This window comes from Comamonas avium, from assembly GCF_014836675.1.
GTDB lineage: Bacteria > Pseudomonadota > Gammaproteobacteria > Burkholderiales > Burkholderiaceae_C > Comamonas > Comamonas avium.
In genome coordinates, this window is the sequence record NZ_JACSQK010000009.1 from 1 (window position 1) to 56,799 (window position 56,799).

Below are 56,799 nucleotides of genomic sequence, written 5' to 3' on the forward strand. Positions count from 1 at the left end.
GTTGGTAAGACGTACACGATTTTGTCGGCCAGCCAGATCAATGGCACCTTCGATGCTGCGACCTCCAACTTTGCCTACCTGGATGCCAAGCTGGATTACACGACAGCCAACCAAGTTGACTTGGAGCTCAAGCGTAAAAGCAATGGTGGCGGGCAAATGCACTTTGCCGATCTGGCCAACACCAACAACCAAGGCTCGACCGCCAACGCGCTGGAAAGCCTGCCCAGCACCAATGCGCTGTACCAGTATGTGGAAACATTGCCCGCAGGCACACCTCCTGCAGTGTTCAGCAGCCTGTCGGGCGATGCGCACTCGACGGTTTTGGGCAGCGTAAACATGCTCAATGCACATGCGCCCAACATCAGCCAGCAGCATTTGCGCAACAACCTGACGGCAGGCCTGCGTGCAGGTGCGCCCATTGCCCAGTCTGATGGGCCGCTGCCAGCCTCGGCTTTGCCATCGTCCAAGGCCCTGCCAGCATGGGTAGAGGTAGTGGGCCACTGGCAAAAGATGGACGGCAACAGCAACACCCCCGGTGTGAAGCAAAACACCACCGGTCTGTTCCTGGGTGCTGACGAAGAGGTGGGCAACAGTGGCTGGCGTGTCGGTGGCTCGGTCGGTTACACCAGTGCCGATGCCAAGGTGAGCAGCCGTGATGCCTCGGCCGACATCAGCAGCTACAGCGCTGCGGTGTACACCGGCAAGGGCTTTAGCCATGGCGCCAACCGTATCAACGTCATTGGTGGCTTGGCTTACACCAAGCACAGCATTGAGTCTGAGCGCAGTGTGGCCACACTGAACCAGAACCTCAAAGCTGACTACAGCGCCCACACGGCGCAGTTGTTTGCGGAAGTGGGCTACGCCATGGGCCAGTACGACAAGCAGGGGTTTGAGCCATTTGTAGGCATCACGCTGGGTGAGCAGCGCTCGGACAGCTTCAAGGAAAGCGGCGGGTTTGCAGCACTGAGCAGCGAATCCAGCCGTGACACACTGGCCAGTACCACGCTGGGTGTGCGTGCGCACAGTGACTTTGTGCTGGCAGGCAAAGACACCCGCGTGCGCGGCACTTTGGGCGTGCGCCATGCCTGGGGCAATTTGAGCCAGAACCGCACCATGGCGTTTGAAGGCTCCAACAGCTTTACCGTGGCTGGTGCCCCCCTGGCGCGCAACACGGCGCTGGTGGGCCTGCAGGCCGAGATGGCGTTGAGCCGTTACTCGGCCTTGGTGCTGGGCTACAACGGCGAGTACGGTAGCGGCAGCCGTGACCAGTCTGCCAGCGTGAAAGTGCGCTGGGCTTTCTAAGCGCGCTATCTGTGCAAAGAACAAACCCCTGCCGGAGCAAGCTGGCAGGGGTTTTTTATTGGAGGGTGTCGCCGTCTGAGATGCCAACGACGAGGCAGAGTAGAGTGGCTGCAAGCATGCCTAAGCTTGCACGTAGAAGTTGCCACAGGCAAACAAAAAAACCCGCCAAGGCGGGTTTTTTATGTGGGCATGCTTGTGGGCATGTCCTATTTCTTAACTGTAAGTTATTGAAATCACAGTATTAGTGGCGGAAGGGGCGGGATTCGAACCCGCGGTGGGGATTAACCCACACACGCTTTCCAGGCGTGCGACTTAAGCCACTCATCCACCCTTCCTGGCAACATAGCAATGCTACGTGCTGAATGTAAAAGCCAAGCTGATGCTTGGCTTTGTATTTTCAAGCAAAAAGAAGAAATTGTGAATACTTCTTGGTGCTTCAAAACAAGTTCAATTGTAGCGCAGTTTGACCGCATGAAATGAAAGTGGCGCGCCTCACCCGTGGCGTTCAGGCGAAACCGCCGTTGGCACGCACGATCTGGGAATTGACCCATCCACCATCCTCGCTGGCCAGGAATGAAACCACTCGTGCAATGTCTTCGGGATGCCCCAGACGCTCCAGTGGTGTGGCCTTGCTGAGTTGAGCAATTTGCTCATCGCTCTTGCCGCTGAGAAACAGCTCTGTGGCAACAGGGCCAGGCGCCACGGCATTGACCGTAATGTTTCTGCCGCGCAACTCGTTGGCCAGAACATGCACCAATCCTTCAACGCCAGCTTTGGCTGCAATATAGGGTCCGTATTGGGGGAAAGACTTGGCAATCACGCTGGTTGAGATTGCAACAATGCGCCCGTTGGCCTGCAGGTGCTCAGCTGCATGGGCCAGGACCAGAAAAGCGCCTCGCAAATTGGTATGAATGGCGCGGTCAAAAACCTCGATGCTGTCAGGAGCGATGGATGCCAGGGGCATCGCACCAGCGCTATGCACAACGACGCTGGGGGTGCCGAAGGATTCGAGCGTGGTGGCAAATAGCCGCTGCACCTCGTCGGGTTCAGATACGTCGGCCTGTACAGCAATGGCTGCGCCGCCAGCTTCTTCAATCGTCTGCACCACTTCCTGTGCCTTGGCAGTGTTGCCAGCGTAGTTGACGACAATGTTGAAGCCATCAGCTGCCAGGCGCAGGGCAATGGCACGGCCAATGCCTCGCGAAGCTCCCGTAACAATGGCGGTCAGTTTGGGGGGTGTGATGCTAGAAAGCTTATGCATGATCAATCCTTGAAATGGCAGCAGGCGCAAGAGCACACGACAACCGCAACGCAACCCCAGGCATGGTGGCAAGCGTTGCCTTGACAGCTTGATCTGTGAAGGCAGTGCTAGACACATTCTGAGGCTCAACTGCAAAAAATCGGTTTACGTTCATGGCTCAATGCTTACGGTGAATGCGAGAAGGTGCACTGAGGCACGGCGCTTTTCAGTCCAAAGAGCGTGTTGCTCGTGGGGCATGAACGCAATGATCGTGATTGACTGCAAATGAATAAATGGTATGAAATTGACTTGTTAATTCAAAAAAAACCAACAATCAATATTTCATGGATCGCTTCAGCGCTTTGCAACTTTTCACTCGCATTGTGTAGCTGGGCAGCTTTACTCAGGCAGCCAGCGCTTTGAATATTCCACGCGCAACGGCAACGCATGCCATCAAAGAATTAGAAAAAAAGCTGGGTGCGCGCTTGCTGGATCGCACCACGCGGCAGGTCAAGCCTACTTTGGATGGGCAATCTTTCTACGAACGCAGCAAGCAGATACTGCTTGATCTGGAAGACGCACAAGCGTCTCTGAGTACGCATATCAAAAACCCCCATGGAACCCTGCGGCTGGATTTGCACGGAGCGCATGCCACGCTGATCATCTTGCCGCGCATTGGCCAGTTCAGGGCTCTGTATCCACAGATTGACGTGGTCATCAGCAGTGGCGACCGCCTGGTCGATCTGGTCAAGGAGGGTATCGATTGCGTCGTACGCGCAGGCCATCCGCAAGACTCTTCGCTGGTTGCTCGCAAGCTGGCCGACATGCAGGAAATCATCTGTGCCAGCCCTGAATATCTGGCGCGACATGGCATGCCTGTACATCCCCGTGAACTGCAGGCACACCAGGGTGTTGGATTTTTCTCCAGAGGCAGCAGCAGTCGCTACCCTTTCACGGTCATTGTGGATGGGCAGGTCGCCGAATTTGAAGCGAGCGGCTGGCTCTCAGTCAACGATGCAGAGTGCTACACCAGTGCAGCACTTGCCGGTTGTGGACTGATACAGGCCCCCCGCTTTCGCCTGCAAGAGCACCTGCAAGCCGGGCGTCTGGTGCAAGTGCTTGACAAATGGATGTGTCCTGCGCGTCCGGTTTTTGCGCTGTATCCATTTCACCATCAGCTTTCACCCAGAGTGCGGGTGTTTATCGATTGGGCCTGTGGTGTGTATGAAGACAAGTTCACTCCAGCGCAGGCTGGCTAATGTCACCTGAAGCATTGAAATGTGGTTCCGAACGCCGGGGGCTTGTCTGAGGGGGTGCTGCGCGCCATGTGCGTGCATTCTTTCGCTGGCTCGGGTGCTGCTGCTTCCAAGGCCTTGTGCCTTCAGGCGCACTCGCGATATGTGCCAGTTTGCAAGTCCTGCCCATCTGCAGCGAAGGCCTCCAAAAGCGGCTGATATGGGCGTTCGGGAGATGGGCTCAGCACAAGGCAACGTTGTCGGCATCCAGTGACGGCGGGCGTAAAAGATCTTCGTTCACCCCCATCTCCAGGCTGGCGCGCTCGACAGCTTGCCAAAGTGTCGCTGGCATTTGCAGTATCTCTTCAGGGGACTCAGCACTGGCAATCCAGGCACTGATTTCACGGTGCTGTTCATGGGTCAGCAAGTCAAGATTCAGCATTTCGTCGATTGTTTTCATTGTTTGGCGATGGGTGATTTTTAGACGGACACTCATCCAAGATGGTGCCAGATGCTGTCAAAACTAGAGCCGCGTGCTTGCCAATTACCAATTTAAGGCCGGGAATGCGAAGTATTGCCTCAACGGCCTTACCTGCCTCACAGGGCGCTTGGCACGACTGAACTCCAATGGCCGCAATGTCGTGCACATGGCCAAGAGTGTTTTTGCAGCGCCAGTCTGGCAGTGGGGATGCGCGGCACGGTCTCTGTGCACCAGATGTCTGGCATCTGACTCTTATAATCAGCGCCTACGAACGGGAGTCCTGCCGCGCAAACGCACGGCGGGGTGAAACGGGAAGTCCGGTGACCTCAAGGCTTTGGCCTTGAACATTCCGGCGCAGCCCCCGCTGCTGTAAGCCTGACAGACACACTTGAATGCCACTGGATGACATATCCGGGAAGGCGGTGTGCCCTGAATGACGGCGAGCCAGAATACCGACCTGTTCGAACGCAGTTGTATGCCACGGGGTGTGGGCCGTTTGCTGACAGGCCCAGTCTCACCTCATTGTGTGGCCCAGGCCCGCCGCACACATCTCCTCCTCCTTGCATGCCTTTCATCGTGTAATGGCTCGGGGAGAGCATGGACGAACAGTTCAAACAGCTGCATGCCGGGCGCATGCAGGAAAAAAAGGCACAGGTTCTGGCCGCAGTAGAGCGTGCCCAGACAGAGCGCGGCATCGTTGTGCTTCTCACAGGCCATGGCAAAGGCAAGACGACTTCTGCATTCGGCATGCTGTACCGCGCACTGGGTCACGGGCTGCGTGCGGGTGTGGTGCAGTTCATCAAAGGCACGCACGCTACGGGTGAAATCACGTTCTTGCACCACCTTGGTCTGCTCGGCCAAGGGCCAGCGTCTCAGGTGCAATACCACGCCATGGCAACAGGTTGCACCTGGCAGCGCAGCGACTGGGATGCCGACAAGCCCGCAGCCGATATAGCGTGGCAGGCAGCGCAACGCATGCTCTGTGATGACAGCCTGCGTCTGGTGGTGCTCGATGAATTGACTTTCATGCTGCAGTACGGCTATCTGCAGATGGAGTACGTACTGCAAGCCATCAGAAACCGGCCCCAAGGGCAGACGGTGGTGATAACAGGTCGCTCTGCGCACGCGCAGCTGATAGCGCTGGCAGACACCGTCAGTGACATTGCAGAGACCAAGCATGCATTCAAAGCCGGGGTCAAGGCACAAGCGGGCGTAGATTTCTGATGCGCTGGACTTTGCCTTCATGCGCGGTCGTGGCATTTTTGTGTGGGCCTTTGTGGGCTGATACGGCTCAGCTGCCAACTCTCATGTCCACCAATATCTGTGCCGATACCCTGGCATTGAGTCTGGCTGATCCTTCGCAAATTCTTTCGCTCTCGCGTCAGAGCCAAGATGCGCAGCGCTTTTCCATGGTGGCCCAGGCTAAAAAATTCCCGTCGAACTTAGCTACCGCAGAAGATGTGCTGCACAGCAAGCCGCACATTGTGCTGGCCTCGCGCCGCTGGAATGCCCGCCACCAGACGGCACTGCTCAAACGGTACAACGTCCAGATCGTGACCGTGCCATTTCCCACCGATTGGGACGGCATCTTCAGCAGCACCCGCCAGATAGGCAAAGCCCTGGGCAGAGAGCCGGCCGCGCAAGAGCTGCTGGAGAGTCTGTCGCTGCGTTTAGCGCAATTGCACCAAACTGCGCGCCCGTTCAATGCCCTGTATTTGCGGCCCAATGGTGGAAGTGCTGGCAAGCAGACCCATGTGGATGCGGTGCTGACGGCCGCTGGACTGCGCAACCACGCCACAGCACTGGGCCTGCATGGATGGGGGCGCATTGATCTGGAACGCATCGTGCACAACCCTCCAGATATTTTCATCACCCCCGGTCTGGTCAACGACGTGGCATATGCCCGCTCTGGGCTGAGCCGACATCCACAGATGCAAAAGCTGCTCCAGCGCATTCCAGTGGTGGCCTTGGCGCATAACGACTGGGGTTGCAGCAACTGGCTGTTGATTGAAGCGGCAGAGTCGGTGGCCGCGCAGGTGGATGCCTTGCAGCTGCCATTGGCCAGCACTCAGACTCTGGCGCACGAGGTGGGCAAACCATGAATGCAATCCCCGTGCGAGCTGGGCTGTCAAATTTCTCGAATGCCTGGGTTTTGAATGGTGCTCTATTGGCAGTGCTGCTGATGCTCAGCTGTATCTCGCTGGGCATCGGCTCGGTGTCCATCGGCGTCACCGACTGGTGGTCTGTGATCCTGCAGCAGCAGGCCACTGATTTGGCGCTGCGGCACCAGTCAATCATGCAGGAAATCCGCCTGCCCAGGGTCGTGCTGGCAGTGCTGGTGGGCATGTCGCTGGGCATGGCCGGGGCAGCTTTGCAAGGGCTGCTGCGCAACCCGCTGGCCGAACCGGGTCTGCTGGGTGTCAGCTCCAGCGCTGGTTTGGGCGCCGTGCTGTGCATCTATTTTGGGCTGTGGCACTGGAACCCCTGGCTGCTGCCTACCGTGGCTATGGGCTGTGCAGCAGCGGCAACCACGGTGCTCTACCGTATTGCCAGCAAAGGCGCGAGCAACCTCACCTTGATTTTGGCGGGTGTCGCCATGTCGTCGCTGGCTGCTGCCTTGACATCTCTGGCGATCAATCTGGCACCCACGCCCACCGACATGCAAGACATCGTGCTATGGCTGATGGGGTCTTTGGCAGACCGCAGTTTTGATGAGGTGCGCCTGTGTCTGCCGTTTATCGCACTGGGCCTGCTGATACTGGCCTTCAGTGGCCGCCAGCTCGATGCGCTGACGCTGGGTGAAGACGAAGCCGCCAGCATGGGCGTGAATTTGCCGCGACTGCGTGCACAAATCATTGCTGGTACAGCTTTGTGCGTGGGGGCCAGCGTGGCAGTCACCGGCTCCATAGGCTTTATCGGGCTGGTGGTGCCGCACCTGTTTCGCGGTCTTGTCGGGTATCGACCTTCACGGCTGATGCTGCCCAGCGCTCTGGGTGGCGCAGTGCTGTTACTCAGCGCTGATATTGCGCTGCGACTGCTCAGTGGCCGGGTAGAGCTGATGCTGGGCGTAGTCACAGCCTTGATTGGTGCCCCGTTCTTCTTTTATCTGGTGGTGCGTGAGCGCTGGAGGAGCCGCTGATGCGCACACTGGCCATTGAATCGCTGCAGGTTGACTGGGCTGGCAAGACCTGTGTGAAGGATTTGTCCTTTGAGGTGCAGTCCGGTGAGCTTTTCGCATTGATAGGCCCCAATGGGGCCGGAAAAAGCACGGTGCTGCGTGCTATCGCGCAATTGCTGCCACACCAGGGCCGGGTGCTGCTGGATGGTCAGGACCTGGGGCGTCTTGCACCGGGCCAGCGGGCCAAACGGCTGGCTTATCTGTCTCAGGGTGACCAGGTAGCCTGGCCTTTGCAGGTGCGTGACTTTGTGGCGTTGGGGCGTTTGCCGCACCAAAGCCGGTTTGGCATCCGCTCAGCCTCAAGCGCCGATGAACAGGCCATTGATACAGCGCTGAGCGCGATGCACCTGCAAGCTTTTCAGCACCGCCATCTCAATGAACTTTCAGGTGGTGAACGTGCCCGTGCCCGTCTGGCCCGCGCCATGGCTGTGCAGGCGCCGTTGCTGCTGGCCGATGAGCCCGTGGCTGCACTTGACCCCTACCACCAGCTCAGCGTGATGGAGCTGCTGCGCTCTCAGTGCAACGCCGGTCAGGCTGTTGTGGTGGTGCTGCACGACCTGACGCTGGCCAGCCGTTTCTGCGATCGGGTTTTACTGCTGCAAAGCGGCTCTGCCGTGGCCTGTGGTGCACCGCGCCATGTGCTCACGCCAGCAAATTTGCAGCACGTCTATCAGGTACAGGCCATGCACGGCGAGCACGAGAGCCAGGGCTACGTTGTGCCGTGGCGCTGCCGGCCGGTCACTCAATGAAAACCTTTCCCGCGTGCGCTGCAAGCAAGCCACATTCTTTTGAACGAACAACAGGACACTCCATATGACAAGCAACCACAAAATCCCTGCAACCATCGTGACGGGTTTTCTGGGCAGTGGAAAAACGACGCTGTTGCGCCACATTCTGAACAACGCCAATGGCCGCCGTATCGCCGTAATCGTCAACGAGTTCGGCGAACTGGGTATTGATGGCGACATCCTGCGCGGCTGTGGCATTGGCTGCGAGGATGAGCAGGGCGAGCAAAGCGGACAGCTGTATGAACTGGCCAACGGCTGCCTGTGCTGCACAGTGCAAGAAGAGTTCTATCCCGTGATGCGTGAGCTGATTGCGCGCCGTGGCGATATCGACCATATCCTGATCGAAACCAGCGGCCTGGCGCTGCCCAAACCTCTGGTTCAGGCCTTTAACTGGCCTGAAATCAAGAACGCCTGCACGGTAGATGCGGTGATCACCGTGGTCGATGTGCCCGCTACTGCTGCAGGCCAGTTCGCAGCCAATCCGGCAGCTGTGGATGCCCAGCGCAGGCAAGATCCAAATTTGGACCACGAGTCGCCCCTGCATGAGCTGTTTGAAGATCAGCTCATGTCCGCTGACCTGGTGGTACTCACCAAGCTCGACCAGTCCAGCAGCGAAGATCGGGCCACAGTGGAGGCCATCGTGCGCCAGGAAGTGCCTGCACAGGTGAAGATTGTGGCTGCCGATCATGGCCAGATCGATCTGGCTGTGGTGCTTGGCCTGTTCAGCGCATCGGAAGAAAGCATTGATGAACGCCACAGCCACCATGGGCACGAAGAAGGTCAGGCGCACGACCACCACGACCATGACGAGTTCGACTCAATCGTCGTCAAGCTGCCTGAAATGGAGCGCGAAGCTTTGCTGGAAAAGCTGCAGGCCATTGTCTCCGAGCAAACCGTCTACCGCGTCAAAGGCTTTGTTGCCGTACCCGGCAAGCCTATGCGTCTGGTCGTACACGGCGTGGGCAAGCGTTTTGACAGCTACTTTGACCGCCGCTGGACAGACACCGAAACGCGGCAGACCTATCTGGTGTTCATTGGCCACGATCTAGATGAAGCCGCTATTCATGCCCAGCTGGCCACCCTGACCGCTGGAGCGCACTGATGCATTTGCTCGCAGTTCAGCCCGGCGGCTTTGTGGACGATGAAGCCTTTGTCTCCAGCCTCGGACAGTCGCCTGCCGATGTGGTGGTGCTCAGCGCTGCCGACACCACGCTGTCGTTGCTGGCCGACGCTTATGCCCACTTGCAAGGGCTGAACGGCGAGCAGTTACCCACGGTGCGGCTGGCCAATCTCATGCATTTGCGCCAGCCCGCTTCGGTAGATTTGTATGTAGATGAGGTGCTGCAGCACGCCAAGGTGATCGTGATTGACCATCTCGGTGGTGAAAGCTACTGGCCGTATGGCACAGAGCGCATCCGCGAAATCTGTCGCCTCAAGGCCATCACGCTGGTCATGTTCTCCGGGGACACCACGGAGGATCTGAATCTGCTGCGCAAAAGTACCGCGTCCATGGAGCAGTGCCGCAGCATCTGGCGGTATCTGCGCGAAGGTGGGGCAGCCAACGCGCGGGAGTTTTTTAACTACCTTTGGCATGGTTTTTTGGGTGGCGAGCAACCGGCGCTCCCACCCCGGCCCCTGCCATCCGTTGCGGTCTACCACCCCGAGCACGATGCCGCCTCCGTGCAGCAGTGGCTGCAACCGGGAGCCATGCAGTGGCAAGAAGGTGCCCCTGTGGTCATGGTGGTGTTTTACCGGGCGCATTTGCAGTCGGGCAATACGCAGGTATTCCAGGCACTGTGCCAGCAGCTGCTGGCGCAAGGCATGAACCCTCTGCCGCTGGCCTTGCTGTCGCTCAAGGACGCAAGCTGCATGGCTATGCTGCACCAGCTGTGCACCGAGCATCAGGTGGAATTGATCCTGAACACCACGTCGTTTTCGCAATCCTCGCTGGAAACACCCGGCGACCACGCACTGGCTGGCGATATTGCGGTGCTGCAAGTCATCATGTCGGGCGGCAACGAGCAAAGCTGGCTGGCCGACACCCATGGGCTGCAGCCACGTGATATCGCCATGCATGTGGCCATGCCCGAGGTGGACGGTCGCATCATCACCCGCGCTATCAGCTTCAAGGGCCTGTCACACCGCAGCGAGCTGACCCAGTCCGATGTGGTGCAGTACCAGCCCCATGCCGAGCGCCTGGCCTTTGTCGTGGAGCTGGCCCAGCGCTGGTGCCGCCTGCGCCAGAAAGCCAATGCAGACAAGCGCCTGGCACTTATTTTGGCCAACTACCCCACCAAGGAAGGCCGGCTTGGCAATGGCGTGGGGCTGGATACGCCTGCTTCCGTCATTCATATCCTGCAGTCGCTGCAGCAGCAAGGCTACGTGCTCGATGCTGTTCCCGCTGATGGTGACGTGTTGATGGAACACCTTCAACAGGGCATTACCAACGACCCCGATTCTTGGGGCGTGCGGCCCGCTCTGCAAAGTCTGGATCTGGCCACATACCAGACCTTTTTTGCCAGCCTGCCGGTACAGAACCAGCAAGCCGTGCTGCAGCGCTGGGGCGCACCGGATAGTGACCCCATGCTGCGCCAGGGCCGCTTCATGATTGCGGGCCTGCGCTGCGGTCAGGTGTTTGTGGGCATACAGCCTGCCCGTGGCTATCACCTGGACCCCATGGCCAGCTACCACGACCCTGATCTGGTGCCGCCGCATTACTACCTGGCCTTTTATTACTGGCTGCGCACCGTCTGGAATGCAGACGCCATGGTCCACGTAGGCAAGCACGGCAATCTGGAATGGCTGCCCGGTAAAAGCGTGGCGCTGTCCAGTAGCTGCTGGCCCGATCTGGTGTTTGGCCCCATGCCGCACCTGTACCCGTTCATCGTCAATGACCCGGGTGAGGGCACGCAGGCCAAGCGCCGCGCGCAGGCAGTGATCATCGACCATCTGATGCCGCCTCTGACCCGTGCCGAAAGTTACGGACCAACGCGCGATCTGGAGCGCATGGTCGATGAGTACTACGAAGCCGCCACCATGGACCGCCGGCGCGCAGAGCTTTTGCGCACGCAAATTCTGGAACATATCGTCGCCCACGATCTGCACCAGGATTTGGGCCTGCAAGCGCCCCGCAGCACAGATGAAGAACAGCAGCTACTGAACAAGACCGATGCCTATCTGTGTGAGCTCAAGGAAAGCCAGATCCGCGACGGCCTGCATATCTTCGGCCAGTCGCCCCAGGGCCGGCTCGAGCGCGATACCCTGCTGGCGCTGGCCCGCCATCCTGTGGGCAATGGTCAGGGGGCCAGCAACAGCCTGATCCGCGCTCTGGCGCAGGACTTGTTGCCGGGCGTGAATTTTGATCCGCTGGATGCCGCCTGGGAAACCCCGTGGACCGGGCCATTTCCCGCGCTGCTGGCTGACGTAGACAGCCAGCCATGGCGCCATACGGGAGATACACGTGAGCGACTGGAAGTGCTGGCCCTTCAATTACTGGAGCTGCCAGCGCATGCGGTTGCTGCGCTTGAGCATGATTTGACCAATACCCTGCTGGTACTGCAGCGCATAGACACTGATCTGCGCCCGCGCCTGCAAGCCTGCGGCACGCAGGAGATTTTGCAGCTCGGCCGGGGTCTGCAAGGGCGCTTTGTGCCCGCTGGCCCCAGCGGTGCACCTACTCGAGGGCGGCCTGATGTATTGCCCACCGGGCGCAACTTCTTTTCTATCGACACGCGCGCCGTGCCCACGCCCACCAGCTGGACGCTTGGGCTCAAATCTGCCCAGTTGCTGGTAGAGAAATACACACAAGAGCACGGCGACTATCCGCGTGCGCTGGGCCTGTCGGTCTGGGGCACGGCCACCATGCGCACGGGCGGGGACGATATCGCTCAGGCCTTTGCCCTGCTGGGCGTGCGCCCCAAATGGGCCGATGGTAGCTGGCGCGTCAGCGACTTTGAAGTACTGCCCATGTCGGTGCTGGGCCGCCCTCGCGTGGACGTAACCTTGCGCGTCTCGGGCTTCTTCCGTGATGCCTTCACCAATGTGATTCGCATGTTTGATGCGGCAGTACAAAAGGTCGCAAGTCTGGACGATGAAGACGAGTTCACCAACCCCATACGCGCCCGTGTGCTCAAGGAGGCTGCGCAACTGCAGGCGCAGGGCATGGGCCAAGACGCTGCACGCCATCAGGCCGGACTGCGCGTGTTTGGTGCCAAGCCCGGCAGCTACGGCGCGGGCCTGCAAGGCCTGATTGACGGGCGCAATTGGGACAGTGACGAAGACCTGGCCGTGGCCTACCGCAACTGGGGTGCCTACGCCTATGGCCAGAAAGACGACGGCACCGCCGTGCCCGAGACCTTTGTGCGCCGCCTGACGGATATTCAACTGGTGGTGCACAACCAGGACAACCGCGAGCACGACCTGCTGGACTCTGACGACTACTACCAGTTTCAGGGCGGCATGGCTGCGGCCGTGCGCCACTTCAGCGGCCAGCAGCCTGACCTGTACTTTGGTGACCACAGCAACCCCGAGTCGCCACGCATGCGCACCCTGCAAGAAGAAATCAGCCGTGTGGTGCGCTCGCGCGTGACCAATCCCAAGTGGATGGAAGGCATCAAGCGCCACGGCTACAAGGGCGCGTTTGAAGTGGCCGCCACGGTGGACTACCTGTTCGCCTTTGACGCCACAGCCCGTGTGGTGCGCGACGACCAGTACGCACGCGTGACCGACGCCTTTGTAGCCGATACCGGCATGCGAGACTTTTTGCAGCAGCACAACCCCGCCGCTTTTCACGATATCTGCGAGCGCCTGCTGGAAGCCATTGGCCGTGGCCTGTGGGAGGACAGCGGTGACTACCAACCCTTGCTGGAGCAGCATCTGCTGGCCACTGAGCAATTACTAGAGAGCCGATGATGCACACTGAATCCGCTGAGCCTGTGGGCTTTCCATTTACCGCCATTGAAGGCCAGCCGCAGCTGCAAATGGCATTGCTGCTGGCAGCCATTGACCCGTTACTGGGCGGGGTGCTGGTTGAAGGGCCGCGCGGCACAGCCAAGTCCACCAGTGCACGTGCGCTCGCTGCCTTGCTGCCTGCAGGCCGTTTTGTAAACTTGCCGCTAGGCGCAACCGAAGAGCAACTGGTAGGGTCCATTGATCTGGAGGCCGCTTTGCAGCGCAGCGCCGTGCAGTTTCGAGCCGGTCTGCTGGCGAAGGCCCACCAGGGCATCCTGTATGTCGATGAGGTCAATTTGCTGGCCGATGGGCTGGTGGACTTGCTGCTCGATGTCAGCGCCAGCGGCATCAACCGCATCGAGCGCGACGGCGTCTCCCACCAGCACGATGCACGCATCACCTTGATTGGCACCATGAACCCCGAGGAAGGCCAGTTGCGCCCGCAACTGCTCGATCGCTTTGGCCTGTTTGTGCGGCTGGAGAATGTGCCCAGCACGGCCATGCGCAAAGCCATTGTCAAGACCCGCATGGCCTTTGACGCAGACCCGCAAGGCTTTTTTACGGCACACGCAGATGCGCAGGCAGCGCTGGCAGCACAAGTGGCAGCCGCCCGTAGGGCACTGGCAGACGTACAGTGGCCAGACGCTATTCATGACCAGGTTGCCCAGCTGTGCCAGGACGCAGGCGTGGAAGGTGTGCGCGCTGATCTGGTCATGCTGCGTGCGGCACGGGCGCATGCAGCGCTGCAGGGCCGATCTCAGGTGGCAACGGCGGATGTACATGCCGTAGCCCAGCTGGCACTGGCGCACCGCCGGACACAGGCTGCGCCAGTTTCTCAGGAAGGCGATGAACCAGCGCCCGACTCCGGTGGTGCGCAGACTTCGCAGCTTTCTGGTCAGACTGCGCATCAAAGTACAGATGGCAGACAGCCCCCACCTTTGCCCCAGTCGGCCAATGCACAAGATTGGGGGGAGATGTCTGCGCCACAGGCAGTGCCCATCCAGACAGTTAAAGCACTGAGGCCTTTCTCGTCAAAAAAAGCCTGACGCGCTCTACCCCAGCCAACCATGCGGGCCAGGCCATGGTGGGGCGCGATACCAATACAACTCGCAAAGGCCGTCGGCAGGGCACTATCAGTCGTAGCCTTGACTGGGCTGCCACGCTGGCCTCCAAAGGGCAGGGCGTGCTGGGTGTGCAGCACTTGCACTATCGTCGCCAGCCCGCAGGCACCCAGACCACCCACTTTGTGCTGCTGGATCTGTCTGCATCCATGCTGCGTGGCCAAAAACTGGCCTGGGCCAAAGGCTGTCTGCTGGCTTTAACCGCAATGTTCTACCGTAGCCGCGATCACATGGCCGTTATCGGCTTTGCGGGTCAGCAGGCGCAGTGGCTGCAAAACCCTGCACGGGTGCCTGCTTTCAATGAGCACTGGATTGCGCCATTGCGAGGGGGCGGCGCTACGCCCATCCAGTCGGCAATCGACGCTGTGAACGCCGAACTCAAGCGGCATGGGCCAGACAGGCACGCCTGCATCTGGCTGCTTACCGACGGCAGGTTTGACCCATTGCCTGCGCGCCCTGAGCACATTGAAGAATGCTACGTCATCGACTTTGAAGAAGATGTAGTGACGCTTGAGCGTTGCAGGCGTCTTGCCCAGCAATGGCAGGGACATCTTTTGCCCGCATCCCAGTTCGGCTGCCGGTCAGCGCATTGATGGCAATGCTGGCCATGCCTGCGCTGCAATAGCGGCGCTGCTGCCGGGGTGCCCGTAGCAGGTAGAAGGTGCGCAAATCACAGCCATGCTCAGCCGTTTGAAGCACTGCCTCACTGCTCCCCCTTGATGGCAGCCCAACCTTGGCGGTTGCCCGCATCTGTAGTGCTGCCTGTGCATCAATGCCAGCAACGCTGGCTGTAACGTTCACCGCCTTGCTTTGGCTCATCCATTCGCCTTCGCCGCGCAACAAGCGCTGGTTCAATGCATCAGCAAAACAATCTTGCCATCTGACTGGGAATGTTGAGCCAGCCCTGACGGCACAAAAGGCACAAAAGGCGGTCAAGGTGCTCAAGCCTCAAGCCTCAAGCCTCAAGCCTCAAGCCTCAAGCCTCAAGCCTCAAGCCTCAAGCCTCAAGCCTCAAGCCTCAAACCAGAAAGCACCAAAACGGCTTGCTATTCCTGCAGCCAGTCGCCTGTCTCTAGGGCAGGGCAGACAGATTTTGATGAACAAAAAAACGCAATCGCGCCATCACAGATGTTGAGCGCGGCCCCCGCGTTCGTTTCAAAAATAAAAATATACGGCTGGCCTGCCAGATAAACAGCAAGCCCGCAATATATTTGTTAACAATTTCTGTATGGCGCTCAAAGCTGTTTATGTAGTAGAGGTTTTTTCTATATGCTGGACTGAGAAATTATTTTTACCTGTTTTTTCGCTGGCAATACTCTATTTCATTAAAAAGCGCCATGTTGAATATCAACAAACAACAGAATATTTAATATTATTAGTATGTAATTTTTGTTTTAGATCAAACTCACTCATCCGTGAAGGTGAATATATTGGTTGGATATTAATTTTCGCTCGCGAAGTTAATGAGCTTCCAAACAAATAGTTACGGGTGGCGGTTTTGATCTTTATTAACTTTCACAAAACATTTTATAACAAATGTTTTGTAATAATTATTTTTGTTGCATTAATTACAAGTGCTGCCCGTGCTCAGTCTGACTTGAGCCCGGTAATCAGAAGCGACCTGGAGCAGCGCCGGGCCTTGGAGCGTGAACAGGCTCAAAGAGAGCTTCTGCAGAAAACGCCAGATGCCATGCAGCCAGCAGCACCTGCCGCCAGCCTTCCCTGGCCGCAGGCAGAAACGCCATGCTTTGTAATTCACTCCATTGTCTTAAGCGGGGCGACGGAAACTATGGGTATGAAGGGAAAGGGCAATCACACAAAGAATTTGTTGAAGGTTTAAATGCTCACTCCGATCAGGTAGATGCGTGTATGAAGGGCAAGGGCTACGTCCATCTGAACCAGTGCGATGCCCGCTGTTTCTAACGTTGCATTAATCGCAAAGCGAGCTGCCTTCGGTAGGTATGCCATGCCATTTCTATTTTGCTGAGGGGGCGGGATGAAGCGTCGGATAGTTTGTACGGTGGCAGCGGCCTTATTGCTTTCTGGCTGTCTTCTTGAAGGCGCTGCGCCAGTAGAGAGGAATCCCAAACCCTACAGTGCGTATTGGATCAAAGAAGGGGTAACGAAAGAAAGCGTGTTGGCAGATTGGATTCAGTGTGGGGGTGGGGCCAATGGAAACTATGGTTATGAAATTCAGCAAGGCCAATCAAACAAAGAATTTTTTGACGGTTTAATTGCTCACACGAATCGGGTCGATACGTGTATGAAGGGCAAGGGCTACGTCGAGCTGTATCCCCGCTTGCGCTGATGGGAAAGGGAGCTACCTTTGGTGGGTATGGCAGGCCATTTCTATTCTGCTGAAGGGGGCGAGATGATGCGTCGGATTTTTTGTACGGTGGCAGCGGCCTTATTGCTTTCTGGCTGTCTTCTTGAAAGCGTTGGGCAATTAGATAATAGTGTTAGGCCCTACGGTGCGCATTGGTTTAAAGAGGGGATGACGAGGGAGGCTCGGAGGGCTGACTTGGCAGCTTGTGGTGCTCTGAATGGCGAAGAAAAAATTAGATTTCACTCTGAGCAAATCAGTGCTGCAAAGAAACCAAGCGACCCGAATGAGATTGCTGCATATGTTCGGCTCAGAGATCAAGTTGGCTTATGCATGCAGGGTAAAGGCTACATACCTATCGGTGATATTAAATTTCTTAACGATTGCGATGAACGCTGCATGTACCCGTGAAATATTTCCTTTGGCTGCACCTTTTCAGCAGCTGAAGGCTTGCCATTGGCTATATACATCTGAATCAGTGCGATACCCGTTGTTTATAACGTTGCGCTACTGGCAGAGAGGGTAGCCTTCGGTGCATATGGCAGGCCATTTCAATTTGGCAAAAGGGGCGGAATGATGCGTTGGATAGTTTGTAGCGTGGCGACGGCCTTATTGCTTTCTGGCTGTCTTCTTGAAAGCGTTAGGCCAGTGGAGAGGAATCCCAAACCTTACGTTCATTACTTGGTCAAAGAGGGGGTGACGAAAGAGAGTCGGTTGGCAGACTGGATCCAGTGTGGGGGGAGGACCAATGGAAACTATGGTTATGAAATTCAGAAAGGTCAATCACACAAAGATTTTTTTGAAGGTTTCAATGCTTACACGAATCAGGTGCGCGCGTGTATGCGCAACCTTGGTTACACCCGTCTTCAGGAGTGCGATGCCCGCTGTTTATAACGTTGAATTAATGGAAAAGCGAGCTGCCCTTGGTGGGTATGGCATGTCATTTCTATTTTTCGGAAGGAATCGAGATGAAGCGTCGGATAGTTTGTACGGTAGCAGCGGCCTTATTGCTTTCTGGCTGTCTTCTTGAAGGCGCTGGGCCGTTGAGAGATCCCAAGCCCTTCGGTGCGCAATGGGCCCAAGAAGGAGTGACGAAGGAGAAATGGCTGGCAGATTGGGTCCAGTGTGGGGGGGCTGCCAATGGAAACTATGATTATGAAATTCAGAAAGGCCAACCACACAAAGAATTTTTTGAAGGTTTAAATGCTTACACGGATCAATTAGGTGTGTGCATGCGAAATCTTGGCTATAAATATCTGAACGAGTGCGATGCCCGCTGTAGATAACGTTGCGCTACTTACAGTGGGGGCTGCTTCCGGTCGTGCTGAATACCATTTCAGTTTTACTGAGGGTGGTTAAATGAAGCGATTTATGCAATTAAATGCCGTGCTCTGGCTATCCGTTTTATTGACAGGTTGCGGCATTGGATTGGGGCTTTTTCCGAATGCTACATCATATTCAACAAAGCCTTATTTACAGTATTGGGAGAAAGAAGGCATTACTTCAAGCGCCAGGCAGAGCGACTCTCGCGAATGCGGCTCTACACTCTTACCCAGTGCACCACATCAAGATGGTATTTCCATGGTTCGAAAAGGCATGAAACATGATGAAGCATCTTATGATCGTGCGATGGCTGCGTGGCAGCGTTGCATGATTAACAAAGGGTATCAATATACCGGTGTTTGCAAAAGCGATGATGCAAAAAGTTGGCCTGCGTGCGGTGCGCCATAAAAATGAAACGCCTAAATCTCTAATAACTCGCTTCAGATTATAGTTTGTGTTTTTTCTCCGCAGAGCGCGCTATTTACGACAACGTCATCACCGTGGGGGCCATTCCTTTGGCGGCACCTTTTGTGGCAGCGGAACTGTTGTCTCCGGCGGTGTGGCAAGCCATTTCAATTTTTCTGAAGGGGGTGAAATGATGCGTCGAATAGTTTGTACGGCGGCGGCTGCCTTATTGCTTTCTGGCTGTCTTCTTGAAAGCGTTGGGCCATTGAATAATAGTGGCAGACCCTACGGTGCGCACTGGTTTAAAGAGGGGATGACTAGGGAGGCTCGGAGGGCTGACTTGGCAGCTTGTGGTGCTCTGAATGGCGAAGAAAAAATTAGATTTCACCCTGAGCAAATCAGTGCTGCAAAGAAACCAAGCGACCCGAATGAGATTGCTGCATATGTTCGGCTCAGAGATCAAGTTGGCTTATGCATGCAGGGTAAAGGCTACATACCTATCGGTGATATTAAATTTCTTAACGATTGCGATGAACGTTGCATGTACCCATGAAATATTTCCTTTGGGGTAGCGGAGGGATTGCCTCCGTTAGTGTGGCATGCCATATCAATTTTGCTGAGGAGAAAATTAATCGATTTATAAAAGTAAATGCCGTGCTCTGGCTGTCCATTTATTGACAGGTTGCGGTATTGGTCTGGGGATTTTTCCGTACGCATTAAACCATAATGTAAAACCTTATTTTTAGTATTAGGGGAGATTAAGGCTTGCTGCCAAATGGAACTCGAGTAATAATTAGACCCGGTAGTAGTGATGTAGCACCCGAAATACAAATCATAGATATTAATAGACCAAAGCCACGAACAGTTCAAGAAATTCGTTTTGGACAAGGTGAAAAATGAAAAATTACCTTAATAAAGAAAATCTAAGGAAAACTCTGGAAATAAAATTCTTCAAGGAAATTGAAAATAAAAAAATAGATCAACTGGATGGGAGCCTATTGCCAAATAATGGGTTTAATAAATTTTGGCTTGAAAAAATGAAATGGGAAACATGCCATTCACTCAATGGAGATCCAAGTTGGTATGATGTGATAAGTCTAATTCGATATTGCAATAATATTGGGGCAAGAAAAATAATCTCTATACCCACAGAATATATGAATTCAAAGGAGAATAAAAAAATGACTTCAGAATATTTAATGCTTCTTTGAGAGGTTTTTCTCAAGCTTTGTGGGGAATTCATGATGTAAAGAATAATAATCCATTCTATGATTCTTTGCATCAAGCATCTTTAGAGACTTTCGTAATGTTTCCTGATGCGGATTTATTAGAATTTTGTTTCATCAGAGAACTTGGTGTTGGCGTCTCACTAGCTGGTCCTCGTGAATTTCTGGAATATATTACTTCAAGATCGAAAGTGGAGTGGTATGTCAACAGCTCTTTGAATGGATTCTCCGAATTACAAAAATTTATTCCACGAAAGGATAGAAAAACTGCGATACGGGAAGAGAAAATGAAATGCTGATAGTGGCAGGGCTGGCAGGTGGCTTCAGGGTTGGTAAGGTACGCTTTTTGGGCGCCCCTACGCAGCGGGGAGCTGGCAGGACAAGTTAATGGAATCCTTTGGCGGGACGCATGACCTAATCGGTGGGCAGCTTGTCGGCGGTTATGACGCACAGGGTGATACCAAGCGCGGCATGAGCGAAACAGAAACATTTATTCGGGATCGGTGGTCAGAGGTAGCATTAATTCCTTCCGCCCCATTTGCAATGGCTGAGCTATTGTCGCCAGAGGCATGGAAGGCAATTTCTATCTTTCTAAAGGGGGTTAAATGAAGCGAATTCTGAAAATAAATTTCGTGCTCTGGTTGTCCATTTTTTTGGCAGGTTGCGGTATTGGACTGGGTCTTTTTCCATACGCGGTATCACATAACCCAAAGCCTTATTTACAATATTGGGAGAAAGAAGGCATAACTTCAAGCGCCAGGCAGAGCGACTCTCGAGAATGTGGCTCTACTCTTTTACCAAGCGCGCCGTATCAAGATGGTATTACATTTATTTCAAAAGAAATGAAATATGATGAAGCGGCTTATGACCGTGCAAAACTTGCGTGGCAGCGCTGCATGATTAAAAAAGGATATCGCTATAACGGTGACTGCAGCAGTGAAGTTGCTAAAAGCCGGCCTGCGTGCGGTGCGCCATAAAGATGATTTGCATAAATTTATAATAATTAGATTTTGATTATCGTTTCTATTTTTTCTACGCAGAGTGCGCCATTTACGACAACGTCATCACCGTGGGGGCCATTCCTTTGGCGGCACCTTTTGCAGCAGCAGAGTTGTTGTCTCCGGCGGTGTGGCAGGCTATTTCAATTTTACTAAAGGGGGCGAGATGATGCGTCGGATAGTTTGTACGGTGGCTGCGGCATAGCCACGGCTGGGGTTTGGGGAAGTTCGCCCTGAAAGTGATTTATGCAACAACGCCATAGTGGTTTTAGAAAAGCAATAGATAAGGGGTTTTTTAGCTACTTAGGAGAAAAAATGATAAAAATGAATAAAAAAATGATTAATCTTATAAATAAAACAAACCATGCAGGCAGTCAATTGCCTAAAGAGTTAGAAGATTTGATTGACCAAGGATTTGTTGAGGAGGATGGGTGTTTTTTCATTTTTTCTCAGTTTGAGAAAATGACAAATGCTAGTAAATCTAATTTTCAGGATAAAACAGGGCACGAATGTTTTATTAACTCAATACATATAGATGATTTTGTAAAAAAAGATTATATTATTAATTCTCTTTTGTTTGTGAATTCAATTTTTTGTAAACTTCCTGCAGATAAAAATAAAATTAAAGCGATAGTTGTCGCAGATGATGCTGGGGCTTTGGTGAAAATACATTCCATCCGCGAAGGAGAATTCTGGATTGATGATAATCTTGATGAATATGCAGATGCTGTTTTCACAGCGGAATTTATTGATATATTTGAAATATCAAAAATCATAGAGAGCCGGTCGCGGATCTGAAGCGCACCGCCTGTTGCGCAAACAAATTTTATAATTCACAGTTCGTGCCTTGTGGTCGGCCTTGCCAGCAATGAGGCCCAGTACCAGTAATTAATGCATGCTTCAACGCTGCACTGTCGTCTTTGCTAAAACCGCTTAGACCAGAGATATTATTCGGTAAGTGACTAAGTAGGCCAACGATTCTGACAGCAGCGCCATGAAAGATGTGGTCTTAAAACTAGGGTGAAATCCGTTAGAGGCATGAGCGAAACAGAAACCTTTATTCGAGATCGGTGGTCAGAGGTGGCGTTAATTCCTTCCGCCCCATTCGTAATGGCTGAGCTATTGTCGCCAGAGGTATGGAAGGCAATTTCTATTTTCTAAAGGGCTTTAAATGAAGCGAATCCTGAAAATAAATTCCGTGCTCTGGATGTCCATTTTATTGACAGGTTGCGGCATTGGTCTGGGACTTTTCCCGTATGCGGTAAACCATAATATAAAACCTTATTTGCAGTATTGGGAGAAAGAAGGTGTAACTTCAAGCGCCAGGCAGAGCGACTCTCGGGAATGTGGCTCTACTCTCTTGCCCAGTGCACCGCATCAAGATGATATTACTTTTATTTCAAAAGACACGAAACATGATGACGCGGCTTATGATCGTGCAAGACTTGTGTGGCAGCGCTGCATGATTAACAAGGGGTATCGCTATAACGGTGATTGCAGTAGCGATTATGCAAAAAGTCGCCCTGCATGCGGTGCTCCATAAAGATGACACGCATAAATTTATAATAACTCGTGTCAGATTATAGTTTCTGTTTTTTTCTACCCAGAGCGCGCTATTTACGGCAACGTCATCACCGTGGGGGCCATTCCTTTGGCGGCACCTTTTGCCGCAGCTGAAGGGTTGCCGCCGGCTGTATGGCAGGCCATTTCAATTTTATTAAAGGGGGCGAGATGATGCGTCGGATAGTTTGTACGGTAGCAGCGGCCTTATTGCTTTCTGGCTGTCTTCTTGAAAGCGTTGGGCCAGTGAATAGGAATGAAAAACATTTTAGTGCGGACTGGGTCAAGGAAGGGATGACGAGGGAGGGCAGGCAGGCAGCTTGGGTCGAGTGCGGAGGTGCTGCAAGTGGACGCTATGGCTATGAAATTCAGAATGGCCAATCACACAAAGATTTTTTTGAAGGTCTTAATGCTCACGTGACACAAATAAACGCATGCATGAAAAAGCTTGGCTATACACATCTGAACGATTGCGATGCCCGCTGTTTCTAAGCTTGTGATTTTTATGCGGTGAGCAAGAGTGGCTGGGAGGCGCTGTTTGTGGTGCCAAAGCACGGCACCAAAGTATTGGTGATGAAGAAGAGCTTGCAGGCCGTGGGCCTTGAGCAATGACGGTTTGCTGCTGGCTGCGACTGGAGCGAGCGAATGCGGTCACTGGCGAAATATTCGGCTCGAAACGCTGATCGAGTTTCCGTCGGGATCTTTTGTATTGGCAAATGCGTAGCCATTTGCTTGGTGAACAGCGCCAAAAGCTAGGCCACCAAGCATGGCGGAATCAACGAATGCCTGGACATCAGAAACTGAAAATGACAGCTTGATGGCCGCTGAGCCAAGCTTCAGGCTCTTGGCGGCCTTGTGGATCAAAATGTCAGCGCCCCCGGAAGACGGGTGAAGTTCGATCAATCCTTCGTTAATCTCGCCGCTCGTTTCGTAACCAAAATGGGTGCTGTAAAACTGCGCGCTGCGGTGCATGTCCTTGGCATAGATGATGATGGTGCTGAGCCGGATGTTCATTGAGGCCACGATGTATGGTTGGCAGACGAAGTTATTTTTTGAAGTCGCTTGTGGCGCGGCTGTGCGTACGCGGCCATTGGCCGCCATGCGCCGTTTGTGATTGCAGCAACACGGCCTTAAACAGTCCTTGCGAGGGCATTGAGCGATTGTGGCGTTGACTGGTTCAAGCCGAGAGTGCATCCAAAAGGGTCCAGGAGGATTGCTGCCTTTGCGCCAAAGCTGGTGGTGATGGGGCCACGATATAAGACGGCACCTTTTAGTTCAAGCTCCCTGATGGTTGCTGGCAAATTTGCGACCTCCCAGTAGATCGTTGTACCACCGGGCCCACCGGGACACTTGCTGTCCAATGGGTGAAAGCCGAGCAGGCATCCCGGTGCCTGAATGAATGCGTATTGGGCGTTTTCGCGTTGAACCTCTGTTTGAAACAGGTCGGCATACCAGGAAGCCGCTATGTCAATGTCGGGGACAAATAAAACAACAGATTCAAGTTGCTTGAACAGCATCGGACTCCAGAAACAATGGCAACGAGCAAGCTGGCACTGTAGTCCAGATTGCCTGCCGCTGGCTGATGGGTTGCGCGCACCGATCGATCTCGATGCGCCTTTCGTAGCAGTTAGATAACCCCCAAGCCATGGCTGTGAAATTTTGTCCATGCTGGCAACTGGCCGAGCCGCTGGCGCCCATTGCTTGCCCCGATTGCTTGTGGCTAGGCGTCACCACCGAGTCGTTCTGCCCGATAGAAGTGATGGAGCGCACTTGTCGTCAGCAAGCAGCGCTTGGGTAGATCGGTGCGCTCGTAAAGTGCAAGCAAGCGGCGGCGATTGGGCGGTGTGACGACGGCGATGTGGTGCAGCATTTTCCACTTCACCGTATCGCGTCCCCCAGCGAGTGCACCTGGCCTGTCTTGCTCGAACCATGTACGACGCAAATAGCGCCACAGGCTGGTGGTCGTCGGGGTATCCAGCAGGATGAGCCCGGTTGCACGGGCCAGGCGCTGCGGCAGCGTTCGGCTGTAGTTGCCATCCATCACCCACTGCTCTTGCGCTATTGCCGCGTCATGCAGGTGAACGAACTCTTGTGCAGGCCGGGGAATCCAGTCTGTATGTGGCGTGTGAAAAAGCTGGTCCAGATGTATCGCGGGTAAATCGCGTTTACCAGCGATCGCTTCAGCAAGCGTGGACTTTCCGCTGTTTGACGGCCCCAGAATGCAGATGCGTGGGCCCAGCTCATCTAAAGTTGTCATAAAGTCAGGTGGCAATGTCTGCTTTTGGCCGTGCTGCCGTGCTGCCGTCTGCAACCGGCGCCAAGGCCCGCCTTGGTGGGGGCTTCGGGTCATCGGGCGGCTGCTGTATCAAGCATGCGGCATGCATGCATCTTGGCGTATGCAGCACTGTCGTGCTTACCAACGGCAGTTGGCCTCGCCCATCAACTCAGTTTATGCCGAGTCTTGAGCAGGCTCAGGCCCAGCGCAATGAAAGTGCCGCCTACGATGCGGTTGAACAGCTTTGCGCGCGCGACCACATGGCCTTTGATCACTGAGATGAGTGCCACATAGAAGGCATGCGAGATCAGCGCGCAAATGGCAAATGTCGTGGTCAGCAGCAAGTATTGCGTGAGCAGTGGTGCGCCGGGCACGATGAACTGCGGAAACAAGGCGGAGAAGAAAAGGATTGACTTGGGATTGGTCAGCGAAACAGTCAGCCCCTGCGCAGCCAGTTGCCAGTTTTTGCGCTCACGACGCTCTGAGGGCGCAAGGCCTTCTTCGCTGCTGAACAGACCGTCCTTGCTGCGCCAGCGTTTGACGCCCAGCCAAATCAGATACATCGCACCGGCTACCTTCATCACAAGGAACGCATTCGCGGACAAGCTGAGTATGGTCCCCATGCCGATCATCGCCAGTGCGGAGATGACGAAAATACCAGCCGAGCTGCCCAGCGAACTGAATGCGGTCCGCCTAGCCCCAACGTCCACCGAGTTTGAAATCGCCAGCAGCACTGCAGGGCCAGGCGTGAAACACATCAACAACGAGACGCCGCAGAAAAGGAGCCAGTGGGTGATTGTCATGATGGGGGCGAATTTAGTTGCCTTAAACAGTAAATATTCTCGTTCAGTCAAGGCATTCAAAAAATGCTTGCCCCTAATACCCTGCCGAGATTGGATGGCAGTTTTGGCTCTGAGCCGCGCACACCCCCTTGCTGCGTCGTTGCAATGTCGTAGCGCAGTACTGCTGTACTGCCTGCGGCTTTGCGCCTTGTCTCAAACGCAAACCTTCGGTTTGCGCAGTTGTGTTAGCCGCTCTTAGAAGTTTTGCCGCTAACGAGGGCGAGCAGGGCAGGGGCTACAGGGCAATGACTCGGGCTTGTCCTGTCAAGATGGGGCGGCACAGGATTTTGTAGCCATCGGCATCAAACCCCGCAGCTACCTTGGCCAGCTTGCGCGCTGCCTGTCTGGTGTCTGCGCTGCCCAGATAGCACCAGTTGCGCACCACGTGGATCTGCTGCATGTCTTCGCAGGTTTCTTCAAGACCAATGGCGCCAGGGTAGGGCCAGGTGGCCACACGCAAAGTCTCCAGCGCGCTGACCAGGCGCTGGGCATGATCGGCTTCGCTTTCGCGGCCACAGCACACGCCGTTGCACTGGTTGAGCATGGCTCTGAAGCAGGCGCGGCCTTTGGGGAGTTTTTCTAAACCGAGAGCGGCGTAGCAAAGCTGGTGCATGTCGGCCAGATCGCGCAAGCCCTGCAGCGCACTGGTGCGGCTGCCAAACAGGCCATAAAGATCAGGCTCCACCGCAAAGTCCATGTCGCGTGAATAGACGACCTCGGGCTTGCCTTCGCTCAGGCGCAATGCGCACAGCTGGCGATTGCGGCGAAGCTTCTGGTTGTAAAGGGGTTGCAGCTGTTTGATGAGCTGGGCTTCCAGCAGCAGCGCGCCAATTTCTCCAGCCGTGCGGATGTAGCTGATGCGTGCAGCCTGGCGCAGCATGCGGGCTTCGTCAGCATTGCGCATGTGGGAAAGCAGCCGGGAGCGCAGATTGACGCTCTTGCCTATGTACAGGGGCAGGGTGCCTTCGGCGGCATGAAAAATGTACACACCGGGCTTTGCAGGCATGTCCAGCAGCGAGGCGCGCAGGTGCTCCGGGTATTCGTAGATGCGAGCCTCGTCAAACTCGGGCCTTCTGCGTGCGGGCATGTGCATGATTACTTGCTGAAGCGTTTGATGCAGGAGGTGACTACGCCCCAGATTTCGATGGCGTACTCGTCCTTGAGAACGATGTCGGGGCAGCTGGGGTCGCCCGCCTTGAGGTGGGTGACACCGTCCGCCTGGTACAGATACTTCACTGTGAACTCGCTGTCCACGATAGCCACCACGATGTGGCCATGGCGCGCTTGAATGGCGCGATCCACCACGATCAGATCGCCATCAACCATACCGTATTCCTGCATCGAGGGGCCAGCCACGCGCAAAAGGCAGGTGCTCTGCGGGTGCTCAACCAGCAGGGCAGAGATATCGAGCTGCTTGCCGCTGAAGTCTTGTGCAGTAGAGGGGGTGATGCCCCGGTGCACCGCACAGTCCAGCAATGACAAGGTGATGGAGGAGGCGGTGATGGGCACGGGCATGCCGGCCAAAAGACGATTGCTGTACATGCATACAGTGTACAGCGATGCTGATATTTGACTTGTAACGCAAGCCTGATGCCGGGCATCTTGTTGGTGGTTTCGGCCAGAAGTGGCCTTGCAGTCATTGATTTGGTGTACCCATCAAAGACCTGGATCAAGGTTTAAAGGTTTGTCTAAACACTGCCACATCTAATTTGCCTGCCAGGTTGCAAGCTCCTACAGTTTCAGGCGAGCCAGGCATGCCTGTCGCTTGTCTTCTAAGAGCCGCTAACACCACCTCTGATACGTCGTTGTTTCGCCTTGTCGTACGCCTGTACTGCCTACGGCTTCACGTCTCGTCTCCGTCGCAAATCTGCAATTTGCTAGGTGGTGTTAGCCGCTTTAAATCTAGGTAGCCCAAGTTATGTCGCTTAAACATTTATTCAGGCTTATTTCTGCAATCAGTTTTTCGCTGACAAGTATTGGCACCATGGCACAAAGCTTGTCACTTACGAGTGAAAACTACATGCAGGACGGAGCAAACAAGGGGGTTGTTCTGCTTTCTGTTCGTTGGGACAGAAAGTGGAAATGTGCCGGTTTTGAGAACGCCCAGCTTCGATTGCTGGGCTTCGATTTCTTTCCGTCCACGCGGCCTGTCGATGATGAAGGCGCTGATCTTTTGCTCGACGATGCGCCATTGTTATTGACCAAACCTCGATTTGATGACTATGCGTTCTTGGTCGAACCTGGGCAATACGCGTTGAGTAAGCTGCACATCAAAGTTGCAAGATCAGTCAGAGATGTCGGGATAGCCAAAGTTGGCCGAGAAACTCTGCTGCAAGAGGGCGCTTCCGTTGGGGGCACATTTAACGTTGACGCTGGAGAGGTCGTCTACATTGGCCACTTCTCTATTGATTGCTTCCAGGAACCAAGCCTGTGGCGCGTCTATCTTAAGGATAGAGAGAGCTTCAATGAGTATTTGGCCGATCAAAAGAAGAAAGTGCCAGAGCTCGATACCAGCAAAGCCAGCTTCAGACTATTCAAATCGAGTTACTTTGGCCGCGACTTTGAGCTTGAGTAGCCCTGTGGCTGACCTTTCGCTCAAGCGGGGCCAGCTTTCGGCATTTCCCTTGCCTTCCGCGTTAGCGAATGTGTGCAGTGGGTTGATTTGCGCCTGCCGCAGTCCGGCCATAAGCAGTCGGCCACCAACTTTGCCTGGCGCAATGCTCCAGGCCGGTTGCAGTCGATCAACTCAATATGGTCAATGACTGCTGCCACCCAGAGCAGTCATTGCAATGAAACTTCCTTGCAGATCCGCGTCACGCCTCAAAGCTGTCACTCGTCCCGCGTCAGGCCAAGCGTCAGCTTTTGCATGCGTTGAAGTGGTGCTATCGACCCTAAACAGCCATTCGATTTCGGCATACAGTGCACCAACTTATTGCGCCCTCTTGTTGTTAGTAATTTTCAAAATTGCACGCGCATCATTTGACCCGAATCGGCCTCATGCCTTGCGGGCAGCAAAGCAAATAACTCAGCCATGCAGCGTGCTTCTTCTGCAGGGCTGCGGCCAAAAAAACGTTTGAATTCGCGGCTGAACTGGGACTGGCTCTCATAGCCCACGCGGGCCGCCGCTGCGGCCGCGGTTTGTCTGTCGCGGATCATCATCAAGCGGGCATGGTGTAAGCGGATCGACTTGATGTATTGGATGGGTGAGGTGCGTGTCACCGACTTGAAATGATTGTGGAATGCCGCCACGCTCAAACCGGCGTCATGCGCCAGATCTCCGACATTCAGCGGCTGTGAATAGTGGGCATGGATGCGCCTAAGCACTCGCGCAATTCGCCCGAAATACCCTTGAAGGCTCAAGGCAGATCGAAGTGCTACGCCTTGTTCACCGAGCAAGACCCGAAAGTACATCTCTCGCACGATAGATGGGGCCAGCACCTTGGCCTCCAAAGGCGATGCCAAGGCTTCAAGCAGTCGCAGGGTAACCTGTTGCAGATGGTGATCGAGCGGTGTTGACACAATGCCGACGGGCGGCATAAGGTGCGGCGCACCTTCCCCGGCCAGCGCGATAAGAAGCTCTGCCAATAAAGTCATATCAAGACGAATGGAAACCGCCAGCATGGGCTTTTCGGCAGTGGCGTCAGTTTCAGACGAGAAAGGCAATGGAACCGAGAGTACAAGGTAATGCTGCGCGTCATACAGATAAACCTGCCCATCGAGGTAGCCACGCTTGGTTCCGTGGCAGACGATAACGATGCTTGGTTCGTACAGCACAGGTGTACGTGCAACGGGCTGATTGCAGCGTAGAAAACGCACCCCTTCGAGCCGTGATTGTGTATAGCCCTCCAGAGGGGCTAGATAGCGCAGTAAATCGCCCATGCGCTGTTCGCATTCAGCAGGCGTCATGACGTACTCCATCTTGAAAAAAGGCCTTCATCGTATCCAAGTCTCGTGCGTACATCATCAAAACATAGGGACTGGAAATAGGATTAGGCAAGTATGGCAGAGCATTGCATCTGCTCTTTTGCATAGCTTCTCCATAGCATCGAAAGACCGAAATTTCATGCGACATAAAGGAGAAAAGCTATGTCAATTCATAACCAAAAAGTCATTCTGATAACAGGTGCAAGCAGCGGTATCGGTGAAGCTACAGCCAAAGTGCTGGCTCAGACAGGTCACGCCGTCATGTTGGGTGCGCGCCGCATCGAACGGCTGCAGACCTTGGCTCGCGCCATCACCGACACTGGTGGTACAGCGCGGTTCCAAAGTTTGGACGTCAGCTCGCGCGAAGACGTTCAGCGTTTTGTGAGCGAGGCGTTGTCTACTTTTGGGCGTATCGACGTGATGATCAACAATGCTGGCGTCATGCCACTGTCCCCTATGATTTCCCTCAAGCTCGATGAGTGGGAGCGCATGATCGATGTGAACATCAAAGGCGTTCTATATGGCGTTGCCGCAGTGTTGCCCGCAATGAACGAGCAGGGATATGGACAGATAATCAATGTGTCCTCCATCGGGGGCTTGAGTGTTGTGCCCACAGCAGCCGTCTATTGCGCCACTAAGTACGCTGTGCGTGCTATCTCGGACGGCTTGCGGCAAGAGAACGACAAGCTGCGCGTCACATGCGTATATCCAGGTGTGGTGGAGTCGGAATTGGCCAACTCTATTACCGATGTGGCTGCAGCACAGGCGATGCAAAGTTACAGAAAGATTGCGCTCAAGCCTGAGGCTATCGCAAATGCCATCGCACATGTGATTTCGCAGCCCGCCGATGTGGATACAAGCGAGATTGTGGTGCGACCTACAGCTTGTTTGTAGCTTGTCGCTTAGCAATTGGAATGACGCTTGATAGTGCGCACCTTTCAGGTGCCAGTCTTAACTGGTAGAGCGCCGTTAAATGGCTGCTTATGGCCGGGGGCGGTAGTTCAAAGACACGCCAGTTAGCAGCCGTTCGTCTGAGAATTTATAGAGTTGAAGCACGGCCAGTGCATCGACTTTCTGGCCAATTAAGCGCATTTTTGTTCCCCCTCAACTTGATGGGAGAACATCATGGAATCCGTAGCCAACGCCATCCATCGCGAGCCGTGGAACAAGGGAAAAATTGTGGGGCAGAAGGCTCCGTTCAAGGTCAAAGACATTTGGGCGCTTCGTGTACGTCTGCAGATGGAGCACCGAATCCGCGAACTTGCGCTTTTCAACCTAGGCATCGACAGCAAATTGCGGGGCTGTGACCTCGTGGCATTGAAGGTCAGGGACGTATGCCACGGTGATCAGTTGGCGACACGCGCAATCGTCATGCAACATAAAACTCAGCGCCCTGTGCAGTTTGAAATCACATCAACGACACAGGATGCCCTGCAAGCGTGGATCAAGCATGCAGGACTGAAATCCGATAGCTTTTTGTTCCCCAGTCGGATTCACAACTCCCCTCATCTGGGAACACGCCAATATGCCCGTATCCTGGGACATTGGGTGGAGGAATTGGGTCTGGAGCGGGCCAGCTACGGCACCCATTCGATGCGACGAACCAAGGCTACTCTAATCTATCGACGAACCAAGAACCTGCGCGCCGTTCAGCTGCTGCTTGGGCATTCCAAGCTGGAGTCGACCGTCCGATATCTCGGCATAGAGGTTGACGATACGTTGGAGATTTCCGAGCAAACCGAAATCTGAGCCAGGCTTACGGTCGTGCTGTCTTTGTCAGGGACCAAGCGGCACGACTTGAACGGCTGCTTTACGGCGAAGGCCCTGAATGACACACTCGGCCATCAACAGTCATGCAGAGGTTAGATGCGATGTTTGTCTGTGGAGCAATTTGCGTCAATTCGCGTGTTCAGCGCCGCTCCCACTGCTGATAAATCCAAATACCTACCTGGTAGTCAAGCCAGGTTGCCGTAAAGTTAGCCGGGCGTTATTCATGAGGAAATGCAGCAATGAATGTCTCTAACGGAGTTCTGGTTTTTGCTGTGCTTGGGGCCCTTTTGACGATCTCCAGTGGGGCATCTGCTCAAGCACCTTCCGCAATTGCTGACTTGGTCGGCGCGCGCGCAAGCTCTGGTGAAACACAACTGGAGGCCAGGGGGTATCAGTTCATCAAAGGCAATACTGTGCGAGGCGAGAAGTGGACTTTCTGGTGGAGTGCTGAGCAGCGTCAGTGCGTGCAGGTCGCAACTTTGGACGGACGCTATAGCGCCATCCAGGCTGTTCCCGCAGCGAACTGTGGTCAGGTTGGTGAGCAAGGGCCTGTGACTGCATTTGGTCGGCAGGACGAAGCGCGCAATGAGCAAAGCACCACCCTGACGCTCATTTGCTACGGTGAGGGCAGCAAGCCTTCCGTGGAGGCTCACTCGGGCTATCGGTGGAATTCAAGGCGAGACCGCTATGAACCCATCAATGAGATCACCAACGGAGTACAGGGCTTCGATTCGGAAGTTCAGGTTGAAATCACTGGTCAGCGCGGACGCATTCATCTCACGGGAAAGCTCATTGCCCCCATTCATTCCGGTGGCAACAACAACTGGTGGAACCTGGACGAACTCCAGGTGAATAGTGATCGCATAACTGCAAGGTATGCCATGAACGGGCTCAACAAGCCCAAGGTCGATATCGATAGGCGCAGTGGGCGAATTCACATTGACGGCATCGAGCACTTCAAGGGCGAGTGCGATGAAGGTAACTGGGCTGACAGCGGCCACCGGTTCTGACCATCAGTCCCCACGGATTCAAGTATGGTTTGAGCTACATCGCTCTGTTTATGGGCCAATATCCAATAATTAATCATAAAAAAAGGAGCTCGGTTGAGCTCCTTTTTTACGACACCAGCAATTAATCAATTGCAGGCGTATAAGTACCTTGCGCGATTGCTTCTTTAATACGATTCGCTTCGCTCAGAACAAGGGTAAGCAAGTTCTTTACGTTGTCTAAGGTCGCAACCGGGCTTAGGGTGGTCATTTTCAGGGATTGAACTTGACCAACTTTAGTCACTCCAATATTTGCTTCACCACGTGCAAATAATTCATCGGCTACGTTCTGGTTGAGCGTATCTAGAAGTTCTGTTGGGTAGCCTTCAGGGATCACACGGAACAATACCGATGCAAACTGAGGATCAACCAGCATTTCTAAACCGTCAGTTGCTGCAATGTAGTCAGCAACTTCACGAGTTAAAGTAACACCGTGGTCAATCATCGAGCCATACAGATCTTCACCCAATGCTTCAATAGTCATCCAAAGTTTCAGCGCATCAAAACGGCGCGTGGTTTGTAATGACTTCGATACCAGATTGGGCACACCATGCTCTTCGTCATAAGCGGAGTTTAAATACTCTGCTTCGTAGTGCATGAAACGATAGTTCGCTTCGTCTTTTAACAAGAAGGCGCCACAAGAGATGCTCTGGAAGTAATGCTTGTGGAAATCAAGCGTGATGGAGTCGGAAAGCTCAATGCCAGCCAACATATCACGGTGATGATTGGACAGAATTAAAGCACCACCCCATGCTGCATCAATATGCATCCATGCGCCATATTTGTTGCTGATATCACGTACTTGACGCAGTGGATCAATGGCGCCCGCATCGGTTGTGCCCGCAGTTGCAACCACACACGCAACAATCTTGCCTTCAGCCTGAAGGCGAGCCATGGTGCTGTCAAGTGCTTGCATGTCCATGCGTGCGTTGGCATCAACAGGAACAGTCACGACCGATTGGAAGCCCATACCCATCATGGCCATGTTCTTTTGCACAGAGAAGTGTGTATTTTCAGAACAGATGACTTTTACGTTGCGCATTGCGTCCGCAGGCACGCCGTCACGCTGAACTGACCACGGATTGCCGTTTTCGTCTTTCCAGTTTTTAGCAATACATGCATCACGAGCAAGAAGCACACCCATCAGGTTCGACTGTGTTCCACCAGAAGTGAACACACCGGCTTGACCTGCTGCATAGCCCACTTTTTGACGTAACCAGTCAATCAGCTGCACTTCCATCAATGAACCAGCAGGGCTTTGATCCCATGAGTCCATAGATTGGTTGGTGGCGTTAATCAGCACTTCTGCAATCTGGCTTGTGACCATCGTTGGGCAGTGCAAATGCGCGAGTGAGTGCGGATGATGCACTTTCAAGCTCTTGTTGAGGAATAACTCAACCATGCGCTCTAAAGATTTTTCAACGCCCAGACCTTCTTTGGAAGGATTAAAAGCAATTGCACTGCGCAGCTCTTTGATGCTGCCACCCGTGTACATCTTGTCGTTTTGTAACCATGCTGCAACGGCTTTCGTTGCTTGATCCATTGCCGACGTGTAGTCAGCAATGGATGCAGCATCATTACAGAGCAACGCTTTACGGTGTTCTGCAAAATCAACCATGAGTTATGCGCCTCGAACTGCAACAAGTGCTTGAGCAACCGATTTCTTAAAGCGTGCGATGACTTCTTCGCATTCTGCTTGCGTGATAATCAGTGGGCACAGTAAACGGATTACTGTACCGTTACGGCCACCTTTTTCTAACAACAATTTGTTGTTAAAACATGCAGTCTGAATGGCTGCTGCAAGTCGAGAATCTGCAGGAAGTGAACCCATATGGTCTGCTGCTTGGCGCTCATCTACAATTTCCACGCCAATCATTAAGCCACGGCCACGCACGTTACCAATACATGGGAACTGAGCCGCCATTTTTTTAATTTCAGCTTGCAAGAAGTCGCCACGCTCTTGTGAATTTTTCGCAAGATTTTCTTCTTTGATGGTTTTGAGCGTTGCAAGACCAGTACCCATTGCCAATTGGTTGCCACGGAAAGTGCCTGTGTGACCTGCTGGCTGCCAGACATCAAACTTGCGCTTGATACCGAGCACTGCAAGTGGCAGGCTACCGCCTACGGCTTTAGACATCACCACAATATCTGGCTCGATGCCCGCATGTTCGAATGCAAACATTTTTCCCGAACGCGCAAAGCCTGCTTGAACTTCGTCAAGAATCAGCACAATGTCGTGCTTTTCAGTGACCTCGCGAATTTTCTTCAACCATTTCGCAGGCGCAGTCACCACGCCGCCTTCACCTTGAATGGCTTCCAGGATGACAGCAGCTGGTTTCGTTACACCACTTTCTACGTCTTCAATGAAGTTTTCGAAGAAGTAAGTCAAAGCATTCACACCCGCTTCACCGCCGAGACCCAGTGGGCAGCGGTATTCGTGCGGGTAGGGCATGAACTGCACGCCTGGCATTAAACCGTTCACTGCATTTTTAGCCGACAGGTTACCTGTCATTGCCAGTGAGCCATGCGTCATGCCATGGTAGCCACCCGAGAAGCTGATCACTGTGCTGCGACCTGTATATGTCTTTGCAAGCTTAATTGCAGCTTCTGTTCCGTCTGCGCCAGATGGGCCGCAGAACTGCAGGCAATACTCTTCTTTCCCACCGGGCAACTGCTCAAGCAATGCTTCAGTAAACGCATCTTTTAAAGGTGTCGTTATGTCTAAAGTATGTAATGGCAGACCACTTGCAACCGTATCTTGAATACTCTGAATAACCGCAGGATGGTTATGACCCAATGCTAAGGTACCTGCTCCAGCTAAACAATCAAGGTAATCAGTACCTTCAACATCGGTAACCCAACATCCTTGCGCTTTGGCGATTGCTAACGGTAGTTTGCGCGGATAACTACGTACGTTAGATTCCATCTGACTTTGGCGAGTCAAATAGTATTTGTTAGTGGGGGTGGAAACTGGATTTACTGGAATAACGCTCATATCGAATTACCATCTCTGATATGGGTAGAAGAAATAAGTCGGGGAGCTTGTGATCTTTGACTCGGTGCTTTATATCTAGTCAGACTGTCTTGTTGGTCATAACTAGGTGCGCGATGATACCTAATGACACCTCACAAACCCTCGGTCTGGGCCATAGACCAGCGGTTTCGTACGGTAGATGGAGCGCAAGACCGGTCCACGTAATGCCCTGAAGCGGCGTCGTAGCGATGAATCGAGCAGTGGTTTGTAGATAGTTCGCGGGCCGCAGACTGCGCTGACTGCTGTTCAGCGGAACGCAGGCCCGGGGATCTACTGACGTGGTGCCTGGGATATGTGCTGTCTGGCTTGAAGTGGCAGCTTGCCTGGTGAACATGATTTTTTGTTCAAGGCAGGATGGCTTCACCCGCAGGCACATCATGAGCGGCAGCAACGGGTTTGTCAGTAACTACTGAAACCGCAGCAAATCAGTAAAAAGCCTTCTTTCGAGGGCTTTGCTATTTCTCGATGCTATTTCTCGAACTGGGTCACCCTTGGGGCCACTGTTGTTCGCCTTCATCTTCATCAAAGAAGGCAGGAGGCAGCGTGACTTCATCACCATCGAGGCCTCGAATTCTTGCGGCAATGTCTGCAGGAATGGGCGCATCAAAGGAAACTAGATAGCCATAAATCAGATCGTCATCACCAGCCATCTCTTCCACGCTGGGCTCCAGAGAGATGTATTCTTCATAAGTGATGCCCAGAAAGCGGGCCACTTTCTGATCGTTTTCACGGTCCATCTGCTCTTCCAGTTGCCCATTGCTCATGACGGCTCCTTAGATGCAAGGTTGTGGAAAATAAATCCTAGCAGAACAATGTTTCAGCTATCAACCCACTCGCAGGGCATTGTTTCAAAAGACTTCCGTATGAATCTCTTTCAAACGGCCATCGCGGTCACCTGTCTGGCAATTACTGGCTGCACGAGCAGCCCCAGCGCGCCCCAGCCGTCAGTCGAGACACCCGAGTGCATGCAGTACCGATCCATGATGACCGCGCCGATGCCACCGGATGCCATCGAGAGGCTACAACAGAGGTGCCAGGCATCGCGGCATCAGTAGGTGCCGTGTGCAGCAACAAAAAGCCATCTTTTGAGGGCTTTTTTGTTGAATACAAAGCCCATAAATTTTCTCGGTTCAGCCATGGTTTTCGCTTCCGAACGAGGCTGCTGATAACGGCGTTGTCTACCGGTAGCCATAAATCAAAATTGAGCCATTAGACTTTTCGTAGGGTTGCCGAAGCGATTGCAATGCAAACTCCAGATCGGTCTGGCAATCGATAACGACTTTAGGGAGCAGCTGGGCAGCATGTCGAACATATCTTGGGCGGATTCGAATCCATTCAATCGAAAACAATGGATGAATTCCTTCGGTCCAATCACCAAGATAGCTAACGTCAGAATCAAAGGTTTCTGGCTCGGGCACTAACTGAAGCACATCCTTTCGCTGGTAAGGCGGAGGAAATGGAAGTCTTGCAATTTCGGCAATGAGTTTTCGCCATTTGGTGTCATTCATATACGAGCCCAGCCCCCGGTTTGTCAGGGCCTCTCGAACATCAAGCCTGTGTTTGTCTGAGTCATACATGGGAAGGCCTAACGCTGAAGCTGAGCCGCGAGCGACTGGTTAGCCCTCATGGCGCTCAATATGGGTGACTCTTGGAGATTGAGCATCCATGAACATGAAGCACCGCCCAAACAATGCCTTCTTTCCGAAGTCGTCAAACACGTTGTGCCCAAGCGAGCTGATCAAGACTTCCGAAGTGGCAAGGGCGCGTTGATGCTGCTTGTCAATCTCTGCCCAGTTCTGGTCGACAACATCTGACAGCACGAGGCTGGCCACGTCATGGTTGTACTGGATGAGGATATTGCCGTCCTTCATATTCATTGGGTTCATGTCGGGGTGGGCATGAAAGACCCTGTGCAGGGCCAGTTCGGCATGCTTAGTGGCTTCGCCATCAGAAAGGCCTTCTGGAAGTATTGCAGCTGTTCCGTGTTCAAAGACTGCGAAGTCGCGCGCTCCGTTTGTGTAAAAGCGCAAGCGCTCAACGATGCGCTCCAGCGGCTGAATGATTTGCGGGCGCCAGTCCGGAACCGGCGGCAATTGCCTGGGTTGCTCGGGCGGCGGCTGTTTCTTGCTGAATAGGCCGAACAAGGCAGATTTCTCCTGAGGGCTAACTAGGTGGAGACGACACTCCACGCAGGCGTGTCGTTCGAGTAAAAAATTTGATTGCGGCAATGATAGTGAACAGGGCGGCACTGTCTTTTTAGATCAGCCTGAAAAATTCAAGATCGCAGTTTGTGATGTGCACAGGTAAGCAATGGTAGGCTGTCGTGTTCTGGGCGGGTGAGGCTGGCGCTGGTCGATGGATGCCCACTGGCTGCGTCACACGAGTAATTTGGCGGCGATATATTTCAGAGCACCCTGGAACAGCCAGTGCCATTGATCATTTGGCTGTTGTGACAATGGATACCAAAAGAACTTGAAGTCATGCCCACCATCGTCGCTAGTGCGATGACTCCAAGATTGAGGTGGGCAATCTACTTCACATAGATGAAATGCCCATATTTGGTTCGCGTAGCCAGAAGTCCAAATTCCCAAGTCTGCGGAGACATTTGACGCAATCAGTCCACTTTCTTCGCGTAATTCACGCAGTGCAGCATCTCTGGAACTTTCGCCAGACTCAATCGTCCCCTTGACAAGTTGCAGACCTGCAAGTGGGTGCTCAAAAGCTAATATTTCGATAGCGCCTTGGCCTCGAATGACTACTGGACAGGCCTTGCCTGGGTGTAATGGAGTTTCCGGTTTCATGGCACTATTTTCATCTGCGCCGATGGCTGCTTCTGGCAGTAAGAAGGCCATCACCGAACACGCAAATTTCTGCCGATGGACCCCGCGATTAAGTGAGTCGATGCTGACCTTGATGCTAGTTTGTCCCCGACTATGGCGAAGCAAATCTACGACGGAGCACGTGCGCAAGCACGCCGCTTTTTGGCTGTACCTGACTGATGAGGTGTAGCGCTCGTGGCTTGATTGCAGTTTGCAGGTTTGCCACAAAGGGGGGGGCTTGATTTGAGCAAACTTGATTGCAGGATTCCCGCAATGGACTGCCTCAGTCGGGTAGACATCCCCCGGCTATCCTTGAATCACCTGCAACGAGCTCATGCTCGACCAGAGCTGCCATCACTGCTAAGCATGCTGTGCTCCACGCGCCTGCGCTACCGTGGGCAGTAGGCGGCGCTGCTGCAATTGGCCGAACCATTTGCGGAACATATCCTCGGTGTCCATGCAGGCATGAAAGCCCGCCTGGCGGATCTTTACCGAGCTCATGATCACCGGTGGCAGAGGGCCGGTTTTTCCATGGTTCATCTGAAAGTCGGCATATGCCGCGCCCTGGCCGATAAAGGCGGTCAGATCACGTGGCACTGCCAGCCGGTACTTGTCCACCAAGCGCTCCCAAGCGGGCTGCTGATTGGCCAGCGCGGTAGCCACCGAGTGGGGCTCAGGCTCGCCCATAGGGATGCCCAGTGCGTCTGCGATGGTGGGCCAGACGTTTTGCCATACGAACACGTCGCCGTTTTCTAGGTTGAAGGTCTCGTTGCGTGCGTTGGGCGACTCGGCGGCCCAGGCGCAGGCCTGGGCAATCAGGTCAGCGTCGACAGCCTGGTTCACGCGCGCCGGGCCTCCGGGATAGGCCAGCGGCAGGCCCTGCTCGTGACGCAGCCATGCATATACGCCGATGGCTGGGATGGGATTCATGTTGCTACCCGCTGCGTCGCCGAACACGATGCGCGGGCGCATGATGGTGAAGTGCCATTGGCGCTTGGCTTGGCGCTCGCGCAGGAAGTCTTCCTGCAGCCAGTAGAAGTTCTCGTGTGGGTCGCGCGGCCAGTGTTCGCGTGCGGGCACAGCTAGCTGTGGGTGGATATGCACGCCGTAGGCCTTGCCGCCCTGCATGATGGTTACGTGGCGCAGCGGGCCGCCGTGGCGGTCCAGCGGCTCGACCACGTTGCGCAGCATTTGGAGGTTGATGCCCATCTGCTCCTGGTCACGCCAACCGCCGACCAGCCCGCCGGGCTGTTCGTACACGGCGGCATAGACCACATGGGTGATGTCGTCCCGCGCACCCAGCACAGCCTGGCAGGCTGCCGAGTCTTGCAAGTCTAGCTGTAGCGCGGATGCGCCCACTGGCAGGTCGATGGCACGGCGTGCCACACCCACGGCGTGCCAGCCGGGCAGGGCAGCGAAGTGACGGAGGCAGGCTTGGCCTACGACGCCTGTGGCGCCCACAATGAGTACTGTGTTCGTCATTTTTTCACCATGGAGCACTTAGACTGCGACAGCGGCAGGAACGCCTTGTCGCCGGGCACTGTGGCCATGAGCTTGTAGTAGTCCCAGGGGTATTTGGACTCATCCTGCGACTTGACCTCGAACAGGTACATGTCATGCACCATGCGACCGTCTTCGCGGATGCGGCCATTCTTGGCGAAGAAGTCGTTGATGGGGGTGGACTTCATCTTGGCCATGACCTGCGCCGTTTCGTCGGTCTTGCTGGCCTGCACGGCCTTCAGGTAGTGCATGGTTGAGGAATAGGCGCCCGCCTGACTCATGTTGGGCATTTTTTTCATTTTTTCGAAGTAGCGCTTGGACCAGGCACGCGTCTCATCGTTCATGTCCCAGTAAAAGCCTTCGGTGAGCATCAGACCGCCAGCCGTGCGCAGGCCTATGGCATGAATATCGTTGATGTACATGAGCAGACCTGCCAATGTCTGCTTGTTCTTGCCCGTGGTCAGGCCGAACTCGCGCGCTGCCTTGATGGTGTTCACAGTGTCACTACCCGCGTTGGCCAGCCCAACGACCTGGGCCTTGCTGCTCTGAGCACTCAGCAGGAATGAGGCGAAGTCCGTCGCGCCAATGGGGTGTTTTGCGGCCCCCAGCACTTTGCCACCCTGGGCCGTCACCACGGCGCTGGCCTGCTCTTGCAGGCTGTGGCCGAAGGCGTAGTCAGCCGTGACAAAAAACCAGTCCTTGCCGCCACGTTGCGTGATGGCGCTGGCCGTCACGTTGGCCAGCGCATAGGTGTCGTAGACATAGTGCACGGTGCTGGGCATGCACAGGTCGTTGGTCAGGCGGTCAAGGCCGGGTCCATTGAAGATGATTACCTTCTGTTTTTGTTTGGCAATTTCGAGCACCGCGAGCGCGGGGGCGGAGACGGCTACATCCATGATGGCGTCTACCTTGCCAGTGTCGAACCATTCGCGCGCCTTGCTGGAGGCGATGTCGGCCTTGTTTTGGTGATCTGCCACCACCAGTTCGATTTTCTTGCCCAGTACCTGGCCGCCGAAGTCGTCAATGGCCATCTGGATAGCTGCGGCGCTGCCAGGCCCGGTGATGTCGGCAAAGGGGCCATTCAGGTCGGTCAGGATGCCCAGGCGCACCAGGTCGTCAGAAATTTTCATATCCTGGGCGGTAGCGGCGGCCGTGGCAGCCAGCAGTGCGAGACTAGTGCACAGCGCGCGGCAGGCGCGACTCAGGGGAGTGTGGCGGTTCATGGTTGTCTCCTTCGTTGGTGTGTCTACTGGGAATCAAAGGGTGGCAATGGGTGTCACCGGCGAGCCCAATGCGCCCGGCAGGCGTAGAGGTGGCGCGGTGAGCAGAAAGCGGGTGCGTCCGAGAGCGTGCAGGTGGTCGGCCAACTCCTTCAGGTACCACAGCTCGCCCAAAGGTAGGCCCAGCTTGAACAGACAGTGCTCGTGCAGCGGCAGTACGGGGTAGAGGGCGCCGTCCTCGGGTACGCGCCGAGGCGGGTGGCGCTCCACGGCATAGTTGTCGGCAATGAGCGCTGCGATGCCGCTGTCTGTGATCCACTGCAGCAGCTTGTCGTCGCCTCCGTCCAGTGCTGCGCAGCTGTGGTGCAGAAGGTGCGCATCGGGCTGGCGCTGCATGGACAGCACCAGCTCGGCAAAGCCGGTGCGCAGCAGAAGCATGTCGCCGGGCTCTACGCTGGCACCGCTGCACTCCATGGCATGCATGAGTTCGTCGTAGCCGATGTCGCGAAAGTCGGTGCCGTAGATACGTTCCAGGTCAACCAGCACTCCGCGCCCCTGCATGCCCTTCACGGCCAGGTGCTCCACGCCCAGTGCGCTTGCTACGCTTTCGTCTGGCGCGCGGCCAGTGCAACATACGGGCTGGTAGCGCGCCGCCGCACCATCACTATTGCGTGCAGGAATGCCATGATCCTGCGGGCCCAGGATGTGCTCGTGACCGCGGTAGCCGTTGTAGTACGTGGTGCGCAACTGGCCGTTGCCGTCGGAGTCGAACAGTGCCCCCACATGCGCCAGCGAGTCCCATTGCGTGGAGTACTGCAGCGACAGCAGCACCTGATCGTCGCTGACGACGTCGGTGGCGCCAGGGTACACATGGCCCAGCGGATAGTTGACGTACGGAACGCCTTCGCGCCGTGTCGGGCGCAACTGCGGTGGTAGTCGCCGCGCGTTCAGTGCATTGCCGCCGGGGTAGTCCAGCGGTAGCGACAGGCACAGGCTGATCCCCTCGCGTACTTCCAGAGCGCCTTTGCGTACCTGCACAGGTCCGATCAGGTTGGCGCGCCCCAACTGGTCATCGGGCCCGAAATCACCCCAGTTGGAGCCGGCGGGGCGTTGTCTCCATCGCATATTGGTGTCTCCAGCGCCGCGGGTGGGGGCGGCTTGGAGGCAATGGTGTTGGCGCAGATGACAGCACGTCAATCAAGATTTAAAAAGTTTTGCTGGATGAAATCATCGCTCGGGGAAACCCTGTTGTTCGATTTTCATGACGCTCAAGGTGGTTTTACCGAGCAAAAACCGGGTCGTGCCTGGATGTATGGACTGAGTGATGTGGTTGGGCATCAGCGCTCACCCGCGCTAGACCCACCAAGTCTGGCCGCAGGGAGGGCACAGCCAAGCTGTCACTATCAATAGCGCTGTAGTTAACCAGTGCCAGAGCGCGTGTTGAGCCACACAAATTGTGTCGCTGCAGGCCAAGCCAGCGGCGGTGCTGCTGTCGGTGGCACACAGCACCGTTGCTTTTCAAACGTAGCACGGGAAAGCGATCCAAGTAAGAACCTTGCGGAGCAGCTTGCGTGCCTTGGGCCAGGTAGGGCGTCCAACGCTGCAGCAGCGACCAGGATGCTGGCGGCGTATCTCTTTGGTTCTCGCAAGCAGGTTGTTGTGCCACTCCATGTATCTCTCACTCAGTCACGCCAGACCCTGAACTCAGTGTGCGTTCTTTCAATGCACAAGGTGTGACCCAGCATGGGAAGCGATCAGTCAGCTGGTGTTGCTGGGGTACAGCGTTTTGGCGTCGTGCATTTACCAGACGCAGGTTTGTGCACGTCGCCAGCAGTGGGCGCTGCACGCACATGCAGTGGCTGTGAACCAGCACGAACAGCTAGCAGTTCGGGTGCATTTACTGCGGGTATTCACTGGGATTGAACTAAAGATGTTTTATTGATTGAAATTTCATTCTCGGTTTTTGACGTTAATAACCAATAGAACCTAAATTTCATGCCATTCAATATTTCATTGAAAGAAATAAACCAAATGTCCACCGCTGCCCGCCCGAAAGCCATGGTCAATCACCCCCCTGGAAGCAGTACCTCCACCGTGGAGCGCGCCATGCGCGTGTTGCGGGTGATGTCAGAGGGGGGCAACGCACGGTTGACCGACATCGCAGCGGCGGCCGAGCTGGACAAGGCCACCACGCTGCGCCTGCTGGAGGTGATGGTGCGCGACGGTTTTGTGGCGCGTGATGTGCAGAGTAAGCAGTTCTCGCTGGGGCCCGAACTCATGGTATTGGGCGCAGCCGCGCTGAGGAGATTTGACCCGCGGCCGCTGGCGCGTCCCAGTTTGCTGCGGCTGGTGGGGCAGTTCGAGGATAGCGTGGTGCTGTCCATACCCAGTGGTGTGGAGTCGTTGTGTATCGACGTGGAGGAAGGAACCTACCCCATTCGCGCCAACTACCTGCGCGTGGGCAGCCGTCGCCCGCTGGGTGCAGGGGCCGGCAGCCTTGCGTTACTGGCCTGGATGCCTGAGGCCGAGCGCGAGGCAGCACTGGAGATTCTCGCAAGCCAGATGAGCCGTTACCCGCGCATCACCCCTGCGTTGCTGCGCGAGCGTATCTCCGATGCGCGTGAACGTGGCCACGTGGTACTGCTGGACGTTGTGGTCGAACGCATGGGGGGTATTGCCGTGCCCGTGCTCGACCCCGAGGGGCGCCCCGTAGCAGCACTGAGCATTGCCGCGCTGAATGACCGCATTCTTGCGCGTCAAGCCGCCATGGCCCAGGCGCTGGTGCGCGAGTCCACGGTATGCCAGGTGCGATGGGCCGAGGCGGTGCGCACCAGCCGCCTGGCCGGTGCACGCACTCCTTCAAAAACTACTCCGGAGACTTTGCGATGAACCCACTACCCACCGCCTACCTGCGCGGCGCGGGCAGCACCTCCTTTGGCCGCCACGAAGGGTGGGGCGCACTTGACCTGATGGCCGACGCAGCCCGGCAGGCGGTGGTCAGTGCTGATGTGGCGCGCACCGATATCGATGGTGTGTTGTGCGGCTATGCCACTACGCTGCCTCACCTGATGCTGTCCACGCTGTTCTGTGAGCGCTTTGCGCTGGCGCCGCGCTACGCGCACAGTATGCAAGCAGGCGGAGCCACGGGCGCTGCTATGGTGATGGCAGCTCGCGAACTGGTGCGTTCGGGCCGTTGCCGCAACGTGCTGGTGGTGGCGGGCGAGAACCGACTCACGGGCCAGTCGCGCGACAGCTCCATTCAGACCCTAGCCCAGGTGGGTGACGCTGATTACGAGGTGCCAAATGGTGCCAGCGTACCCGCGTACTACGCACTGATGGCTTCGGAGTACATGCACCGCACTGGCATCACCAGCGCCGATTTGGCCGAGTTTGCCGTGCTGATGCGTGCCAATGCCGCATGTCACCCTGGGGCACACCTGCGCACGCCTATCACCCATGCCGAGGTGCGTGCCGCCAAGTCCATCGCCGCACCGCTGTCGCTTCTGGACTGCTGTCCTATTTCCGACGGCGCTATGGCATTCGTCGTCTCTGCCGAGCGGGGCCCGCACACTACGGTGCGCGTAGTGGGCGCGGGTCAGGCACATCGCCATCAGCATCTGACTGCCATGGTGGATGTGATGCAGTGTGGAGCGGCAGACGCCGCCGGCCTGGCCTTTGCTGAGGCTGGTCTGACTGTGGCGGACATCGACTACCTGGGCATCTATGACTCGTTCACGATCACGCTGGTGATGCTGCTGGAGGAGATCGGCTTCGCACCGAGGGGCGGTGCCGCCGCCCGGGTGCGCACAGGCGACTTCGCGCCTACAGGCGCGCTGCCGCTGAATACGCACGGCGGCTTGCTGTCGTTCGGCCACTGCGGCGTGGCTGGCGGCATGGCGCATATAGCAGAGGCCTGGCGACAGATGACGGGCCAGTCTGGGGAGCGCCAGATACGTGCGCCGCAGCGCGCCTTCATACATGCCGACGGGGGCGTAATGTCGTCCCACGTGAGCCTTGTTCTTTCAACGGAGGGCTGAGCGTCATGACTTCGCTGGCAACCCCTTTCAATGACGGCCTGCGCGCAGGCGTGGTGCTATTTCAAAGCTGCTGCGCCTGCGGCCATGCCCAGACCCTAGCGCGCTATGCGTGCCAACGCTGTGGCCACGAGAGGCTGGACTGGCGCGACGCTGTCGGTACCGCAACTGTGCGTGCTACCACGGTGGTGGCGCGCGCTCCCTCGGAGGACTTTCGCGCCTTGGCGCCCTACACGTTAGTGATCGTGCAACTCGACGAGGGGCCACGCCTCATGGGTCACGCGGCGGCGGGCGTGCAGATCGGCGAGCGCGTGCGCGCGGAATTCTTCGAGCACCTGGGTCGGCCCCTGTTGCGCTTCGTGCCAGCCGCCTGATCGTTTTTTCACCACAACTAGTAAGGAGACAAAGACATGCCCAAGACCACCACCAACACTCCGCGTCGCCATGTCATTGGCGTTGTTTGCGCCGCGCTTTGCGCTGCTGCAGCCTCGCCCCTTGCCTGGGCCAGCGATTATCCGAACAAGCCCGTGAAACTGGTCGTTCCCTACCCTCCGGGCGGCCCTACCGACATCGTTGCACGCGTGGTGGCACAAAAACTCCAGGAGCAGATGGGGCAGTCCTTTTTCATCGAAAATCGCCCCGGCGCTGGCGCCAACATCGGCGCCGAGGCTGTGGCGCGCAGCCCCGCAGACGGTTATACGCTGGTGGTGGCGACCACGGCGCATGCCATCAACCCTTCGCTTTTCGCGAAGCTCAGCTATTCCATCACCAAGGACTTTGCCCCCATCTCGCAGCTCACCAGCGGGCCGCTGGTCATCGTGACCAACCCGGCAACGCCAGCGAACAACGTGAAGGAGCTGATCGCGCTGGCCAAGTCCAAGCAGGGTGGGCTCAACTACGCGTCTTCCGGTAACGGGCAGTCCACACACCTGTCGGCCGAGCTGTTCAACGCCATGGGCGGCGTGAAGATGGCCCACGTGCCCTATAAGGGCAGCGCCCCTGCGCTCACCGATGTGATGGGGGGGCAGGCAGACCTGATGTTCGACACCATGCTTTCGTCCATGCCGCATGTGAAGGCCGGCAAGCTCAAGGCGCTGGCCGTGACCAGCAGCCAGCGTTCACCCAGCGCGCCGGGCATTCCCACTGTGGCCGAGTCTGGACTGCCCGGCTACGAGGCCATCGCCTGGAACGGCCTGCTGGCGCCCGCCGGTACGCCCAAGGAGGTGGTGGATCGCTTGAGTGCCGAGCTGAAGAAAGTGCTGGACAACCCCGAGGTGGCGCAGCGCTTCGAGGCGCAGGGCTTCGCCGCCGCCTGGAACACGCCCACCGCCTACGCCGGTTTCCTGCAGGCCGAGGTGGACAAGTGGGGCAAGGTTGTCAAGGCCTCTGGTGCCCGGATTGACTGATTCCCGCTGAATGACTACGCCGTGCTCCACGCGCTCGCTGTGCCGGGCGCTGTGCGGCTGGCTTCAGGCCCCCTGACGGTTTACCGCCAAGCTGGCATGTGCCAGCTGACTGTGCTGTGTTCCTATAACTGCCATTGCATTCCACGGCCCTGCCAGCGGCGGGGCGACGGAGCGCACAACGTCTCACAACCCATCATGTCTGACCTTCTCACCTCTGCACTCAACCCCCGCTCGGTCGCCATCGTTGGCGCCTCCGAGAACATCCACAAGATCGGTGGCCGACCTATCCACTATATGCAGCGCCACGGCTACCAGGGCACGATCTATCCCATCAACCCGGCGCGCGAGGAAGTTCAGGGCTACAAGAGCTACGCCGGCGTGAGCGCGCTGCCCGAGGTGCCCGACCTGGCGCTGATCGCCGTGGGCGGCGACAAGACCGTTGCCGCCGTGGAGGAATGCGCCGCACGCGGCGTGAAGTCCGCTGTGGTGATCGCCTCGGGCTTTGGCGAGACGGGCCCTGCAGGGCGCGAGCTGCAGGATCACATGGTGGCTACCGCGCGCGCCTCAGGCATGCGCCTGTACGGGCCCAATACGCAGGGGCTGGCTAACTTCGGAACGGGTGCCATCGCGGGATTTTCCACCATGTTCATTGAGGTGCCGCCTATGGACGGCCCGGTGGGCATCGTCAGCCAGAGCGGCGGCATGAGTGCCATGGCCTATGGTCTGCTGCGCGGGCGCGGCCTCGGCGTGCGCCATGTACACGCCACGGGCAACGAGGCCGATGTGACCGCATCAGAGATGGCTTGGGCCGTGGCGCATGACCCCGACGTCAAACTGCTGCTGCTGTACCTGGAGAACATCGCCAACCCAGAGATGCTGGCCGCCACTGCCGCCTATGCGCGCGAACGTGACCTGCCCATCGTCGCGGTGAAGGCCGGTCGATCAGCCAGTGGGCAGAAGGCCGCTTCGTCGCACACGGGCGCGCTGGCCAATGAGGACCGCACGGTGGACGCATTTTTCAAGCACCATGGCATCTGGCGTGTGCGTGACCCGCATGAGCAGGCGCGTGCTGCCCATGCCTACCTGAAGGGCTGGCGCCCCGAGGGGCGGCGTCTGGTGGTGATCAGCAACTCCGGCGCTAGCTGCGTGATGGGCGCTGACGCAGCCGAAGACATGGGCCTGTCCTTGGCCGAGCTGAGTCCTGTCACACAGGCCGACGTGGCCTCCAAGCTGCCAGGGTTTGCCACTGCAAGCAATCCGATTGATGTGACGGCCGCGCTGCTGTCCAACAGTGGCTTGTTCGGCGACGTCCTGCCTGCCGTGGCGCAGGATCCGGCGGCGGACCTCTTTTTCCTGAACATTCCTGTGGCCGGTGCGGGCTACGACGTGGACCGTTTCGCCCGTGACGCTGCCGCATTCGAGGCTGCTACTGCCAAGCCCGTAGCCGTGGCCGCTTGGCAGGAAACCGTGGCCGAGCCCTTCCGCCAGCATGGCATTGCCACCTTCCCCAACGAGGGCGAGGCTATCGCTGTGCTAGCCCAGGTGGCCAAGCACACCGAGCTCATGCGCCGTTCACGCGTGCAGTGGGACGCGCTGCCGCATGTACAGGTACCTGCTGGCACGCAAGGTTTTCTCAATGAAGTGGACAGCTTGGGACTGCTGGCACGCCATGGTGTGCCCACGGTCCCCATGCACCTGTGCCGTTCGGCAGACGAGGCGCGCACTGCATTCGACGCGATCGGTGCACCCGCTGTGGTCAAGGCCTGCTCGGCCGAGGTACCGCACAAATCCGAGCACGGGTTGGTGGCCTTGAATGTGCAGACACGCGAACAGGCTGCCGAGTTGTTCGAGCAGTTCTGGACCAAAATGGACGACATGGGGGTGCAGCGCGACGGCGTGATCGTGGCGGCAACGCGCAAGGCTCAACACGAGTTCATGGTGGGCGCGCGTATGGACCCGATCTTTGGCCCTGTGGTGGTGGTGGGCGACGGCGGCAAGTACGTGGAGGCGCTCAAGGACTGTGCCGTGCTGCTGCCCCCGTTCTCCGAGGCCGACGTGCAGGCTGCGCTGCGCACGCTGCGCATCGCCCCGCTGCTGGACGGAGTACGCGGCGAGCCGCCGCTAGACGTGCAGGCCCTCTCGCGCATCACTGTGGCAGTGGGTCAAGTGATTGTGGGCGCCAGCGGCGCCATCGCCTCGCTGGATCTCAACCCCGTGATGGTTGGGGGCACGAGTCAGGGGGCCGTAGTCGTGGATGCGCTGGTGGAATTGTCAAAAGGATAGTCTGCTCAGCGCTCTAGGGGTGTCCAGCCAGGCTGGGTTGATTCACGGAAGTGCTCAGCCCAGCCCTGATGCGCAGGTGTGGCGTGAATTTGAGTTCACCAGTACGCGCCGTTCGGTGGAGCACCTGCACCCACAGACGGAACTGATCGAGGGTGAGAAGTGGTCGGGCAAACACTTGCACGCGCTCGGCAATTTGTGTCTGGTCAGCTATGCAATGAATTCGCACCTGGGCAACTCGGGGCCGCAAGATAAGTTCAAGCAGCTGCTGGGCGAGAAAAAGAGTTTGATGAATTGATCGACCTAGGCATCGCTCAGACCAAGTAGAAGGAAGGGGTGCTGTGACGCAACACTTGGAGCAATTGATGCAGCTTCTCCAGAAGGCGTCTGGGGCGCTCTGTGTGAGCTGGATACAGCGGCGACTGCGCTTGGGCTATTCCAAAGCCTGCGGTTTGTGCGATGAAGCACTGAACGCGGGTCTGGTCATGCTTGCGAATCGCGAAACGACAGATGGCTCAAAAGAGTTTGCCTATGTGCAGCCAGGACACGCGCCGCAGATGACGCTTGCTGCTCCCTGAGTTTGAGATCCGTGTGCGGTGCACACTTGATCGGCAAATGCTGGATTGAGGTGGCAGTACGTGGCTTGTCAAACGGTGGAACGAATCCAGTCTCCGTGCGCTGTTTGGGCTGTGTGACTGGTGCAGACCAGAGCCAGTCGTCTAAAAAATCGTCTTAATTCGCCCTTACGTCGTCGGAAAAAACAAAGCCTCGATATGTTTTTCATAGCGAGGCTTCTTTATTTCAATGGTGCCGGAGACATGAATCGAACACGCGACCTTCTCATTACGAATGAGCTGCTCTACCGACTGAGCTACACCGGCAACCTGCAAAAATTATAGTTACTTTTGATCAGCTTCGAGGTGGTAACGGGTAACGCGTTCCACTTCATTTTTGGAGCCAAGCACCACGCTGACACGCTGGTGCAGCTCGGTGGGCTGAATGTCAAGGATGCGTTCGCGGCAATTGGTAGCAGCGCCGCCAGCTTGTTCAATCAGCCAGCTCATGGGGTTGGCTTCATACATCAGGCGCAGCTTGCCGGATTTGTGGGGCTCGCGCTTGTCCCATGGGTACATAAAGACGCCACCACGGCACAAAATGCGGTGTACGTCAGCCACCATGGCAGCCACCCAGCGCATGTTGAAGTTTTTGCCACGCGGGCCGTCTTCGCCTGCCAGGCATTCATCGATATAGCGCTTCATCGGCTCGTCCCAATGGCGCATGTTGGACATGTTGATGGCGAACTCTTTGGTGTCTTCAGGGATCTTGACGTTTTCTTCGATCAAGATGAAAGAGCCTTGCTCACGGTCGAGCGTGAACATGGCTACGCCATCACCCACGGTGAGTACCAGCGTGGTCTGGGGGCCGTAGATGCAATAACCCGCCGCAACTTGCTGGGTGCCAGGCTGCATGAAGTCGCTGTCGTGCACACCGGGGTGGCTGTCGTGCTTTTTCAGAACGCTGAAGATGGTGCCAATCGACATGTTGATGTCGATGTTGGACGAGCCGTCCAGAGGGTCGAACATCAGCAGGTATTCACCTTGGGGGTAGCGGTTGGGCACCACGTAGATGCCTTCCATTTCTTCTGATGCCATGGCGGCCAGGTGGCCACCCCATTCGTTGGCTTCAATCAGCGTTTCGTTGGCAATGATGTCCAGTTTTTTCTGAACTTCGCCTTGCACATTTTCACTGCCGGCAGTGCCCATGACTTCGCCCAGTTCGCCTTTGTTGACGGCAAAGCTGATGCGTTTGCAGGCACGGGCAACGACTTCCAGCAGCAAGCGAAGCTGTGGAGGTATGCGCCCATCAACGCGTTGCTGTTCAACCAGATAGCGGGTGAGGCTGACACGACGTGTCATAAGGATTCTCCTTGTGGGGCAGCAATTAGGAGGCTGCCTGATATTTGAAATTGATAGCTGCTATCGCTTTGTTTTCAAGCGATAGCAGTGGATTCATGCTAAATCTTTACCCAGCGCACGTGTCACCACTTCGCGCACGTCGTTGCTCAAGTCGGGTTTGGCCGCAACACGTGCAATGGCTTCGCGGGCTGCCGTGCGATAGGGCTCAGCCAGCTTGCGCCAGCGGTCCAGCCCACGGGCCAGGCGGGCAGCGACCTGTGGGTTGATGGCATCGAGCTCCAGTACGCGGTCACTCCAAAAGACATAGCCTGCAGCGTCTGCGCGGTGGAATGCTCCGGGATTGGCGCTGCAGTAGCTGAAGATCAGGCTGCGGGCACGGTTGGGGTTCTTCAGGCTGAAGTCTGGGTGCTTGAGCAGTTGCTTGACCGCAGGCAGCACATTGCCGCCACGGTCACACGCGCCAGCTTGCAGGCTGAACCATTTGTCGATGACCAGGGGCTCATTCCTGAACAGTGCGTGAAAGCGCTCCAGCGCGGGTTGGGCCAAAGTGGCTCCGCTGTAGACCAATGCTGACAGGGCGTTGAAGCGGTCCGTCATGTTGCCTGCATCTTTAAAGCGCTGGTATGTCTTGCCGGGCCAGAGTGTGTCAGAAGAATCACGTGCAGCCAGACACAGCATGAGCAGCGCGCTGCCAGTGAGCGAGCGACGCCCTGCAGATACGGGGTCTGGGCGGTATGCGCCGGTGTCGCTGTGTGCATCAAATGCCCACGCCCAGTCCGCCTGCAATGCCACAGCCAGTTGCTGGCGCATGGATTCGCGCACAGCGTGAATGCGCTGAGGGTCTACCACCTCGAGCTGCTCGGCCATGTAGCTTTCAGATGGCAGTGTCAGAACCAGATCTTTGTAGGCGGCATCCAAAGTCGGGTGGCGCAGCACATCGCGCAAGGCGCTGATGAAGGCTGCGGGCATGACATCAGATGCGACTTCACCTTGCGTGCGGATGGCTTGGAGTGCATAGCGCAGTGCCAGACGCTGGCCTGCTTCCCAGCGGTTGAAGGCGTCGGTGTCGTGAGCCAGCTGCGTGAGCAACTCTGCATCACTAAAGTCATATTCCAGCACCACCGGTGCACTGAAGCCGCGCAGCAGCGAAGGCACAGGCGCTTGTGCCACATTGGCAAACACCCAGGTTTGTTCTGCTTGTGTCAGCACCAAGGTGTGGCTCGATGAGGTGACGGCCTCTCCTTGCAACTGCAGGGGCAGAGCAGCGCCATCTTGCCCCAGCAAACCCATTTCAACCGGAATCACAAAAGGCAGCTTCTCGGGCTGGTCTGCCGTTGCAGCGCAGCTTTGCGAGAGTGTCAGTGTGTATGTGCACGCCGTGGGATCGTACTGGCCGCTGGCCTTGACCAAAGGGGTGCCAGATTGGCTGTACCAGCGCTTGAATTGTTGCAGGTGCTGCGTCAGTGGGCTGGCAGGGTTGGCGTCTGCCATGGCCTGCACGAAATCATCACATGTCACTGCACTGCCATCGTGGCGGTCAAAGTACAGTTTCATGCCTTCGGCAAAACCGTCACGGCCGACCAGGTTGTGCTGCATGCGCACAACCTCAGAGCCTTTTTCGTAAATCGTAACGGTGTAGAAGTTATTGATTTCGATATAGCTGTCCGGGCGTACGGGGTGCGCCATGGGGCCTGCATCTTCCGGGAACTGCACCGTGCGCAGTACGCGTACATCTTCAATGCGCTTGACCGCACGGGCCGAAGGTGTGCCCGCCATGTCCATGCTGAATTCCTGGTCACGGAAAACAGTCAGGCCTTCTTTCAAGCTTAGCTGGAACCAGTCGCGGCAGGTAATGCGGTTACCTGTCCAGTTGTGGAAATACTCGTGGCCCACCACGCTTTCGACATTGGCAAAGTCAACATCGGTTGCGGTGGACTGACTGGCCAAGACGTACTTGGTATTGAAGATATTGAGGCCCTTGTTTTCCATCGCGCCCATGTTGAAGTCGCTGGTGGCGACGATCATGAAACGGTCCAGATCCAGGCTGAGGCCAAAGCGTGCCTCATCCCATGCGACAGAGTGCATGAGCGAGTTCATCGCATGTTCGGTTTTTTCCAGATCGCCGGGGCGTACATACACCTGCAGCAAGTGATCGCGGCCAGCGCGACTCTTGATTTTTTGCTCACGAGCAACGAGCTTGCCTGCAACCAGTGCAAACAGGTAGCAAGGCTTTTTATGAGGGTCAACCCACTTGGCAAAGTGACGGCCATCATCCAGATCGCCTTCGTCCACCAGATTGCCGTTGGACAGCAGCACCGGGTAGTCATTTTTACTGGCACGCAATGTCACGGTGTACATGGCCATGACATCGGGGCGGTCCAGGAAGTAGGTAATACGGCGGAAGCCTTCCGCTTCACACTGTGTAAAGAACGTACCTTCGCTCACATACAAGCCCATGAGCTTGGTGTTCTGGATGGGAGAGCAGGTGGTGAAAATTTCCAGATCAAGGGGTTCATGCCCCTCGGGGAGGTTTTCCAAAACCAGCTGGTTGCCATCCATCTTGAACGAGCTGCCCCCGCCGTTGACCATCACGCGGGCCAGATTGAGCTCATCGCCATCCAGACGCAGTGCTTGCGCAGGTACGTCAGGGTTGCGACGGATGCGCATCTTGTTGAGAACGCGGGTTTTGGCCGGGTCGAGGTCGAATGCCAGGTCGACAGTTTCAATCCACCAAGCGGGGGCTTGATAGTCAGCCCGTTGAATGGCTGTGGCTTGTCCTTCACGCAGCATGAGTGCTTCCCTTAAACGCCTTGCTTGAGCGAGGCTTCGATGAACACGTCCAGATCGCCGTCCAGCACCTTTTGGGTGGCCGAGACTTCAACGTTGGTGCGCAGGTCCTTGATGCGGCTGTTATCCAGCACATAGGAGCGAATTTGATGACCCCAGCCCACATCGGTCTTGGTGTCTTCCAGTTTTTGCTGCTCTTCCTGGCGCTTGCGCATTTCGTAGTCATACAGGCGCGAGCGCAGGCGTTGCCAGGCAACGTCGCGGTTGCTGTGTTGCGAGCGGCCATCCTGGCACTGCACCACAATGCCTGTAGGCATGTGGGTCAGGCGCACGGCGGAGTCTGTCTTGTTGATGTGCTGACCACCCGCACCTGAAGCGCGGTAAGTGTCGGTGCGTACATCAGCGGGGTTGATGTTGATCTCGATCGAGTCATCAATTTCTGGATAGACAAACAGTGACGAGAAGCTGGTGTGGCGCCCGCCCGAAGAGTCGAAAGGTGACTTGCGTACCAAGCGGTGGACACCAGTTTCAGTGCGCAGCAAACCAAATGCGTATTCGCCTTCAACCCTGATGGTCGCGCTTTTGATGCCAGCGACATCGCCTGGCGTTTCTTCTTCTACCGTTGCCTTGAAGCCTTTGCGCTCTGCATACTTGAGGTACTGGCGCAGCAGCATGCTGGCCCAGTCGCACGCTTCAGTGCCACCAGCGCCCGCCTGAATATCAATAAAGCAGTTCAGTGGGTCAGCCTCATGGCTGAACATACGGCGGAATTCCAGCTCTTCGATCAGTGGCCGAAGTTTGGCGGTTTCGCCTTCAATGGTCTCCAGGCCTGCATCATCACCTTCTTCTTTGCTCATTTCAAAGAGTTCGGTGTTGTCTGCCAGTTCGGTGGTGAGCTTTTGCAGTGTCAGTACAACGCTGTTGAGTGACTTTTGTTCTTTGCCCAGTTCTTGGGCTTTTTTAGGGTCATTCCAAACCGCAGGGTCTTCTAGCGATGCGTTGACTGTGCGCAGGCGTTCAAACTTTGCATCGTAGTCAAAGATACCTCCGTAGCTCTTCGGTCCGGGTGGACAGATCAGCGAGGGTGGCTTCGATTTGATTAACGCGTTCGGCTTCCATGTGTATTCCTTGTTTGTCGTTGTGCCTGACAGTGTTGCGAAGTCTCAAACGGAGCCTGCACAAAAACTGCGGTAAACAGTGATTTTCGCATGTACAGGGAGGCTATGCCCCAATAAGGCAGATGTAGGCAGCCTCCAGCACTGACCTGTGCACCTGCAAAGCCAGTAATGCTGAATGTCTGACGTGGCGAACAGGCAGTTTTTTTGTGATCGCAGTGCTACAAAAAAACGCCACACCTGTAGCAGGTAGTGGCGTTGGCGAGGCTCCTGTCGAGCTTGTTGGTGCTTATTGCCCTTTGTCCCGTGGCGGAGAAGCAGGCAGATCTCGCTCATCCATGGTGAAAAAGTCTATTTCTTCATCAATCGATGAAGAGTCAGTGGCAGGCGTTGGGGGAGCCTCAGTTTTTGAGGTGTCCCAATCCAAGGAGAGATCATCCACCAGCACTTCGCTGGGCGCAAAATGCGCCGGGCTCTGGAAGGGGGAGTCGTTTTGCAGGCTGGATGCGGGCAGCGGGGCATGCATTGGCGTTGCAGTCAGCATGTCCAGGTGCGCCTCGTGCAGGGGCAGCGGCGCGCTTGCCAGCGTTGCTGTGGGCCCAGGGCTGTTCGAAGATTGCATGGCTGGCGCTGGGGGGCTGTCAAAGGCAAGTTCTGGCAATGGAACTTCCAGCGGCGTCATGCGAACACGCCCCGGCAGTTGACCCCGGCTTGACGCAGGCGTTGTCTGCGCCACGTTGTAAAGCATGAGCAAATCATCAAACGCAGCAAGGTCGAAGCGAGTATTGGTTTCTGTATGGTTTGGAGCTGGGCGGCGAACAATCAGGTCGCGCATCAAACCTTGCACTTCATCGGTGGGCCACAAGGCTTCAATCTGGCCGAGAACTTCGGGGTAAGCGCTGAGATCTCGTCCTTTGCGCGAAAAGCCCAAGAAGTTAGGCACCTGGACATTGAAGTGTGCTTCGAATTTTTCGCGTACCTCTTCAAAAGCCTCTGTGCGGCTGAGGCGGTAGAGCAATTGCAGCAGCTCTATGTAAGCCAGGGGGGCTGAGGCCGCATGTTCGGCAATGTGTGCTTGCAGTATCTGAATGGCCTGGTCGTTTTCTCCGATCGAGGCGTAAAACTCAGCCTGTTCTTGAACATCAAACAATGCCTGTGCTGTCAGAACTTCGGCGATGGAGGGTAACGGTGGTGCTTGCTCGGCGGCAGGAGGGGGCGAAGCGGGTTGCTCAAACGCGGCATAAAAATCTGCCTCTTCAAGGTCTGGCAGTGCTGGTGCAGGCTGCGTATCTGTGCCAGAAGTGCGAGTGTCTGCGGGGCCGGCTTCTACGGCAGAAAAGGCACTTGCCGCTGGGGTGCTCTGGCGCTCGGCCTCGTGCAATGCCGGTACGGACGCGGTAGGGCGTGTGTCAACGGAGGCAGCGTGCAAGGAGTCTTCGACCGCCAATACGGTGTTGGCCCAACTGCTTTGTGCCGTTTGACGCTCTTTTTTAATGCGTTGCAGTAACCACGCGATGGTGGCAAGCGCAAGTGCCAGCAGCCCCAGCAGGATATGGACCCACAAGGGTAGATCCGGGTTTTGCGCCTGGACTAGCTGGCTTTGCAGGTTGGCAGTTGCTGCACGGTTGCTGGTCAGTTGCGATTGCATGGAGAGCAGCTGCTTTTCCAGTGCTTCTAGGCGTGTTTGGTTGGCATCCAGAATGGCCTGCGTTTGCGTGTCGATCTCTGCGCTGGTGAAAGACTGCGCTTCACCCTGGTTCGGTGGCGTGCTTTCTGGCGGAGTGTCCAATCCGTCCAGTGGCTCAATGCGCAGGCGTGATTTTTCTGCGCTTGCAGGCGCGGCAGCGGGCTCTTGGGTACTTTCTTTGGGAGCCACTGGCTCGGCAATCACTGTTTGAGCAGCGGCAGCGGCAGCTGGGGCCAATGGCTGCGCCAGAGCTGCTGTGGGATTGACGGCTTTTTTTGCTACACGAGGTGCTTTGTTTGCTGCCGCTGTGTTTTTGACCGCAGCAGGGCGTAGAGCTGTAACTGCAGTTGCCGCTGGAGGGCTGGCTTGAATGGTGCTCAGGTCAATAGGCTCGACAGAGGCTGCTAGAGATTTTGGGGGATCTGCAAAGAAGGTGTAGCTGCGAGAAACTGCGTTCACGCAGCCGGCGCGCAGTTTCAGCGTGATCAAAGGTTCGTACACCGGTGCGGTGGAGCGTACACGCACAGACTTGTCTTGGGCGGTCACCAAGACTTGACTACCGGTCAATGCCGCATTTCCCATCCAGATTTCGGCAGTGATGCAACTGCTGTCGGCAGTTTGCCCGGCATCTGGTTGAATCGGAAACACCAAGTCAATCGGTGAGCCAAGCTGCACTTGCCCTTGTGTATTACCTAAAGACAGGGCGCTCACATGCGATGCGGCAGCGACGCTGCCAGCGAGGATGAGAAAGTCGCGAATTTTCACAATAATTTCTTTACTGCCAAAGTGTTTGGGCCAAGGCACTGTTTAGCTCAAATAGTTCTGGTTCAACTGTGGGTGAACCTTTTTCACACTGGGGAGAATGTGCCGAATTGTCAGACTTGTGTCTTTGTTTTCTTGCAAGCACATGGCAAAAAACATGTCTGTTGTCGTAGAGGGACTAAATGTCAACCATTCATAACCACGCAAGTCGGTATATGGAGTGCATGGAAATCTAGCTATTCAAACGCTGAA

Annotated in this window: 59 protein-coding genes, 2 tRNA genes and 1 riboswitch (1 of these 62 only partly in view); of the genes, 36 read left to right on the plus strand and 25 right to left on the minus strand. The window is 55.9% G+C overall.

The features are described 5' to 3' along the window. On the plus strand, positions 1-1,302 hold a 1,302-nt coding region (locus H9646_RS16210; protein ID WP_191724435.1), incomplete at its 5' end, for an autotransporter outer membrane beta-barrel domain-containing protein. A 245-nt stretch (positions 1,303-1,547) separates the two neighbouring features. On the opposite strand, the gene H9646_RS16215 is transcribed toward H9646_RS16210, so the two are convergent. Further along, positions 1,548-1,637, minus strand: a tRNA-Ser gene (locus H9646_RS16215). A gap of 170 nt (positions 1,638-1,807) precedes the next feature. Continuing rightward, positions 1,808-2,563 (minus strand): SDR family oxidoreductase, encoded by a 756-nt coding sequence (locus tag H9646_RS16220; protein ID WP_191724436.1) that lies wholly within the window; start codon positions 2,561-2,563, stop codon positions 1,808-1,810. 368 nt (positions 2,564-2,931) lie between these two features. On the opposite strand from H9646_RS16220, the gene H9646_RS16225 reads away from it, so the two are divergent. Then, on the plus strand, positions 2,932-3,801 hold the full coding sequence (locus H9646_RS16225) for a LysR family transcriptional regulator (RefSeq protein WP_225214284.1): 870 nt from the start codon (positions 2,932-2,934) through the stop codon (positions 3,799-3,801). Between the two features lie 217 nt (positions 3,802-4,018). Here H9646_RS16225 and H9646_RS16230 read toward each other — a convergent pair whose 3' ends face one another. Then, a complete protein-coding gene (locus H9646_RS16230; protein WP_191724437.1) occupies positions 4,019-4,237 on the minus strand; it encodes a hypothetical protein in 219 nt (72 codons plus the stop codon). Between the two features lie 277 nt (positions 4,238-4,514). Next, positions 4,515-4,733, plus strand: a riboswitch (cobalamin riboswitch). Between the two features lie 122 nt (positions 4,734-4,855). On the opposite strand from H9646_RS16230, the gene cobO reads away from it, so the two are divergent. The 23 genes from cobO (at position 4,856) to H9646_RS16345 (ending at position 22,622) form a co-directional block, all read left to right on the plus strand. After that, positions 4,856-5,482, plus strand: a complete 627-nt coding sequence (gene cobO, locus H9646_RS16235; RefSeq protein ID WP_191724438.1) for a cob(I)yrinic acid a,c-diamide adenosyltransferase — start codon at positions 4,856-4,858, stop codon at positions 5,480-5,482. An 83-nt stretch (positions 5,483-5,565) separates the two neighbouring features. Then, on the plus strand, positions 5,566-6,360 hold the full coding sequence (locus tag H9646_RS16240) for an ABC transporter substrate-binding protein (RefSeq protein ID WP_191724439.1): 795 nt from the start codon (positions 5,566-5,568) through the stop codon (positions 6,358-6,360). Further along, a complete protein-coding gene (locus tag H9646_RS16245; protein ID WP_191724440.1) occupies positions 6,357-7,397 on the plus strand; it encodes a FecCD family ABC transporter permease in 1,041 nt (346 codons plus the stop codon). The genes H9646_RS16240 and H9646_RS16245 overlap by 4 nt, the downstream gene beginning before the upstream one ends. Beyond that, positions 7,397-8,185 carry an ABC transporter ATP-binding protein gene (locus H9646_RS16250; RefSeq protein ID WP_191724441.1) on the plus strand — a complete coding sequence of 263 codons (789 nt, stop codon included), beginning with the start codon at positions 7,397-7,399 and terminating at the stop codon, positions 8,183-8,185. The genes H9646_RS16245 and H9646_RS16250 overlap by 1 nt, the downstream gene beginning before the upstream one ends. A 64-nt stretch (positions 8,186-8,249) precedes the next feature. Further along, the gene (gene cobW, locus H9646_RS16255; protein WP_191724442.1) at positions 8,250-9,326 is read left to right on the plus strand and encodes a cobalamin biosynthesis protein CobW; all 1,077 of its coding nucleotides are present in this window, start codon (positions 8,250-8,252) and stop codon (positions 9,324-9,326) included. Continuing rightward, positions 9,326-13,135 carry a cobaltochelatase subunit CobN gene (gene cobN, locus H9646_RS16260; RefSeq protein WP_191724443.1) on the plus strand — a complete coding sequence of 1,270 codons (3,810 nt, stop codon included), beginning with the start codon at positions 9,326-9,328 and terminating at the stop codon, positions 13,133-13,135. Before cobW ends, cobN begins: the two co-directional genes overlap by 1 nt. After that, positions 13,135-14,220 carry an ATP-binding protein gene (locus tag H9646_RS16265; RefSeq protein WP_225214272.1) on the plus strand — a complete coding sequence of 362 codons (1,086 nt, stop codon included), beginning with the start codon at positions 13,135-13,137 and terminating at the stop codon, positions 14,218-14,220. The genes cobN and H9646_RS16265 overlap by 1 nt, the downstream gene beginning before the upstream one ends. Before the next feature lie 35 nt (positions 14,221-14,255). Continuing rightward, positions 14,256-14,888, plus strand: coding sequence for a vWA domain-containing protein (locus tag H9646_RS16270; RefSeq protein ID WP_191724445.1), 633 nt, complete (start codon positions 14,256-14,258; stop codon positions 14,886-14,888). Between the two features lie 140 nt (positions 14,889-15,028). Further along, complete coding sequence (locus H9646_RS16275) at positions 15,029-15,430, plus strand: hypothetical protein (RefSeq protein ID WP_191724446.1); 402 nt, start codon at positions 15,029-15,031, stop codon at positions 15,428-15,430. Positions 15,431-15,523: 93 nt separating this feature from the next. Then, complete coding sequence (locus H9646_RS16280; protein ID WP_191724447.1) at positions 15,524-15,778, plus strand: hypothetical protein; 255 nt, start codon at positions 15,524-15,526, stop codon at positions 15,776-15,778. 6 nt (positions 15,779-15,784) lie between these two features. Continuing rightward, positions 15,785-16,135, plus strand: a complete 351-nt coding sequence (locus tag H9646_RS16285) for a hypothetical protein (protein ID WP_191724448.1) — start codon at positions 15,785-15,787, stop codon at positions 16,133-16,135. A gap of 156 nt (positions 16,136-16,291) precedes the next feature. Then, complete coding sequence (locus H9646_RS16290) at positions 16,292-16,603, plus strand: hypothetical protein (RefSeq protein ID WP_191724449.1); 312 nt, start codon at positions 16,292-16,294, stop codon at positions 16,601-16,603. Between the two features lie 27 nt (positions 16,604-16,630). Next, on the plus strand, positions 16,631-17,029 hold the full coding sequence (locus H9646_RS16295) for a hypothetical protein (RefSeq protein ID WP_191724450.1): 399 nt from the start codon (positions 16,631-16,633) through the stop codon (positions 17,027-17,029). A gap of 557 nt (positions 17,030-17,586) precedes the next feature. Beyond that, on the plus strand, positions 17,587-17,904 hold the full coding sequence (locus H9646_RS16300) for a hypothetical protein (RefSeq protein WP_191724451.1): 318 nt from the start codon (positions 17,587-17,589) through the stop codon (positions 17,902-17,904). A gap of 85 nt (positions 17,905-17,989) precedes the next feature. Continuing rightward, positions 17,990-18,349, plus strand: a complete 360-nt coding sequence (locus H9646_RS16305) for a hypothetical protein (protein WP_191724452.1) — start codon at positions 17,990-17,992, stop codon at positions 18,347-18,349. A gap of 46 nt (positions 18,350-18,395) precedes the next feature. After that, positions 18,396-18,899, plus strand: a complete 504-nt coding sequence (locus H9646_RS16310) for a hypothetical protein (protein WP_191724453.1) — start codon at positions 18,396-18,398, stop codon at positions 18,897-18,899. A 343-nt stretch (positions 18,900-19,242) separates the two neighbouring features. After that, positions 19,243-19,557, plus strand: a complete 315-nt coding sequence (locus H9646_RS16315; RefSeq protein ID WP_191724454.1) for a hypothetical protein — start codon at positions 19,243-19,245, stop codon at positions 19,555-19,557. Beyond that, positions 19,554-19,871 carry a hypothetical protein gene (locus tag H9646_RS16320; protein ID WP_191724455.1) on the plus strand — a complete coding sequence of 106 codons (318 nt, stop codon included), beginning with the start codon at positions 19,554-19,556 and terminating at the stop codon, positions 19,869-19,871. The genes H9646_RS16315 and H9646_RS16320 overlap by 4 nt, the downstream gene beginning before the upstream one ends. 88 nt (positions 19,872-19,959) lie before the next feature. Beyond that, positions 19,960-20,181: a hypothetical protein gene (locus H9646_RS16325; RefSeq protein ID WP_191724456.1), complete on the plus strand. Its 222-nt coding sequence runs from the start codon at positions 19,960-19,962 to the stop codon at positions 20,179-20,181. Further along, entirely contained in the window at positions 20,178-20,549 is a 372-nt protein-coding gene (locus H9646_RS16330) for a hypothetical protein (protein WP_191724457.1), read from the plus strand. The genes H9646_RS16325 and H9646_RS16330 overlap by 4 nt, the downstream gene beginning before the upstream one ends. A gap of 267 nt (positions 20,550-20,816) precedes the next feature. Beyond that, the gene (locus tag H9646_RS16335) at positions 20,817-21,368 is read left to right on the plus strand and encodes a hypothetical protein (protein WP_191724458.1); all 552 of its coding nucleotides are present in this window, start codon (positions 20,817-20,819) and stop codon (positions 21,366-21,368) included. 373 nt (positions 21,369-21,741) lie between these two features. After that, positions 21,742-22,113 (plus strand): hypothetical protein, encoded by a 372-nt coding sequence (locus H9646_RS16340; RefSeq protein WP_191724459.1) that lies wholly within the window; start codon positions 21,742-21,744, stop codon positions 22,111-22,113. A 152-nt stretch (positions 22,114-22,265) separates the two neighbouring features. Then, positions 22,266-22,622: a hypothetical protein gene (locus tag H9646_RS16345; RefSeq protein WP_191724460.1), complete on the plus strand. Its 357-nt coding sequence runs from the start codon at positions 22,266-22,268 to the stop codon at positions 22,620-22,622. A gap of 159 nt (positions 22,623-22,781) precedes the next feature. On the opposite strand, the gene H9646_RS16350 is transcribed toward H9646_RS16345, so the two are convergent. From H9646_RS16350 to H9646_RS16375, 6 genes are all read right to left on the minus strand, one after another. Next, entirely contained in the window at positions 22,782-23,144 is a 363-nt protein-coding gene (locus H9646_RS16350) for a VOC family protein (RefSeq protein WP_191724461.1), read from the minus strand. 116 nt (positions 23,145-23,260) lie between these two features. Next, the gene (locus H9646_RS16355) at positions 23,261-23,647 is read right to left on the minus strand and encodes a VOC family protein (protein ID WP_191724462.1); all 387 of its coding nucleotides are present in this window, start codon (positions 23,645-23,647) and stop codon (positions 23,261-23,263) included. Positions 23,648-23,850: 203 nt separating this feature from the next. Beyond that, the gene (locus H9646_RS16360; protein ID WP_191724463.1) at positions 23,851-24,387 is read right to left on the minus strand and encodes a P-loop NTPase family protein; all 537 of its coding nucleotides are present in this window, start codon (positions 24,385-24,387) and stop codon (positions 23,851-23,853) included. Between the two features lie 182 nt (positions 24,388-24,569). Continuing rightward, a complete protein-coding gene (locus H9646_RS16365) occupies positions 24,570-25,208 on the minus strand; it encodes a LysE family translocator (protein ID WP_191724574.1) in 639 nt (212 codons plus the stop codon). Between the two features lie 274 nt (positions 25,209-25,482). Beyond that, positions 25,483-26,334, minus strand: coding sequence for an excinuclease Cho (gene cho, locus H9646_RS16370; protein ID WP_225214273.1), 852 nt, complete (start codon positions 26,332-26,334; stop codon positions 25,483-25,485). Between the two features lie 8 nt (positions 26,335-26,342). Then, a complete protein-coding gene (locus H9646_RS16375) occupies positions 26,343-26,789 on the minus strand; it encodes a LexA family protein (RefSeq protein ID WP_225214274.1) in 447 nt (148 codons plus the stop codon). Positions 26,790-27,165: 376 nt separating this feature from the next. Here H9646_RS16375 and H9646_RS16380 point away from each other — a divergent pair, with 376 nt between their 5' ends. Further along, entirely contained in the window at positions 27,166-27,822 is a 657-nt protein-coding gene (locus tag H9646_RS16380; protein ID WP_191724465.1) for a hypothetical protein, read from the plus strand. Between the two features lie 383 nt (positions 27,823-28,205). Here the strand turns inward: H9646_RS16380 and H9646_RS16385 are convergent, their stop codons facing one another. Further along, positions 28,206-29,153 carry an AraC family transcriptional regulator gene (locus H9646_RS16385; RefSeq protein ID WP_225214275.1) on the minus strand — a complete coding sequence of 316 codons (948 nt, stop codon included), beginning with the start codon at positions 29,151-29,153 and terminating at the stop codon, positions 28,206-28,208. 180 nt (positions 29,154-29,333) lie between these two features. Between H9646_RS16385 and H9646_RS16390 the strand changes: the two genes are divergently transcribed. The 3 genes from H9646_RS16390 to H9646_RS16400 all read left to right on the plus strand — a co-directional run bounded on the left by H9646_RS16390 (position 29,334) and on the right by H9646_RS16400 (position 31,951). Then, entirely contained in the window at positions 29,334-30,065 is a 732-nt protein-coding gene (locus H9646_RS16390) for an SDR family oxidoreductase (RefSeq protein ID WP_191724466.1), read from the plus strand. A gap of 231 nt (positions 30,066-30,296) precedes the next feature. Then, on the plus strand, positions 30,297-30,920 hold the full coding sequence (locus tag H9646_RS16395) for a tyrosine-type recombinase/integrase (RefSeq protein WP_191724467.1): 624 nt from the start codon (positions 30,297-30,299) through the stop codon (positions 30,918-30,920). A gap of 260 nt (positions 30,921-31,180) precedes the next feature. Further along, positions 31,181-31,951 carry a hypothetical protein gene (locus H9646_RS16400; RefSeq protein ID WP_191724468.1) on the plus strand — a complete coding sequence of 257 codons (771 nt, stop codon included), beginning with the start codon at positions 31,181-31,183 and terminating at the stop codon, positions 31,949-31,951. A gap of 121 nt (positions 31,952-32,072) precedes the next feature. On the opposite strand, the gene H9646_RS16405 is transcribed toward H9646_RS16400, so the two are convergent. The 9 genes from H9646_RS16405 to H9646_RS16445 form a co-directional block, all read right to left on the minus strand. Then, complete coding sequence (locus H9646_RS16405; protein WP_191724469.1) at positions 32,073-33,605, minus strand: pyridoxal phosphate-dependent decarboxylase family protein; 1,533 nt, start codon at positions 33,603-33,605, stop codon at positions 32,073-32,075. Positions 33,606-33,608: 3 nt separating this feature from the next. Next, a complete protein-coding gene (locus H9646_RS16410) occupies positions 33,609-34,982 on the minus strand; it encodes a diaminobutyrate--2-oxoglutarate transaminase (protein ID WP_191724470.1) in 1,374 nt (457 codons plus the stop codon). 524 nt (positions 34,983-35,506) lie between these two features. Continuing rightward, entirely contained in the window at positions 35,507-35,785 is a 279-nt protein-coding gene (locus tag H9646_RS16415; protein WP_191724471.1) for a hypothetical protein, read from the minus strand. Positions 35,786-36,199: 414 nt separating this feature from the next. After that, complete coding sequence (locus H9646_RS16420; RefSeq protein ID WP_191724472.1) at positions 36,200-36,598, minus strand: DUF6678 family protein; 399 nt, start codon at positions 36,596-36,598, stop codon at positions 36,200-36,202. Positions 36,599-36,637: 39 nt separating this feature from the next. Next, positions 36,638-37,165: a hypothetical protein gene (locus H9646_RS16425; RefSeq protein WP_191724473.1), complete on the minus strand. Its 528-nt coding sequence runs from the start codon at positions 37,163-37,165 to the stop codon at positions 36,638-36,640. Between the two features lie 231 nt (positions 37,166-37,396). Beyond that, a complete protein-coding gene (locus tag H9646_RS16430) occupies positions 37,397-37,873 on the minus strand; it encodes an NUDIX hydrolase (RefSeq protein WP_225214277.1) in 477 nt (158 codons plus the stop codon). Positions 37,874-38,200: 327 nt separating this feature from the next. After that, entirely contained in the window at positions 38,201-39,322 is a 1,122-nt protein-coding gene (locus tag H9646_RS16435; RefSeq protein WP_191724474.1) for an SDR family oxidoreductase, read from the minus strand. Next, complete coding sequence (locus H9646_RS16440) at positions 39,319-40,563, minus strand: ABC transporter substrate-binding protein (RefSeq protein WP_191724475.1); 1,245 nt, start codon at positions 40,561-40,563, stop codon at positions 39,319-39,321. The genes H9646_RS16435 and H9646_RS16440 overlap by 4 nt, the downstream gene beginning before the upstream one ends. Before the next feature lie 33 nt (positions 40,564-40,596). Next, the gene (locus H9646_RS16445) at positions 40,597-41,685 is read right to left on the minus strand and encodes a cyclase family protein (RefSeq protein WP_191724476.1); all 1,089 of its coding nucleotides are present in this window, start codon (positions 41,683-41,685) and stop codon (positions 40,597-40,599) included. 906 nt (positions 41,686-42,591) lie between these two features. Here H9646_RS16445 and H9646_RS16450 point away from each other — a divergent pair. The 7 genes from H9646_RS16450 (at position 42,592) to H9646_RS16480 (ending at position 48,858) form a co-directional block, all read left to right on the plus strand. Next, positions 42,592-43,449: an IclR family transcriptional regulator gene (locus H9646_RS16450; protein WP_191724477.1), complete on the plus strand. Its 858-nt coding sequence runs from the start codon at positions 42,592-42,594 to the stop codon at positions 43,447-43,449. Then, positions 43,446-44,597, plus strand: coding sequence for a thiolase family protein (locus tag H9646_RS16455; RefSeq protein WP_191724478.1), 1,152 nt, complete (start codon positions 43,446-43,448; stop codon positions 44,595-44,597). The genes H9646_RS16450 and H9646_RS16455 overlap by 4 nt, the downstream gene beginning before the upstream one ends. 5 nt (positions 44,598-44,602) lie before the next feature. Next, the gene (locus H9646_RS16460) at positions 44,603-44,968 is read left to right on the plus strand and encodes a Zn-ribbon domain-containing OB-fold protein (RefSeq protein WP_191724479.1); all 366 of its coding nucleotides are present in this window, start codon (positions 44,603-44,605) and stop codon (positions 44,966-44,968) included. Between the two features lie 36 nt (positions 44,969-45,004). Continuing rightward, a complete protein-coding gene (locus H9646_RS16465; protein WP_191724480.1) occupies positions 45,005-46,000 on the plus strand; it encodes a tripartite tricarboxylate transporter substrate binding protein in 996 nt (331 codons plus the stop codon). 195 nt (positions 46,001-46,195) lie between these two features. Next, positions 46,196-48,283 (plus strand): acetate--CoA ligase family protein, encoded by a 2,088-nt coding sequence (locus H9646_RS16470; protein ID WP_191724481.1) that lies wholly within the window; start codon positions 46,196-46,198, stop codon positions 48,281-48,283. 37 nt (positions 48,284-48,320) lie between these two features. Continuing rightward, the gene (locus H9646_RS16475; RefSeq protein WP_191724482.1) at positions 48,321-48,578 is read left to right on the plus strand and encodes a GmrSD restriction endonuclease domain-containing protein; all 258 of its coding nucleotides are present in this window, start codon (positions 48,321-48,323) and stop codon (positions 48,576-48,578) included. 67 nt (positions 48,579-48,645) lie between these two features. Continuing rightward, positions 48,646-48,858 carry a hypothetical protein gene (locus tag H9646_RS16480; RefSeq protein ID WP_191724483.1) on the plus strand — a complete coding sequence of 71 codons (213 nt, stop codon included), beginning with the start codon at positions 48,646-48,648 and terminating at the stop codon, positions 48,856-48,858. Positions 48,859-49,085: 227 nt separating this feature from the next. On the opposite strand, the gene H9646_RS16485 is transcribed toward H9646_RS16480, so the two are convergent. The 6 genes from H9646_RS16485 to H9646_RS16510 all read right to left on the minus strand — a co-directional run. Next, positions 49,086-49,161: transfer RNA gene (locus tag H9646_RS16485), tRNA-Thr, on the minus strand. An 18-nt stretch (positions 49,162-49,179) separates the two neighbouring features. Beyond that, positions 49,180-50,196: a class 1 fructose-bisphosphatase gene (locus H9646_RS16490; RefSeq protein WP_191724484.1), complete on the minus strand. Its 1,017-nt coding sequence runs from the start codon at positions 50,194-50,196 to the stop codon at positions 49,180-49,182. Between the two features lie 93 nt (positions 50,197-50,289). After that, positions 50,290-52,986 carry an aminopeptidase N gene (gene pepN, locus H9646_RS16495; RefSeq protein WP_191724485.1) on the minus strand — a complete coding sequence of 899 codons (2,697 nt, stop codon included), beginning with the start codon at positions 52,984-52,986 and terminating at the stop codon, positions 50,290-50,292. A gap of 11 nt (positions 52,987-52,997) precedes the next feature. After that, positions 52,998-54,102, minus strand: a protein-coding gene (gene prfB / locus H9646_RS16500; protein WP_191724486.1) for a peptide chain release factor 2 whose coding sequence is annotated in 2 segments (ribosomal slippage) — positions 52,998-54,020 and positions 54,022-54,102 — 1,104 coding nt in all. Because the reading frame shifts where the segments join, the coding sequence is not laid out codon by codon here. A gap of 285 nt (positions 54,103-54,387) precedes the next feature. After that, positions 54,388-56,550 (minus strand): type IV pilus assembly protein FimV, encoded by a 2,163-nt coding sequence (locus H9646_RS16505; RefSeq protein WP_191724487.1) that lies wholly within the window; start codon positions 56,548-56,550, stop codon positions 54,388-54,390. Between the two features lie 229 nt (positions 56,551-56,779). After that, positions 56,780-56,799 carry the end of a DUF72 domain-containing protein gene (locus H9646_RS16510; protein WP_191724488.1) on the minus strand. Its footprint extends 1,009 nt past the window's final position, so only the last 20 of its 1,029 coding nucleotides appear in the window; its start codon lies beyond the right edge, outside the window; its stop codon occupies positions 56,780-56,782.

Bases quoted from the DNA above. Each gene is read 5' to 3' on its own strand.
- H9646_RS16220 (WP_191724436.1), bottom strand. From the start codon at position 2,563: ATGCATAAGCTTTCTAGCATCACACCCCCCAAACTGACCGCCATTGTT.
- H9646_RS16230 (WP_191724437.1), bottom strand. From the start codon at position 4,237: ATGAAAACAATCGACGAAATGCTGAATCTTGACTTGCTGACCCATGAA.
- cobO (WP_191724438.1), top strand. From the start codon at position 4,856: ATGGACGAACAGTTCAAACAGCTGCATGCCGGGCGCATGCAGGAAAAA.
- H9646_RS16240 (WP_191724439.1), top strand. From the start codon at position 5,566: ATGTCCACCAATATCTGTGCCGATACCCTGGCATTGAGTCTGGCTGAT.
- H9646_RS16245 (WP_191724440.1), top strand. From the start codon at position 6,357: ATGAATGCAATCCCCGTGCGAGCTGGGCTGTCAAATTTCTCGAATGCC.
- H9646_RS16250 (WP_191724441.1), top strand. From the start codon at position 7,397: ATGCGCACACTGGCCATTGAATCGCTGCAGGTTGACTGGGCTGGCAAG.
- cobW (WP_191724442.1), top strand. From the start codon at position 8,250: ATGACAAGCAACCACAAAATCCCTGCAACCATCGTGACGGGTTTTCTG.
- cobN (WP_191724443.1), top strand. From the start codon at position 9,326: ATGCATTTGCTCGCAGTTCAGCCCGGCGGCTTTGTGGACGATGAAGCC.
- H9646_RS16265 (WP_225214272.1), top strand. From the start codon at position 13,135: ATGCACACTGAATCCGCTGAGCCTGTGGGCTTTCCATTTACCGCCATT.
- H9646_RS16270 (WP_191724445.1), top strand. From the start codon at position 14,256: ATGGTGGGGCGCGATACCAATACAACTCGCAAAGGCCGTCGGCAGGGC.
- H9646_RS16280 (WP_191724447.1), top strand. From the start codon at position 15,524: ATGGCGCTCAAAGCTGTTTATGTAGTAGAGGTTTTTTCTATATGCTGG.
- H9646_RS16290 (WP_191724449.1), top strand. From the start codon at position 16,292: ATGAAGCGTCGGATAGTTTGTACGGTGGCAGCGGCCTTATTGCTTTCT.
- H9646_RS16295 (WP_191724450.1), top strand. From the start codon at position 16,631: ATGGCAGGCCATTTCTATTCTGCTGAAGGGGGCGAGATGATGCGTCGG.
- H9646_RS16300 (WP_191724451.1), top strand. From the start codon at position 17,587: ATGAAGCGTCGGATAGTTTGTACGGTAGCAGCGGCCTTATTGCTTTCT.
- H9646_RS16305 (WP_191724452.1), top strand. From the start codon at position 17,990: ATGCAATTAAATGCCGTGCTCTGGCTATCCGTTTTATTGACAGGTTGC.
- H9646_RS16315 (WP_191724454.1), top strand. From the start codon at position 19,243: ATGAAAAATTACCTTAATAAAGAAAATCTAAGGAAAACTCTGGAAATA.
- H9646_RS16325 (WP_191724456.1), top strand. From the start codon at position 19,960: ATGGAATCCTTTGGCGGGACGCATGACCTAATCGGTGGGCAGCTTGTC.
- H9646_RS16330 (WP_191724457.1), top strand. From the start codon at position 20,178: ATGAAGCGAATTCTGAAAATAAATTTCGTGCTCTGGTTGTCCATTTTT.
- H9646_RS16335 (WP_191724458.1), top strand. From the start codon at position 20,817: ATGCAACAACGCCATAGTGGTTTTAGAAAAGCAATAGATAAGGGGTTT.
- H9646_RS16340 (WP_191724459.1), top strand. From the start codon at position 21,742: ATGAAGCGAATCCTGAAAATAAATTCCGTGCTCTGGATGTCCATTTTA.
- H9646_RS16345 (WP_191724460.1), top strand. From the start codon at position 22,266: ATGGCAGGCCATTTCAATTTTATTAAAGGGGGCGAGATGATGCGTCGG.
- H9646_RS16350 (WP_191724461.1), bottom strand. From the start codon at position 23,144: ATGAACATCCGGCTCAGCACCATCATCATCTATGCCAAGGACATGCAC.
- H9646_RS16355 (WP_191724462.1), bottom strand. From the start codon at position 23,647: ATGCTGTTCAAGCAACTTGAATCTGTTGTTTTATTTGTCCCCGACATT.
- H9646_RS16360 (WP_191724463.1), bottom strand. From the start codon at position 24,387: ATGACAACTTTAGATGAGCTGGGCCCACGCATCTGCATTCTGGGGCCG.
- H9646_RS16365 (WP_191724574.1), bottom strand. From the start codon at position 25,208: ATGACAATCACCCACTGGCTCCTTTTCTGCGGCGTCTCGTTGTTGATG.
- cho (WP_225214273.1), bottom strand. From the start codon at position 26,334: ATGCCCGCACGCAGAAGGCCCGAGTTTGACGAGGCTCGCATCTACGAA.
- H9646_RS16375 (WP_225214274.1), bottom strand. From the start codon at position 26,789: ATGTACAGCAATCGTCTTTTGGCCGGCATGCCCGTGCCCATCACCGCC.
- H9646_RS16380 (WP_191724465.1), top strand. From the start codon at position 27,166: ATGTCGCTTAAACATTTATTCAGGCTTATTTCTGCAATCAGTTTTTCG.
- H9646_RS16385 (WP_225214275.1), bottom strand. From the start codon at position 29,153: ATGACGCCTGCTGAATGCGAACAGCGCATGGGCGATTTACTGCGCTAT.
- H9646_RS16390 (WP_191724466.1), top strand. From the start codon at position 29,334: ATGTCAATTCATAACCAAAAAGTCATTCTGATAACAGGTGCAAGCAGC.
- H9646_RS16395 (WP_191724467.1), top strand. From the start codon at position 30,297: ATGGAATCCGTAGCCAACGCCATCCATCGCGAGCCGTGGAACAAGGGA.
- H9646_RS16400 (WP_191724468.1), top strand. From the start codon at position 31,181: ATGAATGTCTCTAACGGAGTTCTGGTTTTTGCTGTGCTTGGGGCCCTT.
- H9646_RS16405 (WP_191724469.1), bottom strand. From the start codon at position 33,605: ATGGTTGATTTTGCAGAACACCGTAAAGCGTTGCTCTGTAATGATGCT.
- H9646_RS16410 (WP_191724470.1), bottom strand. From the start codon at position 34,982: ATGAGCGTTATTCCAGTAAATCCAGTTTCCACCCCCACTAACAAATAC.
- H9646_RS16415 (WP_191724471.1), bottom strand. From the start codon at position 35,785: ATGAGCAATGGGCAACTGGAAGAGCAGATGGACCGTGAAAACGATCAG.
- H9646_RS16420 (WP_191724472.1), bottom strand. From the start codon at position 36,598: ATGTATGACTCAGACAAACACAGGCTTGATGTTCGAGAGGCCCTGACA.
- H9646_RS16430 (WP_225214277.1), bottom strand. From the start codon at position 37,873: ATGGCCTTCTTACTGCCAGAAGCAGCCATCGGCGCAGATGAAAATAGT.
- H9646_RS16435 (WP_191724474.1), bottom strand. From the start codon at position 39,322: ATGACGAACACAGTACTCATTGTGGGCGCCACAGGCGTCGTAGGCCAA.
- H9646_RS16440 (WP_191724475.1), bottom strand. From the start codon at position 40,563: ATGAACCGCCACACTCCCCTGAGTCGCGCCTGCCGCGCGCTGTGCACT.
- H9646_RS16445 (WP_191724476.1), bottom strand. From the start codon at position 41,685: ATGCGATGGAGACAACGCCCCGCCGGCTCCAACTGGGGTGATTTCGGG.
- H9646_RS16450 (WP_191724477.1), top strand. From the start codon at position 42,592: ATGTCCACCGCTGCCCGCCCGAAAGCCATGGTCAATCACCCCCCTGGA.
- H9646_RS16455 (WP_191724478.1), top strand. From the start codon at position 43,446: ATGAACCCACTACCCACCGCCTACCTGCGCGGCGCGGGCAGCACCTCC.
- H9646_RS16460 (WP_191724479.1), top strand. From the start codon at position 44,603: ATGACTTCGCTGGCAACCCCTTTCAATGACGGCCTGCGCGCAGGCGTG.
- H9646_RS16465 (WP_191724480.1), top strand. From the start codon at position 45,005: ATGCCCAAGACCACCACCAACACTCCGCGTCGCCATGTCATTGGCGTT.
- H9646_RS16470 (WP_191724481.1), top strand. From the start codon at position 46,196: ATGTCTGACCTTCTCACCTCTGCACTCAACCCCCGCTCGGTCGCCATC.
- H9646_RS16480 (WP_191724483.1), top strand. From the start codon at position 48,646: ATGCAGCTTCTCCAGAAGGCGTCTGGGGCGCTCTGTGTGAGCTGGATA.
- H9646_RS16490 (WP_191724484.1), bottom strand. From the start codon at position 50,196: ATGACACGTCGTGTCAGCCTCACCCGCTATCTGGTTGAACAGCAACGC.
- pepN (WP_191724485.1), bottom strand. From the start codon at position 52,986: ATGCTGCGTGAAGGACAAGCCACAGCCATTCAACGGGCTGACTATCAA.